At 71.3% G+C, this 40,811-nt stretch carries 35 protein-coding genes; 17 read left to right on the forward strand and 18 right to left on the reverse strand.

The features are described from left to right. Positions 1 to 314: DUF6059 family protein (locus ACFWY6_RS06870; RefSeq protein WP_384687147.1), on the forward strand; the 314-nt coding region annotated here is incomplete at its 5' end. Positions 315 to 321: 7 nt separating this feature from the next. Here the strand turns inward: ACFWY6_RS06870 and ACFWY6_RS06875 are convergent. Both ACFWY6_RS06875 and ACFWY6_RS06880 read right to left on the reverse strand, forming a co-directional pair. Beyond that, positions 322 to 954: a DUF2461 family protein gene (locus ACFWY6_RS06875; protein WP_384687149.1), complete on the reverse strand. Its 633-nt coding sequence runs from the start codon at positions 952 to 954 to the stop codon at positions 322 to 324. Between the two features lie 14 nt (positions 955 to 968). Beyond that, positions 969 to 2,360 carry an MFS transporter gene (locus ACFWY6_RS06880; RefSeq protein WP_384687234.1) on the reverse strand — a complete coding sequence of 464 codons (1,392 nt, stop codon included), beginning with the start codon at positions 2,358 to 2,360 and terminating at the stop codon, positions 969 to 971. 274 nt (positions 2,361 to 2,634) lie between these two features. Between ACFWY6_RS06880 and ACFWY6_RS06885 the strand changes: the two genes are divergently transcribed. Beyond that, a complete protein-coding gene (locus ACFWY6_RS06885) occupies positions 2,635 to 3,090 on the forward strand; it encodes a MarR family winged helix-turn-helix transcriptional regulator (protein ID WP_384687151.1) in 456 nt (151 codons plus the stop codon). A gap of 5 nt (positions 3,091 to 3,095) precedes the next feature. On the opposite strand, the gene ACFWY6_RS06890 is transcribed toward ACFWY6_RS06885, so the two are convergent. Beyond that, positions 3,096 to 3,941 (reverse strand): hypothetical protein, encoded by an 846-nt coding sequence (locus tag ACFWY6_RS06890; protein ID WP_384687153.1) that lies wholly within the window; start codon positions 3,939 to 3,941, stop codon positions 3,096 to 3,098. Positions 3,942 to 4,065: 124 nt separating this feature from the next. Between ACFWY6_RS06890 and fes the strand changes: the two genes are divergently transcribed. After that, positions 4,066 to 5,343 carry an enterochelin esterase gene (gene fes / locus ACFWY6_RS06895; RefSeq protein WP_384687155.1) on the forward strand — a complete coding sequence of 426 codons (1,278 nt, stop codon included), beginning with the start codon at positions 4,066 to 4,068 and terminating at the stop codon, positions 5,341 to 5,343. Here fes and ACFWY6_RS06900 read toward each other — a convergent pair. From ACFWY6_RS06900 to ACFWY6_RS06940, 9 genes are read right to left on the reverse strand one after another with little or no spacing between them, the layout of a single operon-like run. Then, positions 5,313 to 5,999: a 4'-phosphopantetheinyl transferase family protein gene (locus tag ACFWY6_RS06900; protein WP_384687157.1), complete on the reverse strand. Its 687-nt coding sequence runs from the start codon at positions 5,997 to 5,999 to the stop codon at positions 5,313 to 5,315. The genes fes and ACFWY6_RS06900 overlap by 31 nt on opposite strands. After that, entirely contained in the window at positions 5,930 to 6,127 is a 198-nt protein-coding gene (locus ACFWY6_RS06905) for an MbtH family NRPS accessory protein (RefSeq protein WP_361821741.1), read from the reverse strand. Before ACFWY6_RS06905 ends, ACFWY6_RS06900 begins: the two co-directional genes overlap by 70 nt. Next, positions 6,124 to 10,008, reverse strand: coding sequence for an amino acid adenylation domain-containing protein (locus tag ACFWY6_RS06910; RefSeq protein ID WP_384687159.1), 3,885 nt, complete (start codon positions 10,006 to 10,008; stop codon positions 6,124 to 6,126). The genes ACFWY6_RS06905 and ACFWY6_RS06910 overlap by 4 nt, the downstream gene beginning before the upstream one ends. Next, positions 10,005 to 10,235, reverse strand: coding sequence for a phosphopantetheine-binding protein (locus ACFWY6_RS06915; RefSeq protein WP_360764079.1), 231 nt, complete (start codon positions 10,233 to 10,235; stop codon positions 10,005 to 10,007). The genes ACFWY6_RS06910 and ACFWY6_RS06915 overlap by 4 nt, the downstream gene beginning before the upstream one ends. Position 10,236: 1 nt before the next feature. Further along, on the reverse strand, positions 10,237 to 10,869 hold the full coding sequence (locus tag ACFWY6_RS06920; RefSeq protein WP_384687162.1) for an isochorismatase family protein: 633 nt from the start codon (positions 10,867 to 10,869) through the stop codon (positions 10,237 to 10,239). Positions 10,870 to 10,919: 50 nt separating this feature from the next. Beyond that, complete coding sequence (locus tag ACFWY6_RS06925) at positions 10,920 to 12,578, reverse strand: (2,3-dihydroxybenzoyl)adenylate synthase (protein WP_384687164.1); 1,659 nt, start codon at positions 12,576 to 12,578, stop codon at positions 10,920 to 10,922. Beyond that, entirely contained in the window at positions 12,575 to 13,795 is a 1,221-nt protein-coding gene (gene dhbC / locus ACFWY6_RS06930) for an isochorismate synthase DhbC (RefSeq protein ID WP_384687166.1), read from the reverse strand. The genes ACFWY6_RS06925 and dhbC overlap by 4 nt, the downstream gene beginning before the upstream one ends. 54 nt (positions 13,796 to 13,849) lie before the next feature. Beyond that, positions 13,850 to 14,635, reverse strand: a complete 786-nt coding sequence (locus ACFWY6_RS06935; protein ID WP_384687168.1) for a 2,3-dihydro-2,3-dihydroxybenzoate dehydrogenase — start codon at positions 14,633 to 14,635, stop codon at positions 13,850 to 13,852. Then, on the reverse strand, positions 14,632 to 15,621 hold the full coding sequence (locus ACFWY6_RS06940) for an ABC transporter substrate-binding protein (protein ID WP_384687170.1): 990 nt from the start codon (positions 15,619 to 15,621) through the stop codon (positions 14,632 to 14,634). The genes ACFWY6_RS06935 and ACFWY6_RS06940 overlap by 4 nt, the downstream gene beginning before the upstream one ends. A gap of 227 nt (positions 15,622 to 15,848) precedes the next feature. On the opposite strand from ACFWY6_RS06940, the gene ACFWY6_RS06945 reads away from it, so the two are divergent. The 3 genes from ACFWY6_RS06945 (at position 15,849) to ACFWY6_RS06955 (ending at position 19,158) form a co-directional block, all read left to right on the forward strand. Next, positions 15,849 to 16,868 (forward strand): FecCD family ABC transporter permease, encoded by a 1,020-nt coding sequence (locus ACFWY6_RS06945; protein WP_384687236.1) that lies wholly within the window; start codon positions 15,849 to 15,851, stop codon positions 16,866 to 16,868. A 392-nt stretch (positions 16,869 to 17,260) separates the two neighbouring features. Next, positions 17,261 to 18,307 carry an iron chelate uptake ABC transporter family permease subunit gene (locus ACFWY6_RS06950; RefSeq protein WP_266873215.1) on the forward strand — a complete coding sequence of 349 codons (1,047 nt, stop codon included), beginning with the start codon at positions 17,261 to 17,263 and terminating at the stop codon, positions 18,305 to 18,307. 5 nt (positions 18,308 to 18,312) lie between these two features. Continuing rightward, the gene (locus ACFWY6_RS06955) at positions 18,313 to 19,158 is read left to right on the forward strand and encodes an ABC transporter ATP-binding protein (protein WP_384687172.1); all 846 of its coding nucleotides are present in this window, start codon (positions 18,313 to 18,315) and stop codon (positions 19,156 to 19,158) included. Between the two features lie 187 nt (positions 19,159 to 19,345). On the opposite strand, the gene ACFWY6_RS06960 is transcribed toward ACFWY6_RS06955, so the two are convergent. From ACFWY6_RS06960 to ACFWY6_RS06970, 3 genes are all read right to left on the reverse strand, one after another. Beyond that, the gene (locus ACFWY6_RS06960; protein ID WP_384687238.1) at positions 19,346 to 20,452 is read right to left on the reverse strand and encodes an amidohydrolase; all 1,107 of its coding nucleotides are present in this window, start codon (positions 20,450 to 20,452) and stop codon (positions 19,346 to 19,348) included. A 107-nt stretch (positions 20,453 to 20,559) separates the two neighbouring features. Then, the gene (locus tag ACFWY6_RS06965) at positions 20,560 to 22,011 is read right to left on the reverse strand and encodes a VWA domain-containing protein (RefSeq protein WP_384687174.1); all 1,452 of its coding nucleotides are present in this window, start codon (positions 22,009 to 22,011) and stop codon (positions 20,560 to 20,562) included. Beyond that, positions 22,008 to 22,868 (reverse strand): AAA family ATPase, encoded by an 861-nt coding sequence (locus ACFWY6_RS06970; protein ID WP_384687176.1) that lies wholly within the window; start codon positions 22,866 to 22,868, stop codon positions 22,008 to 22,010. The genes ACFWY6_RS06965 and ACFWY6_RS06970 overlap by 4 nt, the downstream gene beginning before the upstream one ends. A gap of 236 nt (positions 22,869 to 23,104) precedes the next feature. Between ACFWY6_RS06970 and ACFWY6_RS06975 the strand changes: the two genes are divergently transcribed. From ACFWY6_RS06975 to ACFWY6_RS06985, 3 genes are all read left to right on the forward strand, one after another. After that, entirely contained in the window at positions 23,105 to 23,602 is a 498-nt protein-coding gene (locus tag ACFWY6_RS06975; RefSeq protein ID WP_384687178.1) for a winged helix-turn-helix transcriptional regulator, read from the forward strand. Between the two features lie 115 nt (positions 23,603 to 23,717). Beyond that, on the forward strand, positions 23,718 to 24,257 hold the full coding sequence (locus ACFWY6_RS06980) for an SRPBCC family protein (protein ID WP_384687180.1): 540 nt from the start codon (positions 23,718 to 23,720) through the stop codon (positions 24,255 to 24,257). Next, positions 24,257 to 25,351, forward strand: a complete 1,095-nt coding sequence (locus ACFWY6_RS06985; protein ID WP_384687182.1) for an LLM class flavin-dependent oxidoreductase — start codon at positions 24,257 to 24,259, stop codon at positions 25,349 to 25,351. The genes ACFWY6_RS06980 and ACFWY6_RS06985 overlap by 1 nt, the downstream gene beginning before the upstream one ends. On the opposite strand, the gene ACFWY6_RS06990 is transcribed toward ACFWY6_RS06985, so the two are convergent. After that, positions 25,317 to 26,471, reverse strand: a complete 1,155-nt coding sequence (locus tag ACFWY6_RS06990) for a methyltransferase (RefSeq protein WP_384687184.1) — start codon at positions 26,469 to 26,471, stop codon at positions 25,317 to 25,319. The two genes, ACFWY6_RS06985 and ACFWY6_RS06990, sit on opposite strands and share 35 nt — an antisense overlap. Before the next feature lie 446 nt (positions 26,472 to 26,917). On the opposite strand from ACFWY6_RS06990, the gene ACFWY6_RS06995 reads away from it, so the two are divergent. Together ACFWY6_RS06995 and ACFWY6_RS07000 are read left to right on the forward strand one after the other, a co-directional pair. Beyond that, entirely contained in the window at positions 26,918 to 28,567 is a 1,650-nt protein-coding gene (locus tag ACFWY6_RS06995; protein WP_384687186.1) for a cytochrome bc complex cytochrome b subunit, read from the forward strand. A gap of 48 nt (positions 28,568 to 28,615) precedes the next feature. Next, positions 28,616 to 29,476: a metallophosphoesterase family protein gene (locus tag ACFWY6_RS07000; RefSeq protein WP_384687188.1), complete on the forward strand. Its 861-nt coding sequence runs from the start codon at positions 28,616 to 28,618 to the stop codon at positions 29,474 to 29,476. Between the two features lie 31 nt (positions 29,477 to 29,507). Here the strand turns inward: ACFWY6_RS07000 and ACFWY6_RS07005 are convergent, their stop codons facing one another. Together ACFWY6_RS07005 and ACFWY6_RS07010 are read right to left on the reverse strand one after the other, a co-directional pair. Next, positions 29,508 to 31,757, reverse strand: coding sequence for a germacradienol/geosmin synthase (locus ACFWY6_RS07005; RefSeq protein WP_384687190.1), 2,250 nt, complete (start codon positions 31,755 to 31,757; stop codon positions 29,508 to 29,510). 111 nt (positions 31,758 to 31,868) lie between these two features. Continuing rightward, positions 31,869 to 33,803: a hypothetical protein gene (locus ACFWY6_RS07010; protein ID WP_384687192.1), complete on the reverse strand. Its 1,935-nt coding sequence runs from the start codon at positions 33,801 to 33,803 to the stop codon at positions 31,869 to 31,871. Positions 33,804 to 34,032: 229 nt separating this feature from the next. On the opposite strand from ACFWY6_RS07010, the gene ACFWY6_RS07015 reads away from it, so the two are divergent. From ACFWY6_RS07015 to ACFWY6_RS07040, 6 genes are all read left to right on the forward strand, one after another. Continuing rightward, on the forward strand, positions 34,033 to 35,079 hold the full coding sequence (locus ACFWY6_RS07015; RefSeq protein WP_384687194.1) for a LacI family DNA-binding transcriptional regulator: 1,047 nt from the start codon (positions 34,033 to 34,035) through the stop codon (positions 35,077 to 35,079). Positions 35,080 to 35,150: 71 nt separating this feature from the next. Continuing rightward, positions 35,151 to 36,791, forward strand: a complete 1,641-nt coding sequence (locus ACFWY6_RS07020; protein ID WP_384687196.1) for an ABC transporter substrate-binding protein — start codon at positions 35,151 to 35,153, stop codon at positions 36,789 to 36,791. 4 nt (positions 36,792 to 36,795) lie between these two features. Next, positions 36,796 to 37,872 carry an ABC transporter permease gene (locus tag ACFWY6_RS07025; RefSeq protein ID WP_384687198.1) on the forward strand — a complete coding sequence of 359 codons (1,077 nt, stop codon included), beginning with the start codon at positions 36,796 to 36,798 and terminating at the stop codon, positions 37,870 to 37,872. Next, entirely contained in the window at positions 37,869 to 38,798 is a 930-nt protein-coding gene (locus ACFWY6_RS07030) for an ABC transporter permease (protein ID WP_384687200.1), read from the forward strand. Before ACFWY6_RS07025 ends, ACFWY6_RS07030 begins: the two co-directional genes overlap by 4 nt. Further along, positions 38,795 to 39,829, forward strand: coding sequence for an ABC transporter ATP-binding protein (locus ACFWY6_RS07035; RefSeq protein ID WP_384687202.1), 1,035 nt, complete (start codon positions 38,795 to 38,797; stop codon positions 39,827 to 39,829). The genes ACFWY6_RS07030 and ACFWY6_RS07035 overlap by 4 nt, the downstream gene beginning before the upstream one ends. After that, positions 39,816 to 40,811 (forward strand): ABC transporter ATP-binding protein (locus tag ACFWY6_RS07040; protein ID WP_384687204.1); only part of this gene is annotated, 996 nt, incomplete at its 3' end. The genes ACFWY6_RS07035 and ACFWY6_RS07040, both read left to right, overlap by 14 nt.

A 40,811-nucleotide genomic window follows, 5' to 3' on the forward strand; every position in this document is an offset into this window, starting at 1 on the left:
GGCCGGGCCGGGGCCGGCCGGCCGTCGCGCGCCCCCGCTCACCCGGCTCGCTCGAAGGGATGGACCGCATGAGGTTCTTCGTACGTCGCTGTGTCAAGGCGGCCTGGCGCAGCCTGGTGGCCTACGGCGCCACGCAGATGGTGCCGCCGATCCACTGCCCTGGCCTGATCCTGCCCCCGCCGCTGAGCCCGCCGCCCGCGGGCGGCCCCGAACGGCTGGTCCCCGACCTGCCGTTGACCGACGTCGAGCGGTCCCTCGCCCGGGAACTCACACCGCCGACCAGCCGCCGTGCACCGGCAGCACGACGCCATTGACGTTGCTTCAGGCGGCGTGCTTCACGTGGCGGACCAGCCACATGAGCAGGGCGTCCAGGTCGGCGGCGGCCGAGAGGACCCGGTCGACCGCCCCGGGGGTGTGCAGCCACTCCTCGCAGCCGAGGGGACGGGCGGCGATCAGCGAACGGTGGCGCAGCAGGTTCGTACGGGAGTGGTTCGTCGGATAGCCGCGCGGGGGGCGCTTCATCACGTCCCCGGAGATGTCGTAGCCCTTCTTCCGCACGTCCTCGACGATGGCGGACAGTTCGCGGCCGCTCCCCTCGGAGGCCACCGCTTTGCGGAACATGTCCACCTGGCCGGGATCGGGGTACCACCAGGCGCCCTGGATCCGCAGGCCGTCCAGGGAGAACCGGAGATTGATCTCGATCTTGCGGCCGAGCCGGATCACCGCGCTCTGGTGCTGCCACCACCAGGAGTCGGTGCGGTAGTGCCAGACGGAGAAGTCCTCGTACCGGGGGTCGGCGTCCGCGACCTCGTTGAGCAGGGCGATCATCGGCTGCCGGACCAGGCGTTCGCGGTCCGCGCGACAGCGCTCGCGGGTCGCGTGGGTCGGTTCGCCCTGCAGCTGCCACAACACGTCCATGGCCTGTTCCGGCCAGCCGGTGAACTGTCCGCGCATGCGGGCAGGTTAGCTCACCCCTGGTCCGCCCCCGGAGAGTGGGAGGCCACCGCGTTCGCTTCGGCGTCAACTTCCGGCTCGGGCAAGGGATTCATCGGCCGTACGGGAATGAGCGAGGCGACGGCAGCCGCCGCGAGGGCCACCGAGCAGCCCATCAGCATGGCGACGCGGAAGCCGTCCTCCGACGGCAGCAGGTGGCCGCCGAAGTCCGTCGTCAGCTGCGCGAGGACCACACCGATCACGGCGGCCGAGACGGAGCTGCCGATGGAACGCATCAGCGTGTTGAAGCTGTTGGCCGAAGCGGTCTCCTCCTGCGGCACGGCCCCCATGATCAGGGCCGGCATCGCCCCGTAGGCCAGGCCGACGCCCGCGTTGCAGACGATCGTCACGGCGAGCAGGCCCCAGGTCGAGCCGAGCAGGAGCAGCGAAGAGGCGTAGCCGACGGCGATGACCAGGCTGCCGACGGACAGCGTGACCTTGGGGCCGCGGGCCGCCGAGAGCTTGGCGCCGAGCGGGGCGAGGGCCATCATCATCAGGCCCGCCGGGGCCATCCACAGCCCCATGGCCATCATCGACTGCCCCAGGCCGTAGCCGGTGGCCTCGGGCAGTTGAAGCAGCTGGGGCACGACGAGCGACTGGGCGTACATCGCGAAACCGACGAGCACCGAGGCCGCGTTGGTCATCAGGACCTGCGGGCGTGCGGTGACGCGCAGGTCGACCAGCGGCTCGGCGCTGCGCAGCTCCCACCAGCCCCAGGTGAGCAGGACGACGACGGCCGCGGCGAAGAGACCGAGCGTCGTCCCGCTCGCCCAGCCCCAGTCGGAGCCCTTGGACACGGCGAGCAGCAGACAGATCAGACCGCTGCCGAGACCGATCGCGCCCAGGAGGTCGAAGCGGCCCGCTGCGGCCCCCACCCGCCCCGCGGGCACGAACAGCCAGGCAAGGGCGCCGACCAGAAGACTCAGCGCGGCGGCGACCCAGAACAGCACGCGCCAGCTCGCGTTCTCGGCGACGGCCGCCGAGAACGGCAGGCCGAGCGCGCCGCCCACGCCCATGGACGCGCTCATCAGGGCGATGGAGGAGCCCAGGCGCTCGGGCGGCAGCACATCGCGCAGCAGGCTGACGCCCAGCGGCACCACGCCCATGCCCAGGCCCTGCAGTCCGCGCCCGACGATCATCGGCACGACGGAGGACGACAGCGCGCAGACCACCGAGCCGGCGACGAGCGGCAGCACGGAGACGAGCAGCATGCGGCGCTTGCCGTACATGTCACCGAGCCGCCCGGCCACCGGAGTCGCCACCGCCGCGGAGAGCAGCGTGGCCGTGACCACCCAGGACGCGTTCGACGCCGAGGTGTCGAGCATGCTCGGCAGGTCGCCGATCAGCGGCACCACCAGCGTCTGCATGACCGCGGCGACGATGCCCGCGAGGGCGAGTACGCCGACGATGCGCCCCGGGCGCACAGCGGACTCATCGGGCTCGGATCTGACCACTGGTTTCTCCCTCGACTCTGCGCGACACCCTCGGCCCCGCACGATGCGACGCCCTCGGCCCGCACGCTGATGTGCACTATACATATGACATGCATCATGCATACGCCGAGTACGATGCATCATGTGCGGCAGGGCCGGTGCGGGCAGCCCTGCCCTGTAAAGCGCCGGGAGTCGGAGGATGCCTCACATGGAAAAGCCCGTTGGCCGGGTCGAGTTCGAGACCATGCTGCTCGGGCGGCACTCGCACCTGTACAACCCCCGGACGCGCGCCACCGGCGGGCGCCTGGACCGCAGTGCGTACGTCCTGCTCAGCCGCATCCAGATGGACGGGCCGATGTCCATCGGCCAGCTCAGCGAGGCCTTCGGGCTCGACGCGTCCACCCTCAACCGGCAGACCGCGGCCATGCTGCGCGCCGGACTCGTCGAACGCATCCCCGACCCCGACGGCGGCCTGGCCCGCAAGTTCCGCATCTCCGCCGAGGGCGAGCACCAACTCGACGCCGACCGCGCCGATTACACCGGAGGCCTGGAGAAGGTGTTCAGCGACTGGACGCCGCAGGACGTGGCGACCTTCGCCGACTTCCTCCAGCGCTTCAACGGCGACATCGAGCGGCTCGAAGGGCACCCCTGGCCGCGCCCTTGAGGGGCCTACTTCTTGAGGCTCTCCATCGCCGTGCGGGTGTCGGTCTCCAGCATCTTCCGGATCTCCGCGTCCGTCGGCTGGGTGGCCTTGTCGTCCGGGGCTCCGTATGAGCTCCAGTGCATCTGGATCGTGAACCAGCCCGCGCGCACGGCGAGCGTCATGCTGGTGAGGGAGTCCTTGTCCGTGCCGCTCTTCTCGGTCACCAGATACGCCTCGTCGCCGATGCCGCTCACGGCCTTCGTCGTGTAGCCGTACGTCTTCTGCGACTGGTCCTCGAAGGCCTTCCACTCCGAGGCGAACTCGCCCGCCGGGTCGGTCGTCTTGTGCCACCGGGCGGTGGAGTAGACGTAGGTGCTCGCGTACGAGTCGGCGGCCGCCTCCGGGTCCTTCAGCTTGTGGCTGCAGTAGCTCTGGTCGAGCCCCTTCTGCCGGGAGCCGTAGTGCGTGGTCGCGGTGGAGTCCGTGTCGAGCGTGTACTTCTTCTGGAACGCCTTGAGCTTCGTGGCGTCGCAGAGGTTCTTCGTGTACTGGTGACCGGCGAAGTCCGCGTCGCCGCCGCCCGATCCGAGGTTGCCGGTGGCGAAGAGCGCCCCCGCCCACAGGGCTGATGCCACGACCACGCCGCCGAGCCCCCAGACCCACCCCGGCGTCGGTCTGCGCGGAACGGCCGGAGGCGCCGGCGGGCCACCCACGGGAGCCGGCGGCTGGCCGTAAGGGCCCGGCTGCTGGGCGTACGGGCCGGGCTGCGGGCCGTAGGGCTGAGGCGATACCGCGCCCGGAGGCTGCTGGTACGGATTGGGGTTCGGGTTCGGCTGGTACGGGCCCGGCTGCGGCGGGTTGGGTATCGACATAAGCGGCAATGTACAGCGGCGTCGCGGCTTTTCCGGCTTTCGGTCCACGGGCACCGGAGCCTGGCCGACCTGCGGCGGCACCTCTCAAGTAAGGTCACCCTTATCGACTCCTGGAGGCCTCCCCATGCCGCTGACCGCTCCCCCCGACGGGACCACCCGCCGGCCGCCCCGCATCGCCCGGCCGCGGCCCGTCGAGCGCGCGTCCAGCGCCTGGGTGGACCGGGCCGTGGTGCGGGGCGACTTCTGGGGAGCCGTGCGGGCTGCGGGCGGGGCGCCGATCGTCGAGCCCGATCCGCGGGGCGATGCCGACCACCGGGTGGTCACCTTCCTGTGGCGGGGGAGCGAGGCGACGCGTGCGGTGCTCGTACTCCCGAACAAGATCGTTGATCCGCGAGACCTCGCGCGCAATCTGATGGAGCGCGTACCGGGCACCGACATCTGGCACTGGTCGATCCGGATGCGCGACGACTGGCGGGCCACCTACACCCTCTGCGTGGACGAGGGCGAAGGGCCGCGGGAGCAGGGCGAGTACTGGGCCTGGCTGCGCGGCCGTCAGCAGGGCGACCCGCTGAACTCGCGGACGCTGGCCCGGCGTTGGGGCGGCGATCCGGTGTCGTACGTCGAGCTGCCGGGGGCCCCGCGCGGCGAGGACTGGCAGCGGCGCGAGGGCGTCGCGCGCGGCACCGTCACCACCCACACCGTCCGCAGCGAGCTGCTCGGCAATGAGCGTCCCGTCCATGTGTACGAGCCGCCGGGCGGCGGGGACGATCTGCACGTCCTCGTCCTGATGGACGGCGAGATGTGGCAGCCGGGCCTCGATGTCGCCGCGCTTCTGGACAACCTCATCGCGGACGGCCGCATCCCGCCGCTGGTCGCCCTGCTTCCCGATTCCCTGTACTCGGACCTGCGCTGGGCCGAACTCGCCTGCAACGAACGCTTCGTGGGGTTCCTGGAGCGCGAACTGCTGCCCTGGGCGGCCGGACGGCTTTCGCTGACCGACGACCCGGCCCGCACCGTCGTCGCGGGCCAGAGCCTCGGCGGCCTCACCGCCGCCTTTGCGGCCTTCGCGGCGCCGGGACGCTTCGGCCGGGTCCTCGCCCAGTCCGGGTCCTTCTGGTGGCCCGACGGACCCGACCTCGAAAGCTCCGAGTGGCTGACCGGCCGCATCGCCGCGAGCGAGAAGCTGCCCGTCCGGTTCTGGCTCTCGGCCGGTGAGCAGGAGTGGGTGGCACTCCCCGCCCTGCGCAGGCTGCGCGACACCTTGCGGGAGAAGGGGTACGACGACGCCGTGTACCGCGAGTACAACGGCGGGCACGACTACCTCTGCTGGCGCACCGAGCTGGCTGACGGGCTCGTAGGCCTGCTTGGTGCTCAGGCGGCGACCGCGACCGCCGCCGCGTAGCCCTCGGGGACGTCCGCGTCCGTCATCGTCCAGCCCGGCACCGGCGCGGGCGCGGATCCGGTCCCCACCAGCAGTGCCGTCATCCCGTCACCGGCGAGACCCGCGCCCGTCCCCTTCAGGCATGCCTCCTTGCGGGTCCAGCAGCGGGCGAAGGCGAGCGGCCGCTCGAGGGCCGGGAGCGCGGCCAGTTGGGCCCGCTCCAAGGGGTGCAGGGCCGCCGCCACGTCGTCCACCACGCTCGGCGCGGGCAGCCGCTCGATGTCGACGCCGACCGGACGGTCCGCGAAGGCGAGCAGGGCGAGGCCGCCCGTGTGCGACAGCGAGAAGTGCGGGCCCTCGCCCCCGGCCACGGCGGGACGGCCGTGCGGCCCGCCGCATCCGGGGCACGGCAGACGCACGAGCTCCACCGCCGCCGGATCGACGGACAGATACGCGCCGAGCCTGCGCCGCAGCGCGGTGTGCGCCGCCACGTACACCGCACGGTCCGCGGGACGCCGCAACGCCGCCGCCCGGCGCCGCTCATCGGCATCGAGTACGGAAACGTCGATGTCGCAGAGCGGGGCCGGGCGTACGAGGTGGAGATCCGTCACGCGGGCGGAGCCTGGAGATGGGCCACGCAACGGCCGTACGGCTCGGGGCCGTACACCGTCCGCCATCCCTCGGGAGCCGGGCGGAACGCCGGCCACAGGGAGTGCTCGCCGCGCGCGTTCTCCAGGACCAGATGCGTCGGCTCCGCGGCGTCGTCCGCGCCGGTCGGATCGAAGGGGCCTGCCGTGATCGTCATGCGTGGTCCAGCTCCTTGAGGCGGGTGGCGAGGACGGCGCAGATCTCGTCGAGACGCCGCGGCTGGGTCAACTCCGGGTGCAGACAGTCCACATCGTGGTTGTCGATCTCACCACCGATGTACGGGGTCCAGGCCTCGCGCGTCAGCCAGTCCTCGGCGCGCGGCGCGGACGCCGTGAAGAACAGCGCGTCGCCGTCGAAGGCCCGGTGGTCGTGCTCGCGCATCAGCCGCGCGTTGTTGACCACGATGTCGATCACCGCGGTGAGCGTCCGGTCGGGAAGACCGGCCAGCGCGCTGCCCTCGCGGTGCAGCGTCGCCAGGACGTCGTCGCGGGTCAGCTCGCCCGTCCGGTCGTAACCGGCCATCCGAAGCAGCGCCGTCAGGGCGTCCGCCTCGGCCGGGATCGCCGAGTCGCGCCACTGGTCCGACGGATAGGCGTCGAGGAGCGCGAGCAACTCGACCTGCTCGCCCGCCTCTTGGAGGCGTACGGCGACGGTGTGCGCGAGGACGCCGCCCACCGACCAGCCGAGCAGCCGGTAGGGGCCGTGCGGCTGTACGCCGCGCAGGGCGTCCACGTACTCGGCCGCCATCTCCTCCATCGAGGACGGGAGTTGCTCCTCGCCGTGCAGTCCGTGCGCCTGCAGCCCGTACACCGGCTGCCCGGGGTCGAGCCGCGAGAGCAGACCCGAGTAGCACCAGCTGATGCCGCCCGCGGGGTGGAACGCGAACAGCGGGGTGCGGTCGCCGCCCGCGCGCAGCGGGAGCAGCACGTCCAGGGCGTGATCGGCCTCGCCGCGGTCCGCGTCCAGGTGGGCGGCGAGCGCCGCCGGGGTCTGCGCCTGGAAGAGCGTGCCGATGGTGAGCTCCGCGCCGAGCGTGTCGCGGACCCTGGCGACGAGCCGCGCCGCGAGCAGCGAGGTGCCGCCGAGGTCGAAGAACGCGTCGTCCACGCCCAGTTGGGGCACGCCCAGGATCTCCGCGAAGAGCCGGGTGAGGGTCTCCTCGCGGTGGCCGCTGGGCACGCGGCCGCCGTCGGCCGACCCCTCGAAGGCGGGGGCGGGCAGCGCGCGCCGGTCCAGCTTGCCGTTCGGGCTGAGCGGGAAGTCGTCCAGGACCACGATCGCGCCCGGCACCATGTAGTCCGGCAGTGTCCGGGCGAGGCGGGTGCGCAGCGCCTCGGGGTCCGGGGCCCCCGCCCCGTCGGCCGTGACGTACCCGACGAGCCGCTGGTCGCCCGGACGGTCCTCGCGGACCAGCACACTGGCCGCGCTCACCGCCGGATCACCGGCCAACTCGGCCTCGATCTCGCCCAGTTCGATGCGCAGTCCGCGCAGCTTCACCTGGTGGTCGGTGCGGCCCAGGTACTCGATCTCGCCGTGTTCCGTCCAGCGCGCCAGGTCGCCCGTGCGGTACATCCGGGTGCCGGACGGGCCGTAGGGGTCGGCGACGAAACGGGACGCGGTCAGCTCGGGCCGCCCCAGGTACTCGATCGCCAGCTGGGTGCCCGCGAGGAACAACTCGCCCTGCACGCCCGGCGGGCACGGCTGGAGCGCCGCGTCCAGGACGTACAGACGGGTGTTCCAGACGGGCTTGCCGATCGGTACCGGGCCCGTCGCGGCGGTCGCGCACGGGTGGTACGTCACATCGACGGCCGCCTCGGTCGGGCCGTACAGATTGTGCAGCGGTACGCCGTCCAGGACGCGCCCGAAGTCGCGGACCGTCTCGCGCGGCAGCGCCTCGCCGCTGCAGAAGACGTGCCGCAGTCCCGAGCAGTCCGCGGCGGCGGGCTCGGCCAGGAACACCTGGAGCATCGACGGCACGAAGTGGCAGACGGTGACGGCATGTTCGCGGATGACGCGGGCCAGATACGCCGGGTCCTTGTGGCCGCCCGGCTCGGCGACGACCAGCGTCGCACCGGCCCGCAGCGCCCAGAAGAACTCCCACACCGACACGTCGAAACCGGACGGCGTCTTCTGCAACACCCGGTCACCGGGGGCGAGTTCGTACTCGTGCTGCATCCAGCGCAGCCGGTTGTCGATCGCCGAGTGCGGCACGACGACGCCCTTGGGGCGGCCCGTCGAGCCGGAGGTGTAGATGACGTACGCCGGATGGTGCGGCGTGAGCGCGCGCGGCGGGTCGTAGCTCCCGTACGGCGTGGTGTCCAGGCGGTCGAGGGCGACGAGCGGGATGCCCGACGCGGGCACCCGGTCCGCGCGGTCCGCGATCACGCAGGCCGGATCGGCGTCGCCCAGCATGTACGCGAGGCGGTCCGACGGATAGTCCGGGTCCAGCGGGAGGTAGGCGCCGCCCGCCTTGAGCACGGCGAGGAGCGTGACCACCAGGTCGAGGGAGCGGGGCACCGCCACCGCGGCGAGGGCGCCGGGCCGTACGCCGATCTCGATCAGATGGTGGGCGAGCCGGTTCGCGCGGGCGTTCAGCTCGGCGTACGTCAGCTCCTGGTCGCCGAAGACGAGGGCCGTGGCGTCCGGGGTGCGGACCGCCTGGGCCTCGATCGGGCCGATCAGGGTGGTGGGCGGCACCGGCTGCGCGGTGGCGTTGAACTCCTCGACGACCAGGGCGAGTTCGGAGCGGCGCGCGATGGTGTGCTCGGCGAGCGTGGCATGCGGCTCGGCCTGCGAGAGGCGCTCCAGGAGCTCCATGAACCGCGCCTGGTGGACGCCGAGTTCGTCCGGCTCGTACAGGGCCGGATTGCCGTCGTAGTCGATGCGCAGACCGCTGCCGTCCGCGCGGTCGTACACATTGACCGTGAGGTCGTCGACCGGGCCCGCCGACAGATTGTGGGCGTCGGTGCGGGCGCCCGCGAAGGTCAGGCCGTAGTCGAACGGCATCACGTTGACAAGCGGCCCGACCAGCGAGCGGCCCTCCCCCAGGAGGCCCAGGTCGCGGCGGATGTCCTCGTAGCGGTAGCGCTGGTGGCGGCGGGCGGCGCGGATGCCGAGCACCACCTGCCGGGTCAGCTCGGCGAACGTCGCCTGCGGGGTGACGGTGAGCCGCAGCGGCAGCACGTTCATCACCATGCCGGGCACGCGCAGGGCCACCGAACCCATCCGGCCCATCATCGGCAGACCGAGCACCACCTCGGCGGAGCCGGTGGCCCGCGAGACGTACAGCGCCTGCGCGGCGACGAGCACCTCCGGCCAGGTCGCCCGCATCGAGGTCGCCAACTCCCGCAGCCGCGCGGTCGCTTCGGGGGACAGGTGGGCGGTGCGGCGGTGGAAGGTGCGGGACGGCAGCGCCGTGCGCCCGGCCAGGTTCGGCGCGTCCGGGCGGTCGCAGAAGGCCTCGTCCCAGTAGCGGCGGTCCTTGTCGTACGTTTCCGACGCACGGTAGGCGGTGTCCTCGTCGACCAGGTCCGCGAGCCGCCCGAAGGGGCTGTCGGCCGGGGTCTCGCCCGCGGCGAGCGCGGTGTAGACATCGGCGGTGCGGCGGGCGAGCAGCGAGTAGCCGAAGCCGTCCATCACGATGTGGTGCACCCGCTGGTACCACAGCCACCGCTCGTCGCCCACGCGGAACAGCGCGTGCGCGAACAGCGGCCCCGCCGCCAGGTCGAAGGGCGTGGCGAGGTCGTCGCGCATCCACTCCCGCGCCTCGGCGTCCGGGTCCGCGGCGGCGCGCAGATCGCGCACCTTCAGCGGCAGTGTGGGGTCGGTGACCTCCAACTGGCTCGGCCCTTCGGCCCCTTCGATGATCCGTACGCGCAGGGCGTCGGCCTCGGAGACGACCTGCCGCAGGGCGTCCGCGAACACGGACGGGTCGATCGGCCCGTGGATCTCCAGGCACTCGGCGGTGTTCTGGGCCGGGCTCCCGGGGTCGAGGGCCTGGGCGAACCACATGCCCGACTGGGCAGCGGTGAGCCTCATGCGGAGGCTCCCAGAATCGGCGCCCAGGCCTCGATGGCGGGCTGCTCGGCCAGGTCGACGAAGGTGGCGGTGATCTCGTGCTCGCGGCGCCAGCGCTCGATGAGCGCCATGATGCGTACGGAGTCGAGGCCGTAGTCGACCAGGTTCTCGTCGACGGGAATGTCGGCCGGGTCCTCGCCGAGCACGTCCGCGACGTCCGCCCGGATGGTTTCCACGCTGAGCGCCATGTCAGATCCCCTTCAGAACCGCGTCGGTGGTGGTGACGACCGCGCAGCGGCCCGCCGCGTAGCGCAGCGCCATGTCGTGGTCCTCGCGGGAGAAGTCGGCGACGGCGTCGGCCACGACGAACGCCTGCACGTCACGCATCCACGCGTCGCACGCCGTCATCAGGACGCCGATGTGCGCGTACACGCCGACGATCACGATCTGGTCCCGGCCCGCCTCGCGCATCCGCTCTTCAAGGTCGGTGCGGACGTACGCGCTGTACTTCCACTTCGTGATCACCGTGTCGCTGGGCTCCGGCGCGACCGGGCCCGCGATCGCCTTCGCGTGCTCGTCGTCCGGCAGGCCGGGGCCCCAGAAGTCCTGCTGGAGACCGCGCTCTTGGGGGGACTGGCCGCCCGGCTGCGCCGAGTACAGGACCGGCATGCCGGCCGCGCGCGCCGCCTTCGCCAACTCGCCCACGTTGGTGAGGAGTTCGGTGGTCGGCGAGGTGTCGGGGGTGTACGCGGTCAGGAAGTGGTTCTGCAGGTCGTGGACGAGCAGCACCGCCCGCCGCGGGTCGACGTTCCACGCGACGCGGTTGTCGGGCAGTTCGTCGGATGCGGGCATCGGGTACGGCGTGACGGCGGGGAGCGCCATGGTCGGTGGCCTTTCGGTGAAGCTCAGGAATGCGGGAGGAACGGTGCTGCTCAGCTGTCCGGGGTCGCGGCGCTCGTCCGCTGGTCCTTCTTGCTGACCTTGCCGATGCCGGTCTGCGGGAAGGCGGTCACGAACTCCACCCGGTCGGGCACCTTGAACGCGGCGAGCCCCCGCTCGCGCACGAACTTCTTGATGGTGACCGGCTTGAGCGGTTCGGCGTCCTCGCGCGGGATGACATAGGCGAGGGTCCGCTCGCCCAGGTACTCGTCGGGGACGGCGACGACCGACACGTCGTGGACGTGCGGGTGGCCGAGGATGATGTTCTCGACCTCCTCCGGGGCGATCTTCTCGCCGCCCCGGTTGATCTGGTCCTTCGCCCGGCCCTCGACCACCAGATGGCCGGTGGGCGTGCGGCTCACGATGTCGCCCGTGCGGTAGAAACCGTCGGCGGTGAACGAGCGTGCGTTGTGCTCGGGGGCGCGCCAGTAGCCGCGGATGGTGTACGGGCCGCGGGTCAGCAGATGGCCGGACTCGCCGTCGGGCACGTCCTGGTCGGCGTCGTCCACGATGCGGATCTCGTCGTCGGGGGAGATCGGCCGCCCCTGCGTGGTGACGATCGTCTCCGCCGGGTCGTCCAGGCGCGTGTAGTTGACCAGACCCTCGGCCATCCCGAAGACCTGCTGCAGGGTGCAGCCGAGCGCGGGGGTGACCCGGCGGGCCGCCGCCTCGCTGAACTTCGCGCCGCCCACGAGCAGCACGTCGAGGCTGGAGATGTCGTACGGAGTGGTGCGTCCCGCGTCGGTCCACACCAGGGCGAGCGGCGGGACGAGACCGGTGATGGTCACCTTCTCCCGCTCGATGATCGGGAACGCGGTGTCCGGGTCGGGCTGCGGGCACATCACGACGCGGCCGCCCGCGTACAGCAGACCCAGCGAACCCGGCGACGAGAGCGGGAAGTTGTGCGCCGCGGGCAGCGCCACGAGGTAGACGGACTCCTCGGTCACACCGCAGAGCTCGTTGGAGCCCCACAGCGAGTACATGTAGTCGTCGTGGGTGCGGGGGATCAGCTTGGGTACGCCGGTGCTGCCGCCGGACAGCTGGAGGAACGCGAGGTCGGACGGCGCGGGTCCGGCGATCTCGACCGGCTCGCACGGCACGTCGGCGAGCGCCGTGTGCGCGGTGTCTTCACCGGGGTCGCCCACCACGAACACGTCGCGCAGCGTGGGCACTTCGGCGCGGACCTTCGCCGCGAGGTCACGGTGGTCGAAGCCGCCGAGCCGGTCGGGGACGACGTAGGCGACGGCCTCGGTGAACTCGCAGAAGTAGTGGATCTCCGTCTCGCGGTGCGCGGGCAGCGCGAAGACCGGCAGGGCGCCGATCCGGAAGAGCGCGAAGACCACCTCGAAGAACTCGGCGATGTTCGGGAGCTGGACGACGACCCGGTCGCCCTTGGTGATGCCGCGGGCGGCGAATCCGGCGGCCAACCGGTCGGCGCGCACGTCGAGTTCGCCGTACGTCCAGTTACGGTCCCCGTCGGTGATCGCGACCCGGTCCGGGTGCGCTTCGGCCCGCTCGCGGAGCATGCCGCCGAAGGTCTCGCCGCGCCAGTAACCGGCGGCGCGGTACCGCTCGGCGAACTCGTCGGGGATGCGCGGCGCGTCCACGCCGCTGTATGCCGACGTCATCGGCGTCGTCATCGGTGTCGTCATCGGTCGACCCCCACCGCGTCGAGGAACGTACGGAACTTGGCGCCCGTCTCGGCCCGTTCGGCCTCGGGCGAGGAGTCGGCGACGACGCCCGCGCCCGCGAAGAGCCGCAGCCGGCCGCTGCCGTTCTCCCGCTCCTCGGCCTCCGCGCAGCGGATCGTGACGACCCACTCGCCGTCACCCTGCGCGTCGCTCCATCCGACCATGCCGGTGTAGTGCCCGCGGTCGAAAGGCTCCAACTCGCCGATCACGCCGCGGGCGTGGCCGGTCGGGGTGCCGCAGACGGCCGGGGTCGGGTGCAGTGCGCACGCGAGGTCAAGGGCGGAGGTGGCCGCGTCGGCGAGCTCGCCGGTGACGGTCGTCGACAGGTGCCACATGGTGGCCGTGCGGACCAGCGTGGGCCGCTCGGGGACGTCGAGGTCGGTGCAGAAGGGGGCGAGGGCCTTGTGCACGGCGTCCACGACGACCGCGTGCTCGTGCAGGTCCTTCGCCGATTCGAGCAGGGCGGCCGCCCGGCGCACGTCCTCGGCCAGATCGGCCGAGCGCGGCGTCGAACCCGCGAGGGGGTTGGCGGTCAGCCGGTCGCCGTGCCGGGAGACGAGCAGCTCGGGGCTCGCGCCGAGGAGGGTGCGGCCGGGGCCCGTCGGCACGGCGAAGGAGTAGCCGTGCGGGTCGCGGCGGGCCAGGCGCTGCAGCATCGCGGGCAGGTCGAGCGGGCCCTCGGTGTCGAGCTGCAGGGTGCGGGCGAGGACGACCTTGTCGAACTCGCCGCTCTTCATGCGCCGTACGGCTGCCTCGACCGAGGCGGCGTACTCCTCGCCCGAAGGGACCTCGCGGACCTGCCAGCCCCCGGCTGTGGCGGGCGGCTCGGTGGGCAGGGCGACGAGCGGATCGGTGCGCAGGGCGGGCGCCCAGCGGACCGCTTCGGGCACGCTGAGCACGGCGGGCGCGGCGGGGTCGAAGGGGATGGAGCCCACCACGACCGGGGCCTGGTTGCCCGCGCGCCGCTGCGCCTGCAGCGTTGCGGCGACCCGCTCGGTCAACGGCCGCTCGTCGTGCGGGACTTCGGCTGCCGAGCCGTGGGCGAGGAGCGTACGGGTGGGGGACGCGAAGAACCGGGTGTCGCCCGGCTGATAGGCGTCGAGCAGTGCGGTGGCCGCGCCGACGGCCCCGGGGGTGTGGGGGGCGGCGAGCGCTACCGCGTCATGGGCGGGTGTCACGGGTGACTCCTCGTCAAGTCTGGTCAGAACAAGTAGGGGAGGGCTGCGCGGCGTTCAGGCGCGCAGGGTGGCGCCGCCGTCCACGTACAGGTCGTGCAGGGTGATGTGCCGGGCCCGGTCGGAGACCAGGAAGGCGACGGCGTCGGCGATGTCGGCGGGGTCCGCGATCCGGCCGAGCGGAATGCCGACCCGGTACGAGGCGGAGTCGCCGTTGATGACGCGGTCGGCGGCCTCGGCGTGGTCGTCCGTCCACAGCTGCCGCTGCATGTCGGTGTCGGTGGAGCCGGGCGACACGACGTTGCAGCGCACGCCGTCGCGGGCGACTTCGAGGCCGAGGCATTTGGTGAACATGGTGGCCGCCGCCTTCGACGCGGCGTACGCGGCCATCTGGGTGCGGGGCACCCCGGCCGCGTTCGAGCCCACCGTCACGATGGAGCCCTTGCCCCGTGCGGTCATCCGGCGGGCCGCGGCGCGCGCCGTGTGGAAGACGCCGTTCGTGTTGACCGCGAAGGTCTCGGCCCAGTCGGCGTCGGAGAGTTCGACGACCGGGGCGGGCCGCAGGACGCCCGCCACATTGACGAGGATGTCCAACGGCCCTGCCGTGCGCTCGACTTCGTCGACGGCCGCGTCCACGGCGGCCGCGTCGGTGACGTCGAGGACGAGTCCGGTGATGCCCGAGCCCGCTTCCTGCAGCTTGACGTCGGGCGACCGGTCGGCGGCCACGACCCGCGCGCCGCGTTCGGCGAGCGCGCGGGCCACGGCCTTGCCGATGCCCCGGTTCGCGCCGGTGACAAGGGCGACCCGGCCGGAAAGCTCCGACTCCGTTATGCCGGAGGTCACTTGGCCATCGCCTTCTCTATGTCACCCAGGACCGAGACGGCGGCCTGCGCGCCACCGAGGCTGGTCCACTTCGAGCCGTCGATCTCGGTGACGTGGCCCTTCTTGACCGCGTCGAGCTCCTTGTACGCGGCCTTGCCCTTCAGCTCCTTGAAGAGGTCGGCGTCCGGGCCCTTGGCGGCGAGGGTGCCGATGAACAGCCAGTCGGCGTCGATCTGCTTCAGGTCCTCGTCGCTGAGCGGCGTCGAGTGGCCCTGGCCCTTGTCGTTCTGGATGCCGGGACGCTTGAAGTCCAGGTCCTTCAGGACGTCGGAGATGAACACGCCCTGCTGCATGACGGCGGTGCCCTTGGCGGAGTAGCGGGCGACGGAGACGCTGGAGCCCGCCTTGTCGCCGAGCTTCTTCTTCAGGGCGGCGGCCTTGGTGTCGTAGTCCTTGAGGAACGCGGTGGCCTCGTTGGACTTGCCGAGCACCTTGCCGGTGAGCTCCAGGGACTTCTTCCAGTCCTTGGTCTTGTCGATGGTGACGACCGTCGGCGCGATCGCCTTGAGCTGCTTGAGCACCTGCTGGTCGGCGAGCTGGCCCGCGAGGATGACGTCCGGCTTGGCCTGCAGGACCTTCTCGATGTCGGGTCCGGTGACGGCGCCCACGACCGGGATGCCCTTGGCCGGGTCGGCCAGGTACTCGGGGGCGCCCTTCTGGCCGCGGCCCGCGGAGAGGCCGACCGGCTTGACGTCCAGGGCGAGGGAGGAGTCCAGGTCCATCTCGCTCAGCGCGACGACCTTCTCCGGATTGGCCGGAACCTTCACCTCCGCACCGGTGGCGTCGGTCACCGTGACATCCTTCGCGGCGTTCTTCGCCTTCTCGCCCGAGCCGGAGCCGGAGTCGTCGGACGAGTCCGAACCGCAGGCGGAGAGCGTGAGCGCGGAGGCGATGGCGAGGGCTGCTACCGCGGTCAGCCGGGTGCGCGGGAGGTGGTTCGAGGACATGTCCGTGGTCTCCATGCTTCAGTCGCCCGGGGGGTCAATCCGGACGTAAGGGATATCTCTTGCCGCGTCAGGGCATGGCGAACTGGCCCTGAGGGAACAGGGAGTTCGCCCGCACCCCGACTCGGGGCGCAAGGTCAAGGTTAGGTTAGGCTAAGTTCATGTTGGTTGCGCAAGGGGGGCAGGTCCCAACGTCCGGATCCAGACCTCCCATACCGGACTTGGCCAAGATGCATCGCCCGACGGTGTGGGCGGCCGCCGCCCTGCTCGTCCTGCTCCTGCTGCTCGGCCTGCTGTCTCTCCTGGTCGGGTCCGGGTCGACGCCGATGGGCCGCGCCTGGGACTTCCTCATGGGGGATCCCTCCGCGCGGGCCGACGCCCAGATCCGGCTCGCGGTCATGGACGTACGCCTTCCGCGTACGCTCGCCGGCCTCCTGGTCGGCATCGCGCTCGGCGCGGCGGGCTGCCTCCTGCAGGCCGTCACCCGCAATCCGCTCGCCGAGACGGGACTCCTCGGGGTCAACTCGGGGGCGGCGCTCGGCGTGGTGATCGGTCTCACGTACTTCGAAGTGACGTCCGCGTACGGGGTGTTGGTGTGGGCGCTGGTGGGCGGCATGGCCGCGAGCGCGGTGGTGCTGCTGCTCGCCGCGTCGGGTCGGGCCGCGGGCTCGCCCCTTCGCCTCGTCCTGGCCGGGTCGGCGCTCGGCGCGACGTTCCACGGCATGACGTCGTACGTCCTGCTTGGCACGCAGTCGACCTTCGACACCTACCGCTACTGGACCATCGGTTCGCTCGCCGGCATCAAGACCTCCGAGACCTACCCGCTGATCCCCATGATCGCGGCCGGTCTCGTCATCGCCTTCTGCTGCGTACGGCCACTGTCCGCCCTCGCACTCGGCGACGACAGCGCACGGTCGCTCGGCCACCACCCCGGCCGCATCCGCCTCATCGTCGCGGCGGCGGTCACCCTGCTCGCCGGATCGGCGGTCGCCCTCGCGGGACCGATCGCCTTCCTCGGCCTGCTCGCCCCGTACGCCGCACGGGCCGTCACCGGACCGCGGATCGCGGGCCAGTTGGTCATCTCCGCGCTCGTCGCGGCCAATGTCATGATCGTCGCCGACCTCCTGGCCCGCGTCGTCATCCGCCCCTGGGAGACCCCGGTGAGCGTCCTACTTGCCTTCATCGGCGGCCCGTTGCTGATCTGGATCGCGCGGTCGCAGCGGATGTCTACGGCGGGGGTGGGCGCGTGAGTGCCGAGCGCATGCCTGAGGGTGCGGCGGGCGCGGGGGGTGGCGGGGCGTCGGGTTCCGCGCCGGGGGCCTCGGCGCCGGACCGTGCTGCGGAAGCTACGCGAGGGTGCGCGTCGAGCCGGGCTTCGGGCTCGGTGCCGGGCGGGGCGTCGGGTTCCGCGCCGGGTTTGCCGCAGGGGCGTGGTGCGCATGCCACGCCGGGGCGCGCGTCGCACGGTGCGGTCGGCTCGGTGCCTGGCTCGGCGTCGGACTCGGTGCCTGGCTCGGCGTCGGACTCGGCGTCGGACTCGGCGTCGGGCGGTTCGCAGGGCTCCGTACCTGTTGCCGTACCCGGTGCCGAGGCCGGCGGTCCGCCGGATTCCGTTCACGGCCGTGGGCAGCACCCCGCCGACGTGACCCCGCCCGACTCCACGGCGGTTCGCGTCGGGACCTTCTCCTGGCTCTTCCCCTACCGCAGCGCCCTGGCCGCCGTCGGCCTCACGCTGCTCATCGCGGTGGTCGTCTCCCTCGCCGCCTTCGCCAGTTCGACCGGGATGAGCTTCTCCGACAGCCTCTCCGGGCTGCTCGGCACCGGCGACTCCGCCACCGTCATGCTCGTCCAGGACTTCCGGCTTCCGCGCATCGCCGTGGGCCTCATGGTCGGCGCGGCGCTCGGCATCGCCGGATGCCTCACCCAGACCCTGGCCGGCAACCGGCTCGCCACACCGGACATCATCGGCGTCAACGAGGGCGCCACCGCGGCCGTCGTCGCCTCCGTCGTCGGCTCGTCCACCGGGATGATCGGCGACTGGTGGCTCGGGCCGCTCGGCGCCGCCGCCGCGGCCATGGTCGTCGTCGCCTGCGCGGGCGGCGCGGGCAGCGGCGGCTACCGGATCCTCGTCGTGGGCATCGGCGTCTCCACCGTCATCGGCGCCGTCACCGACCTCGTGATGTCCCGTGAGAACGACAACACCGCGGGCGGCGTCTTCCTCTGGACGGTCGGCTCGCTCAACGGCCGCGACTGGAGCGTCGGTACGCCCCTGGCGTTCGTTCTCCTCGTCCTCGTCCCGCTGGCCCTGGTCGCCGGAAGCCGCCTCCAACTCCTGCGCTTCGACGACGACATGGCGGCCACCCTCGGCGTCAACGTCCGCCGGGTGCGCGCCGCGACCCTCGCGCTCGCCGTCGCCCTGTCCGGCGCGGCCGTCGGCATCGGCGGCCCGATCGCTTTCGTGGCACTCGCCGCACCGGTCGTCGCAACCCGGCTGAGCGGCCCCACCCGCGTACCCGTCATCGGCTCGGCCCTGGTCGGCGCGGCCCTCGTGGGCGGCGCCGACGCGCTCGGCCGCGTCATCGCGCCCGTGGAGATCCCGGTCGGCGTCGTCACCAGCGTGCTCGGCGGACCCTTCCTCCTGTGGGTCCTCTTCGGCAAGAACTCCCAGCAGCAGAGCGGAAAGGCCTGACCCCCGTGCAACTGACCGTCGAGGCGCTCACCTCCGGCTATCCAGGGCACACCGCCGTGGACGGCGTCGACCTGACCATCCCCAGCGGACAGGTCGCCGCGATCGTCGGCCCCAACGGCTGCGGCAAGTCGACGCTCCTTCGCTCCATCTCCCGGCTCCACAAGCCGAGTTCGGGCACGGTGCGGGCCGGGGACGCGGACGTGTGGCAGCTCACCCAGCGCCGCGCGGCCCACCGCATCGCGCTGCTCGCCCAGTCCCCGCAGGCACCGGAGGCGGTCACCGTCGCCGGCCTTGTCCGCTACGGCCGCCACCCCCACCAGGGCCTGTTCCGGCAGTGGTCGCGCGAGGACGAGACGGCCGTACGGGACGCGCTCGACGCCACCGGCACCACGGACCTCGCCGCGCGCCGCCTCGACCATCTCTCCGGCGGCCAGCGCCAGCGCTGCTGGCTGGCGATGGTCCTCGCACAGGAGACCCCGATCGTGCTCCTGGACGAGCCGACCAGCGCGCTCGACCTCGGCCACGCGGTCGAAGTCCTCTCCCTGGTACGGGAGGTGGCCGCCGCGGGCCGCACCGTCGTCATGGTCCTGCACGACCTGGCGAGCGCCGCGCGGTACGCCGACACCGTGATCGCCATGAACGCGGGCAAGGTCGTGGCGAACGGCCCGGCCCGCGAGGTGGTGACCGCCGCCCTGGTCAAGGAGCTGTACGGCATCGACGCGGACATCCTTCAGGCACCGGGCGACGGCTCACCGGTGGTGGTGCCCACGATGACCGCGAAGGCGCACGCAGGGGCGGACACGGGGGCGGCGGACACGAAGGCGGACACGAAGGCCACGACGACCGGCTGACTGCTCGGATCGCGACGCCCGCTGCACCCGCGGCTGTTCACGACACCCGCGGCTGTTCATGACACCCGCGGCTGTTCACGACACCCGCGACTGTCACGACCGGCGTGACTGTGACGACCCGCGTGACCGTGACGACCCGCGCGACCGTTACGCCGGCCGCGCGACCGTTACGCCGGCCGTGCGACCGTCACGCCGTTCGCGCTGCCGCGAAGTCCGCCGCCGTCCACGCGAGCCCCACCGCCCCGTCGACCATGGCCTGCTCGGCGGCGGGCGTCGCGGCCGCCGCGGCGAACTCCGGCTGGTGCGGGGCGCAGCCGCCCCCGCTGATGTCGAGCACCGGGTGGATCGACGGCACGACGTGCGACACATTGCCCATGTCGGTGGAGGCGAACGGGCCGCGCTGCTGCGGCTCGGGCCGCCCGAGCTCCCGGGCGTTGGCCACCCACAACTCGGTGAGCGCCGCATCGGACCGGAAGTCGAGATAGTCGGGCGCGGGCTGCTCCAGATCCAGCGCGCACCCGGCGGCGAGCGCACCCGCACGGAAACAGTCGGCCACCCGCTCGCGCAGCTCCCGCAACTCCTCGACGGACGGCGTCCGCAGCGCGTACGCGGCGCTCGCCCGCTCGGGAATGGCGTTGAGCGCGGTCCCGGCCTCGGTGGTGATCCCGTGCACCTTCCACTCGCCCGGCAGCTGCTGCCTGAGCAGCCCGAGCGCCACCTGCGCCACGGTCAGCGCGTCCGCCGCGTTCCGCCCGTCCTGCGGGTTGAGCGTGGCGTGCGCGGACTTCCCCGAGTACGTCGCCGAGAGCGCCCCCATCGCGTACGAACGGAAGTCGGCCACCTCGAACGGACAGGGGTGGATCATCATCGCCGCTTCGACCCCGTCGAAGGCACCGGCGTCGATCAGCAGCGCCTTGCCGGCCCCGCTCTCCTCGGCAGGAGTCCCCAACACGCGGACGGTGAGCCCCAGTTGATCCGCGAACGGAGCGAGCCCGAGCGCGGCCCCGACGCCCGCCGCCGCGATGAGATTGTGCCCGCAGGCATGCCCCATCCCCGGCAGCGCGTCATACTCACAGGCCAGCGCGACGGTCACCGGACCCGACCCCACGGTCGCCTCGAAGGCGGTCTCGAGCCCGTACGCGGGAGAGGTCACCGCGAAGCCGTGGTCGCGCAGCACATCGGCACACCACCCGGCGGCCCGCCGTTCCTCGAAGGCGATCTCCGGATGGCCGTGGATCCGCCGGCTGAGCCCGACGAGCTCTTCGCGCACCTCGCCGATCCGCGCCTGGATCAGCTCCTTGACCTGGCCCGCACTGCCTGCCACGCATCCTCCTTGCCCTGCCCTTCGGCCCCCCGCCCTGGACAGCTTAAGGTCGCTCCGCCTCTGGGGCCGCAGGCCGCTCACACCGGAAGGAGCCGCCCGATCAGCGCGCTGAGCTGCCGCGCGTTGCGGCACTCGTACATCTCGACGAGCTCGGCGTAGGTGCCGGCCACCGAGTCGCCGGTCTGCCACAGGGCGCGGCGTTCGGGGTTGAGCCAGTAGACCCGCCGGGCGCGCGATGCGATGTCGCGCAGGGCGTGGACGTTCGGGTCGCTCATGTTCGTACGGGCGTCGCCGAGGATGAAGACCGTGCTGCGCGGGGTGATCACCCGCGGATGGCACTCGGCGAACTCGCCGAGCGAGGTGCCGTAGTCGCTGCCCCCGTGATAGCGCGTCACGGCGGCCGCGGAGATGATGCGGCCGCTGAGGCCCTCGGGGTCGGCCGAGCCGCGCGCGATGAGGTCGGTCACCTCGTCGACGCGGTTGACGAAGGCGAACACCCGCACCTTGCTGAACTGGTCGTGCAGCGCCTGCACCAGGAGCATCGTGAAGTTGGCGAAGCCCGCCACGGAGCCGGATACGTCGCAGAGGAGGACCAGTTCGGGTCGGGCGGGGCGTCGGCGGCGCAGCACCGGGCGCATCGGGACGCCGCCCGTGGACAGCGAGCCGCGCAGGGTGCGGCGCAGGTCGATCCGGCCGCGGGCCGCTCGGCGGCGGCGCGCGGCGAGCCGGGTGGCGAGTTTGCGGGCCAGCGGCTGCACCGTCCTGCGGAGTTCGTCGAGCTGGGCGCGGCCGGCGATCAGGAAGTCGACGCGGTCGGCGGTCGGGGCGATCGCCCGCCGCGCGATCTGGTCCGCGCCGCGCCGCTCGGCCACCCTGCGGCGGGCCTCGCCGCCCACGAGCGTGCGGAAGTCCTCGATACGGCGGCGGATCTCGTCCGCCTCGATGCGGTCGGTGAACCCGGAGTCGGCGGAGTCGGCGGAGCCGGCTCGGATGGCGGCCAGAACGCGTGCCAGGAGCGTCTCCGGGCGCAGGCGTTGCAGCGTCTGGTGCGATGACCAGCCGTCCGAACCGCCGGAGCCGCCGGAGTCGCCGGACCCGTCCGAGCCACCGGATCCACCGGACCCGTCCGCCCCCGGACGCGTGCCGTATCCGCCCATGCCGTCCACCGCCTCCGCCGCCAACTGGGCGAGCAGCGCCCGGTCGTTGGCGGCGAGCGCGGCGGCGAGGCGGTCGCGCAGCTCGTCCCTGTCGAACTCCCGGCCGGCGCCGTCCGGCGCATCGGGAGCGCCGACCCCGCGCGGAAAGTACAGATCGAAGACCGGATCGAAGACCGGGCGCTGCCCCTCGCTGTGCAGCAGCGCCGCCGCCAGGCCCTCGCGCACCCGCTCCCGGTCGCTCAGACCGAGGGCCTCGATGGCCTGCCCGGCGTCCACCGTCTCGCCCGTACCGATCCGGATGCCGTGCGAGCGCAGCGCCTGGACCAGGGCCGTCAGACGCTCCGGGACGCCGGTCGGGGACGGGGCGTTCACACGGCGTCCAGGTCCAGCTTGGCCGCCGCCTTCAGGACGTCGTCCTGGTGCTTGAGCACGACGCCGAGACTGTCGCGTACGACGTCCTCGTCCAGGGAGTCGGCGCCCAGGGCGAGCAGCGTGCGGGCCCAGTCGATGGTCTCCGCGACCGATGGCACCTTGCGCAGGTCCATCGCGCGCAGCGCGCCGACCACGCGGACGACGGACCGGGCGAGCGTCTCGTCGAGCCCCGGCACCTTCAGCCGTACGATGCGGCGCTCCAACTCCTCATCGGGGAAGCCGATGTGCAGGAAGAGGCAGCGGCGGCGCAGCGCCTCGGACAGCTCGCGGCTCGCGTTCGAGGTGAGGACGGTGAACGGGCGCCGCGTCGCGGTGATCGTGCCGAGTTCGGGGACGGTGACCTGGAAGTCGCTGAGCACTTCGAGGAGCAGCCCCTCCACCTCGACGTCCGCCTTGTCGGTCTCGTCGATCAGGAGGACCTTGGGGTCGCTGCCGCGGATGGCGGTGAGCAGCGGGCGCGGGAGCAGGAACTCCTCGCTGAAGATGTCCGTGCGCGTCTCGTCCCACGACTCGTCGCGGCCCGCGGTGATGCGCAGGAGCTGCTTGGCGTGGTTCCACTCGTACAGGGCGCGGGACTCGTCCACGCCCTCGTAGCACTGGAGCCGCACGAGCGTCGCGTCCGCGACCTCCGCGACCGCCTTGGCCAGCTCGGTCTTGCCGACGCCCGCGGGTCCTTCCACGAGGAGGGGTTTGCCCAGGCGGTCGGCGAGGAAGACGGTCGTGGCGACGGCGGTCGACGCCAGATACCCCGTCTCGGCGAGCCGCTCGGCGACATCGTCCACGGATGTGAAGAGCAACGGAGCCTCCGGTGGGCACTGGGCACTGGGGGCGTCGGGCACGAGCACTGCGCACGGGCACCGGGCGCGGAACGACGCCATGACTCCCGCCACTTGATCAGCCTCCGGGCCCGCTCCACAACGGGGACGCCGAGTTTGCGTCGTACGTCACGTGGCGCCGCGGCACCTACCGCGGGCTGCTGGGTCTTGTCCTGAGACCCACGGGGGCCCTTGCTTCCTTCTCGTATCCTTGCGGCATGAGGCGGACCTCCTTTGCCGACTGGCCCTGCTCCATCGCCCGCACCATGGACCTGCTGGGCGACTGGTGGACCCCGCTGGTGCTGCGCGAGGCGTTCTACGGCATCAAACGCTTCGACGCCTTCCAGCAGGAGCTCGGCATCGCGCGCAACACGCTCACCGACCGGCTGCGCCGCCTGGTCGACGAGGGCCTGATGGAAAAGCGCGCCTACCAGAGCGAGCCGGTGCGCTACGACTACCTCCTCACCGAGAAGGGCCGCGACTTCTTCGGCGTCCTGGCGGCGATGAACAGCTGGGGCAACCGCTGGCTGAGCGGCGACGAGGGGCCGCCGGTCGTCTTCCACCACGACCGCTGCGGGCACGAGGCCACCGCCGAGGTGGTCTGCGCGCACTGCAAGGAGCCGATGACGGCCGCGGACACCACCGCGCGCATGGGCCCCGGCTACCCGGCGCGACTGGCCGAACGGCCGGACATCCAGGCGCGCTTCAGCCGCTGATCTCCTTCCCACGCCCGTCTCTGCATCCCCTTGACGAGTGAGTCTATCTACGCAACTCTCGTGGTCAGCGGCGACAACAGTGACGACGACAGTGACGACAGAGAGGCGACCCACGATGGAGTGGACAGGCGCGCGTTACGCGGACACGCCGACGGCCGAGGCGCGCAGGGAGATCGCGGCCTCACCGGAACGCGTGTGGGAACTGGTGGCCGACATCGGCCTGATGCCCACGCTGAGCGCGGAGCTGCGGTCGGTCGAGTGGCTGGACGGGGCGACATCGCCCGCGACCGGCGCCCGGTTCCTCGGCCGCAGCGAGCACGCGTCGTTCGGTGCGTGGGAGACGACGTCGTACGTCGTGGAGTGCGAGGCGCCGCGGGTCTTCGCCTGGGCGGTCCAGGACCCCGAACACCCCAGCGCCGTATGGCGGTTCAGCCTGCGGGCGCGGGACGACGGCGGCACCGATCTCATCCAGTGGATGCAGCTGGGCCCCGGGCGTTCGGGGCTCTCCTTCGCGATCGACCGGATGCCGGAGAAGGAACAGAAGATCGTCTTCGTACGGATGAGGGAGTTCGAGCGGAACATGGCGGCCACGCTGGATGCGATCAAGGAGCTGGCCGAGGGCACCCCGGCTCCCTCGGAAGGGCAGGGCGCCTGATGCGTACGTCGACGACGATCGAGGCGTCCGGGGCGAACTGGCGGGAGACGGCCGACTTCGTCACCGAGGCCGAGAAGCTCGGGATGGACATCTGCTGGGTCGCGGAGGCCTGGGGTGCCGAAGCGCCGTCCCCGCTCGGCTACTTGGCGGCGCGCACCGAACGGATGACGCTCGGGTCCGGGATCATCCAGCTCGCGACCCGGACCCCGGCGGCCATCGCCCGCGCGGCGATCACCCTCTCGAACATCTCGGAGGGCCGCTTCATCCTCGGGCTCGGCCCCTCCGGACCCCAGGTGATCGAGGGCCTGCACGGAGTGCCGTTCGCCCGCCCGCTGACGCGGATGCGGGAGACAGTGGAGATCGTCCGCCAGGCCGCCACGGGCGAGAAGATCTCCTACACGGGGCGGGAGTTCACCCTCCCGCTGCCCGGCGGCGACGCCAGGCCGATGCGCCTGTCGATGCGCGCCGAACACGACCTGCCCGTCTACCTGGCCACCCTCTCGCCCAAGATGCTCCGCCTGACCGGCGAGATCGCGGACGGCTGGCTCGGCACCAGCTTTGTCCCGGAGGGCGCGAAGGAGGCGTACTTCGACCACCTGGACGCGGGCCTGGCAGCCGCCGGGCGCACCCGCGCCGACCTGAACGTCTGCCAGGGCGCCGAAGTCGCCTTCGCCGACGACGAGGACGCGCTGCGCACGATGGTGGCGGGCCGCAAGAAGGAACTCGCCTTCAGCCTGGGCGGCATGGGCTCCGCCACCACCAACTACTACAACAATGCCTACAGCAGGCAGGGTTGGGCCGAGACGGCCACCGAGGTCCGCACCCGCTGGCAGTCCGGCGACCGCGACGGCGCGGCCGCCCTGATCACCGACGAGATGGTCCTGGCCACCACCCTCATCGGCACCGAGCCCATGGTCCGCGCCCGTCTGCGCGTCTGGCGCGACGCGGGCGTGGACACGGTCCGCTTCTACCCGGCGGGCGAGAGCCTGGAGGTGCGGCTCGCGACGCTGGGGCGGGCGATCGAGCTGGTGCGGGAGGTGGAGCGGGAGTCGGGCGCGCCTACCGGACGGCCCGCAGCCGCCACAGCGACGTGACCTCCGCCGCGCGGGCCGTGTGCAAGGGGTCCGCCGGGTCGGTCGCCCTGCGGTGGCGGGGGCTGGTGGTGAGGCGGTCCTGGACGTGCAGGCCCGCCGCGGTGATCGCCGACTGGAGTTCGCCGGGGGAACGCAGGCCGAGGTGTTCGGCGAGGTCCGACATGATCAGCCAGCCTTCGCCGCCGGGCAGCAGATGATCGGCCAGGCCTGAGAGGAAGCCGTGGAGCATGGTGCCTGCGGGGTCGTAGACGCCTTGCTCAAGGGCCGAGTTGGGCTTGGCGGGGAGCCAGGGCGGGTTGCACACGACCAGGGCGGCGCGGCCCGGCGGGTAGAGCCCGCCGCCGGTGGCGATCTCCACTCGGGAGGTCAGGCCCAGGCGGTCCATGTTGTCGGCGGCGCACACCGCGGCCCGCGGATTGCTGTCCGTGGCCACGACGTGCCGCACGCCCCGGTGGGCCAGGACCGCCGCCAGGACACCGGTGCCGGTGCCGAGGTCGAAGGCCGTCGCCCCGTGGGCCGCGGCCGGCAGCGGCGCCCGCGCGACCAGGTCGACGTACTCGCCCCTGACCGGTGAGAACACGCCGTAGTGCGGGTGGATCCTGGCGCCGATCGCGGGGATGTCCACACCCTTCGTACGCCATTGATGCGCGCCGATGACGCCGAGCAGTTCCCGCAGCGGGACCGCCCATGGGCCGCCGCCCCGGGGCGGGCCGTACGCCTCGTCGCAGGCGGCGCGGACGTCGGGCGCTCTGCGCAGGCCGAGCGTGTGGTCGTCGCCCAGCGGCACCAGGAGCTTGGCGAGGACCCGGGCACGGTGTCCCGCGGCCCGGCGGTGGAGGTGGAAGGCCGCCGTCGGCGAGGCGGCAGGGGCAGGGGCAGGGGCTTGGGCTTTGCGGTCGATGCGGCGGCCCATGGCGCGCAGCATCTGGCGTGCCTGCTGGAAGTCGCCCTGCCACAACAGCGCGGTGCCTTCGCAGGCCAGACGGTGGGCGGTGGCGGCGCTCAGCCGGTCGTCGGCCGGGACGACACGGACGGGCCGCGGCATTCCGGTCTCGGAGCGCCAGCGGACGGTGTGCTCGGCATCGCCGTCGGTCCAGTGGATCCGGTGGATCTCGGACACAGATACTCCTCAGAGGGTGAACGTGCGGGGCACGAACAGCACTTCGACGAGGAGCGGGAGGGGGGAAGGGCCCGGGGAGAGCCGGGCGGCAGGCTCAGCGGAGCCGCGGCTCCCGCGTCGAAGTGCGGGAGGAGTCGCCGAGCACCAGACCGGGCACCGGACCGGATACCGGACCAGATACCGGACCGGGCACTGTGCCGGGCACTGTGCCGAGCGTCATCACCGGCTCCTTCGAGGAGATGGGGGGAGCGGGGCCGAGCGGATGTCTCGGTCGAATGAATGTCTCATACGTGAAGACGCGTCCGCAATCGCCTTTTCCGTCCCCAGGGCGCCGCCGCACACCCCCTGACCTGTGCACCTGATGATCGTCAACTGGCGCTGCTGCAGGGCCTGTTGGCGTAACGACCTTCACGATCTACCCTGGGAGCCGCCTTGAGGGGGGTCGCATGAGCGGACGTGTCGAGCACACCCGGAGCAGCGGACGGCCGGCACCTGCGGGGAAGGGAGAGCGGGTCGCCGACTGGGCGGACGGCCGCCTCGGCATCAACTCCCTGGCCAAGACGCAGATGCGCAAGGTCTTCCCGGACCACTGGTCCTTCATGTTCGGCGAGATCTGTCTCTACAGCTTCCTGATCCTGATCCTCACCGGGATCTATCTGACCCTCTTCTTCGAGCCGAGCGGCGCCGAGGTCGTCTACGACGGTGTCTACACACCGCTCAAGGGCATCCAGATGACCCGGGCGTACGAGTCCACGGTCGACATCAGCATGGAGGTGCGCGGCGGTCTGCTGATCCGGCAGATCCACCACTGGGCCGCGGTCGTCTTCGTCGCCGCGATGCTCGTGCACATGATGCGGGTGTTCTTCACCGGGGCGTTCCGCAAGCCGCGCGAGCTCAACTGGCTGTTCGGCTGGACGCTGTTGTTCCTCGGGATCATCACGGGGCTCACCGGCTACTCACTCCCGGACGACCTGCTCTCCGGCACCGGCATCCGCTTCGCGCAGGGCGCCATCCTGTCCGTCCCGGTCGTCGGGACGTATCTCTCCTTCTTCCTCTTCGGCGGGGAGTTCCCCGGCGACGACATCATTCCGCGGCTCTTCAGCGTGCATGTGCTGCTGCTGCCGGGAATCATGCTGGGGCTCGTCGTCGCCCATCTGATCCTGGTCTTCTACCACAAGCACACGCAGTTCGCCGGGCCCGGACGGACCGAGAAGAACGTCATCGGGGCGCCCTTCCTGCCCATCTACATCGCCAAGGCCGGCGGCTTCTTCTTCCTCGTCTTCGGTGTCCTCGCGGTCATGGGCGCGATCGCCACCATCAACCCCGTGTGGGCGATGGGGCCCTACCGTCCCGATCTGGTGTCCACGGGAGCCCAGCCCGACTGGTATCTGGGCTTCTCCGAGGGGCTGATCCGGGTGATGCCCAGCTGGGAGATCAACGCCTGGGGGCACACGCTCCAACTCGGCGTCTTCATCCCGTTCTCGCTCTTCCCGCTGATCATGGTGGCGATCGCGGTCTATCCGTTCATCGAGGCCTGGATCACCGGCGACAAACGGGAGCACCACATCGCGGACCGGCCGCGCAACGCACCCGTGCGCACCGGTCTCGGCGTGGCCTGGCTGACGCTGTTCGGCATCCTGATGATCGGCGGCGGCAACGACCTGTGGGCCACGCACTTCCATCTCTCCATCAACGCGATCACGTGGTTCGTGCGCGTCGCCTTCTTCGCGGGACCGGTCGTCGCCTACTTCATCACCCACCGATGGTGCATGGGCCTGCAGCTCCGCGACCGCGAGAAGGCGCTGCACGGGCGGGAGAGCGGCACGATCAAACGGCTGCCGCACGGCGAGTACGTAGAGGTCCATGTGCCCCTCACCCAGGGCGAGTTGTACACCCTCACGGCGCACGAGCAGCCCAAGCCGTACGAGATCGGGCCGCTGGTCGACGCGAACGGCGTGGCCCGCAAGGTCACCCGGGGCCAGCGGCTGCGGGCGCGCCTGGGGCGGGCCATGTACGGGCCCTCGGCGCAGGTGCCCAAGGCGACGCCCGAGGAGTATCTGGAGATCCAGCGGGGCGGCGGTGACTCTCACCACTGACAGGGACCGATCGTCACGCGACGGCGGCGCTGCGGTTAGCCTCGCGTAGTGAATCAAGTACCGGAGAACACACCGAAGTTGTACGCCATCAGTGATCTGCACGTGGCGTACGACGAGAACCGGAAGTTCCTCGAATCCCTGCGCCCGCAGACCGACGAGGACTGGCTGATCGTCGCCGGGGACACCGCCGAGCGCCTCGCCGACGTCGAATGGGCGCTGCGCACCCTCACCGACCGGTTCGCCAAAGTGGTGTGGACGCCGGGGAACCACGAGCTGTGGACGCACCCCAGCGACCCGGTCAAGCTGCGCGGCGAGGCCCGCTACCGCCATATCGTCGAACTCTGCCGCGAGTTGGGCGCCGCCACCCCCGAGGACCCTTACCCCGTGTGGCACGGCGCCGGCGGCCCGGCCACGGTGGCCCCCCTCTTCCTCCTCTACGACTACACCTTCCGTCCCGAAGGCACCCACACCAAAGAGAAGGCCCTGGAGGCCGCCCATGCGGCGGGCGTCGTCTGCACCGACGAGATGCTGCTGCACCCCGACCCCTACCAGAGCCTCGACGACTGGTGCCGCGCCCGCGTGGCGTACACCGAGGAACGCCTGTCCCAGCGGACCCCCGGCCTCCCCACGGTCCTGATCAACCACTGGCCCCTGGTGCGCGACCCCACGCGGATCCTGCACTACCCGGAGTTCGCCCTGTGGTGCGGCACCGAACTGACCGCGGACTGGCACGTGAAGTACGAGGCGGCAGCCGTGGTCTACGGCCATCTCCACATCCCCCGCACCACGTGGCACGACGGCGTCCGCTTCCAGGAGGTCTCGGTCGGCTACCCACGCGAATGGCGCCGCGACCGCCACCCCGCCCCGAGACTCCGCCAGATCCTGCCGGAGCCGGGCGACGGGGCGTGAGGGACACGGAGCGTGAGGGAAGCGGGGCTCCTCAGTCCCGTGCGCCTTCGGCCGCCGCCTCCATCTGGCGGTCGACGGCGCGGCCGAAGTCCCGGAGCCAGTCCGGGCGTACGGCTGCCATGCCGAAGCCCGTGGGGGTCTTGAGGGGGCCGTGGGAGAGGTCTTCCTCGCGGTAGCGGCGGCAGTCGCGGTGCCAGGTGTAGATGCCCGCCATCCAGTTCTCCAGTTCACGTACGTAGCCGTCCAGGATGTTCCGTGTTTCCTGGGGGAGGTCGAAGTCGTCGTAGAGGACCGGGAGTTCGTGGGTCACCGTGTGCTGGAACTGGCTCAGGCGTGACTTCATCAGGTCGTCGATGATGCCGAGCGCCGTCGGGTAGTCGCAGTCGAAGAAGTTCTGGACCACGAGGACGCCGTTGTGCATCTCGCCCTCGTACTCGATCTCCTTCTGGTACGAGAAGACGTCGTTCATCAGGGCGGAGTAGTCGCCGGCCGAGTTCTCCAGGTTCTGCATCGGGCCGGTGCGGTAGATCTCCTGCGGGACCTGTGGGCCGTTGCCCAGGCGGCACAGGCTCATCGTCAGGGGGCAGCCGAACGTGAGTCGGCGCATCTCGATGTAGTCCACGGGGTCGGGGATACGGTTCATCGCCTGGTTGTCCAGCTCCCAGAGCCAGCTTTCCGTCATGACCTCGATGGATGTGCGCAGTGTGCGGCGTGCGTCCGCGTCCATGGGATCGGCCGTGCGTTGCCACAGGTCCGCCAGGCCACGCTCCAGCGCGTTCGTCGGCACCGGCATGTCGGCGAGGTCCAGCGGCATGAAGAGGGAGAGCCGGTCGTTGCAGAGCTTCGCACCCGCCAGGTCGCGGGGCCTGCCGAAGACCACCGTGAAGTAGTCGTCTCCGTAGGTGCCCCAGGTAGTCCACTGCGAGCCCAGATCCAGGGCTTCCAGGTCCGCGTCCGGGTGGATGCCCGCCGCGCAGAGCGGGAAGTCGTAGCCGTACAGCTTGTGCGCGTCCCAGATATCCGAATTCGGCACTCCCGGCTGGGGTTCGAGCAGGCCCATGCGTGACGACCACTCCACACAGCGCGGGCGTGCCGCCTGGAGGTGGGGCGAGAGCGTTGTCTCGTAGGGGAGGTTGAAGTCCGGGAGGAGAGAAGGGCCGACCCGTTGGAAGGGGATGTGCGTGTGGCCGCGCAGCCGTTGTGCGCCCGTGGCCGACAGGAGCGCCTTGATCCCGGCGGCCGACGTGCCCAGGCCCGAGGGTCCTGCGAGCGGCGAGGACGCGGCGGCGGCCTTCTCGTTCATGTAGCGGCTGGAGACCAGGTGCCACTCGTGCCCGCCGGACTGCCAGTCCTGCAGGCCCTTGGCGTACGCGAGGACGTCCGCGCACTCCTGCGCGGGGAGCCCGGTGGAGGCGAACAGCGGGGCCAGTTCGGTGAGCGTCGTGTTCTCGAACTGCTGCATCCGCGAGGTCAGGAGGTCGTTCACCGCCTCCGCGGCCTCCTGCGTCGTGCAGTTCAGGAACTTCTCAAGGACCAGGACGCCATTGGAGAGTTCGCCCTCGTCCTCGATCTCCCGCTGGTACGAGAACAGGTCGTTGCGCAGGTGGACGGCGTCGGAGAACGTCTCCTTGAGGACCCGCAGCGGACGGGACTGGGCCACGGCCGGCGGCACTTCGGCTCCCGTCGCGTACTCGATGAGCCCCGCCGACCAGGGCGCGCCGCCCACCTTGCGGCGCATCTCGATGTACTCGACGGGGTTCGCGATCCGCCCTTCGTCGATGTTCGAGAGCTCCCACAGGGACTCGTTCAGGAGGTTCTTCGTGCTCTCGGCGAACCGTTCCCGCCAGCCCTGCGACATGTGCGGCACCGTCCGCGCCCACAGGTCCGCGAGCCCCGCCTCGACCGGATTGGTCGGCTCAGGCACGGGCGTGGACAGGTCCATGGGCATGAAGGCCGGAAGCCGGTCGAGATAGGCCTTGCCGCCCTCGCGGTCCTGGGTGCGTTTGAAGAGTTCGAGGAAGTGGTCGTCGAAGAAGAACACCCACACATACCAGTCGGTGACCAGCGACAGCGCGGGGCCGTCGCAGTCGGGGTGGGTGTAGGAACACAGCAGCGGATAGTCGTGGGCGTCCAGATCGCTCTCCTCCCAGACACCCGAGCCCTCCAGCATCCCCATGTCGCGTGCCCACTTCTTGGAGTGCGCCTTCGCCTCTTCCACATGCGGGTTGAGGCGGGCGGGGTGAACCATGTAGAAGGTGGGCAGGTCGAACGGCTGCGACATTCGGTCGTCTTCTCCTCGCGCGGCGGCATATGAGCCACACAGCACTACCCGTACGGCGCCGGACGATGCGATGGCCGACGCCGCGTCACACCATCGCGTGATCCGTGGAACTCAAACCCAGTTCATGGAGCAGGCAGCGGGCTCGCCCGGTGTGCCGTCGGGGGCGACCGGTGTGAGCGTCAGCTCCGTGGCCGCCTCGTCCCCGTGCCGCCGCAGCGACTTCACGTAGTACACCTCGTCGTAGATCCGCCCGAGCCACTCGTCCTCCCGGCGCAGGTCGTAGTACCAGACCTCTCCGGGGTCCGCGATGCGCCAGGAGAGGAAGACCTCGGCTGAGTCGGCGCCGTCTTCGGCTACGTACGCGGTGTCGACCTGGAAGGCCTTGGGGCGTGACGGTGGTGCGGTGAACTCGGCGAACTCGGTGTCCCGCAAGGCGAGTTCGCCGAGGTGAACCTCGGATGCCGGGCGCACGGCAAGCGCCGCGATCGTGCGGTCGCGGAACTCCGTGAGGGGGTGGGCGGAGGTACGCCATCCGGTTCCGGTGCCGGGGCCCGACCCCGCCCGCAGCCACACGAAGCGCTCCGGGTCGTCGGCGAAGAGCAGCCCCACCTCCAGGGCGCCCCCGGCCCCCGCGTACGTGACCGAGACCCTCTCCGCGCCCGTGCGCACCGCGAGTTCCGTCTTGTAGAGGCGGACCGTCGCGCCGCCCGGCAGGCGCAGCGAGCAGCCGCCGTCGTACGCCTGTGTGTAGTCGAAGTCCGGAGGCGCGTCCCCTCCCTCGGACCAGAACTGCCAGGTGGGCAGGATGTCTTGGACGGACGCGTTGTACCAGTCCGCGTCGCTCGCCCGGCGCCCCGCCAGGAAGAAGCCGCGGCCGTGGCCGGTGTTGAAGCGGGTGACGAAGGGGAAGGCGCCGATCACCGATCGCTCGGTGACGTAGTGCGCCACGCCGTCCCACTTGAGGTGGTTGTCCGGCTCGGGGGCGCCGGGCTCGTGGGTCAGGCCGCGGCCGGTCCGCGTGGGGTCGCAGGACGGCCCCGACCAGTAGCGGCGCTCCCGTTCGAAGACGGCGTCCTGCGCGTCCGGGTCCTCGTGCCCGGGATGCAGCTCCCACACGAAGTGCGAGCCGAAAAGGGCCCAACTGGTCCTGGCCGGGCGGCCTTCGGGGAAGACGAGGCGCGGGTCGTACTCCGGATCGAAGCCGAACTGCTCGTTCTCCGTGCCGTGGAACACCGCCTCGTACGGGTCGCGGCCGAGCCGCAGCGCCGTGGCCCGGGAGGTCTCGACGCCGGTCTCGGTCATCCAGTAGTTGGCGAAGAAGCTGTCGGCGCCCGCCTCAAGCCAAGGGGCGTTCTCCTCGTTCAGGTGGTTCAGGTAGTCGAGCCCGCCGTCGGGCCGGATCGTGTCGTACCACTGGATGTGGAAGCCCTCCGGTGCGCGGGACCGCAGATATCCGAGCAGCTCGCGCAGCCGCTTCGCCTCGTCCGGCGGGGTCTCGGCCTCGTGATTGATGAAATAGCCGTCGAACCCGAAGTAGGCGGCCAACTCGATCATTTTGTCCGCCACCGGGTACGAGCCGTCGGGGCGCCGTTCGAGATACGCGGCGAACGCGCCCGGCCGCGGCCAGAACCAGCAGCCGAGGCTTCTGACGCCATTGCGGTGCGCCGCGTCCGTGTAGGCGGGATTGGGCGGGTTGATCAGGCCGTGGACCGGTTCGGCCACCGGCGATCCGTCGACGGGCAGACCGTGCCAGGAGCCGTGGAAGTCCGTGTACTGCCAGAAGCGGAGCAGCCGCCGGGCGAAGGAGTCGTCGTACTTCCGGGCGGTGAAGAACGCCCCGTCGTAGTCGTTGCACAGGTTCATCACCTGGGCGCCGGTGGGGAGTTCGGGCCGGGCCTGGGTGGCGGGGAAGGGTGCGATGCGGGGCGCGAGCGGAACACGTGAGCGGAAGTAGCGGGCCCAACGGTCGGACCGCGGGCTCCAGTTCTTCAGCGCCTCGGCGTCGTAGCCGTGCATGAAGGGCTGATGGCCTGGTTCTGGGCTCATCCGGGTGAGAGTGAAGCAGAAACACGGCCTCGTCAATACCCGTAACGGCACCGGAATTTGTATTCTCACACCCCCTTGTCGCGGGCATCTTTAGCGCTTTAGCCTGCTCGCCCTCAAGCGCTTTAGCCAGGCGCCGTTCCAGCAACGGCCAGTCAGCGGTCGGCCAACGGCCAGTCAGCGGTCAGCCAGCGGTCGGTCAACGGTCAGTCAACGCGAGGGGAGGTCACGCATGCGTCGCACTCCGGCACGGCGCCCCACCATCAAGGACATCGCCGTGCGGGCCGGTGTCTCGGAGAGCGCCGTCTCCTTCGCGCTCAACGGGCGCCCCGGAGTCTCCGAGTCCACCCGCGACCGCGTCCGCAGGGTCGCCGAAGAGCTCGGCTGGCGGCCGAGCGCCGCCGCGCGGGCCCTCTCCGGGGAAGGCTCGGGCACGGTCGGGCTCGTCCTGGCCAGACCGGCCCGGACGCTGGGCGTCGAGTCGTTCTTCCTCCAGCTCGTCTCCGGCATCCAGGAGGTGCTCTCGCGCCGCAGGCTCGGGCTGCTCTTCCAGGTCGTCGAGGACATCGACGCGGAGTGCGCGGTCTACCGCCGCTGGTGGGCCGAGCGCCGGGTCGACGGCATGCTCGTCGTCGACCCGCGCGGCACGGACCCCCGGCTCCCGCTCCTCGACGAACTGGGACTGCCCGCGGTCGTCGTGGGCACCCTGCCGGAGCCGCACACCGACTATCCCGGCATCTCCAACCTCTGGGCCGACGACGCCCTCGCCATGGCCTCCATCGTCGACCACCTGTACCTGCTCGGCCACCGCCGCATCGCGCACATCGCCGGGCTCCCCGAACTCACCCACACCCGGCGCCGCATCCGCTCGCTGCGGGCCGAGGCCGACCGGCGCGGCCTGACCGACGTGCACTCGCTCACCACGGACTACTCCGACGCCCAGGGGGCCGAGGCCACCCGCCGGGTCCTCGCGGGGGAGCGGCGGCCCACCGCGATCGTGTACGACAACGACGTGCTGGCCGTCGCCGGTCTCGGTGTCGCCGCCGAGCACGGCATCTCCGTACCCACGGACCTCGCGATCGTCGCCTGGGACGACTCCGTCCTGACCCGCTCGACCCACCCCGCGCTCACCGCCCTGGTCCGCGACACCGCCGTCTACGGCGGGCACGCGGCCGAGCAGCTGATCGCCCTCCTCGACGGCGGCCCCGCCGTCCGCGTCCAGGACCAGCTCCCGCACCTGGAGGCGCGCGGCAGCACCGCGGCCCGCGCCGCCCCCTGAGCACCGCCCCCCACGCACACGCACGTCCCCGCCTTGAGACAACGTTGCCAACCCGGAGGTATCAACCCGCCATGAAGTGGACCAGACTGGGCGTCACGGGCGCGGCCGCTCTCGCGCTCGCCGTCACCGCAGGCTGTTCGGCGACCCCCACCGCCTCCGGCGGCAGGGGCACGGACTCGCTGACCGTGAACATGGGCTTCTCCGGCAACACCATCGCCCGCAACTTCAGCCCCTTCTCGGTGAAGGCGAGCCAGGGCACCTTCGGCTTCCAGTACGAGCCGCTGTTCTCCTTCAACAACCTCCAGGGCGGCAAGTTCGTCCCCTGGCTCGCCACCAAGTACTCCTGGTCCGACGGCGGCAAGAAGATCACCATCGATCTGGACAAGCGCGCCAACTGGAGCGGCGGCACCAAGCTGACCGCCAAGGACGTCATCTTCGCCTTGGAGTACGTCACCAAGCAGGACCTGCCGGTGGACTGGCGGTTCGAGTACGAGAAGGCGACCGCGACCGACGACCACACCGTGGTCATCACCTTCGACACCCCCGGCTACGCCCGCCTGCGCAACATCGGCTCCATCCGCCCCGTCCCCGCCAAGATCTGGAAGGGCAAGGACGGCAAGACCTTCACCAACCCCGACCCGGTGGCCAGCGGCCCGTACAAGCTCAAGCGGTACGCGGCCCAGCAGCTCACCTTCGAGGCCAGGGACGACTACTGGAAGCAGAAGGTGCCGGTGAAGACCCTCAAGGCACCGGTCGTCTCCTCGTCGTCCGAGATAGGGAAGCTGCTCAGCGGCGAGGTCGAGTGGAGCGGCGGCGCCGTCCCCGACGTGAAGAAGAGCTACGTCGACAAGGACCCGAAGAACCACCACGCCTGGTACCCCACCTACGGCGGCACCTACATGTTCTTCAACCACAAGAAGGCGCCGTTCAAGAACGTCCACGTCCGCAAGGGCCTCTCCCTCGCCGTCGACCGTTCCGAGCTCGCCGACCTCGGCAATCCGGGCATGCTCAAGCCGCTCAACCTCACCGGCCTCGACACCAAGACGCAGGGCAAATGGATCGACGGCGAGTATCAGGACGCCGATCAGCCCGAGCCCGAACTGGCGGCAGCCGAGAAGGAGTTCGCCAAGGCCGGATACGAGATGAAGGACGGGAAGCTCGTCGGCAAGGACGGCAAGCAGCTCAGCTTCACGATCCTCGAAGTGACCGAGTTCGCCGACTCCATCCAGCGCGACAAGGTCCTCGCCCAGCAGTTGAAGAAGGCCGGTGTCAAGGTCGAGGTCCAGCCCATGCCGAGCGCCCAGCTCGACACGGCACGCCAGCAGGCCGAGTTCGACGTCCTGGTCGGCGGCGCCGTCTTCTACAACACGCCGTACAACTTCTACCGGGACATGCTGCACAGCGACAACGTCGGCATCTGGACCAACTACGGCCACTACAAGAGCGCGAAGGCCGACGGCATCCTCAAGGAGATGGAGCGCGCGGGCGACGACGCGGCCATCAAGAAGCTCTCCGCGAAGCTGGAGAAGCTGATGATCGACGAGGTGCCCGCGGCCCCGCTCATCACCAACGGCGCCTCCGCCCAGTACAACAGCAAGAACTGGACCGGCTGGCCCGACGAGAAGAACCCCTACGCCATCCCCGCGCCCTGGGCGGGCCCCACCGACATGGTGCAGACGATCCTGTCCCTCCGCCCCGCGAAGGCGGGCTAGGCGCATGACGGCCCCCTCCGAAACGGCGGCTGTCGTCGCGGCAGGCGAAAGGCCAAAGGAACGGCCCGCGCGCCGGATCAGGCTCGGCGCCGGCCGCTACTTCGTACAGCGCCTCGGCTTCTATCTGGCCGCCGCCTGGATCGCCGTCACGCTCAACTTCCTGCTGCCCAGGCTGATGCCGGGCGACCCGGCGTCCGCGCTCATCGCGCAGATGCAGGGCCGCTCGGCGCTCTCCGGCGAGCAGATCGCCAGCATCTACCGGCTGTTCGGCGATCCGGGCGAACCGCTGTGGAGCCAGTACGTCACCTACCTCGGCCAGGTCGCGCACCTCGACTTCGGGCTCTCGGTGGCGTTCTTCCCGACACCGGTGTGGGACGTCATCAGCGCGGGCCTGCCGTGGACGATCGGGCTCGTCGGCATCACCGCCGTCCTGTCCTTCGTCATCGGCACGGCGGGCGGCATCATGGCGGGCGGCCGCGCGGGCTCACGCGTCGACTCGGTGGCGACGCCGGGCGCGATGTTCCTCAACGCGCTTCCCACCTTCTGGATCGCGCTGCTCTTCGTCCTCGTCTTCGGCTTCCAGCTGGCCTGGCTGCCGACGGGCGGCGCGTACGACGGTGACCTGACGCCGGGCTTCACGGCCGAGTTCATCGGCAGCGTCATCAGCCATGCCGCGCTGCCCGCGCTCACCATCGCGCTCGGCTGGTCGGCCACCTGGTACATCGGCATGCGGAACATGATGATCACGACGGTCTCCGAGGATTACGTCCTCCTCGCCCGCGCCAAGGGTCTCGGCAGGAGCCGGGTGATGTTCCGGTACGCGGCCCGCAACGCGATCCTGCCGAGCGTCGCCGGGTTCGCCATCAACATCGGCAACGTGGTCGGCGGACAGCTCCTGGTGGAGGCCGTCTTCGCGTATCCCGGCGTCGGCTATCTGCTCTACCAGTCCGTCGCCAGCGTCGACTACCCGCTGATGCAGGCGCTGTTCCTGATGGTCTCGCTGTCGGTCCTCGCCGCGAACTTCCTCGCCGACTCCGTGTACGGCCTGATCGACCCACGGGCCAGGGAGGGCCGCGCATGAACCTCACCCTCAAGAGTCTCAAGGGACGGCTGCCGGAGAACCGCAAGGTGCGGGCCGGGATCGCGATCCTGGTGTTCTTCGCGCTGTTCGCGCTGGCCGGGCCCTTCCTCGTGGAGGACGTCTTCGGGCTGTCCGCCACCGCCATCCACACCGCCGACGGCATGCAACCACCGTCCGGATCCCATCTGTTGGGGACGACCGCCACCGGCGAGGACGTCCTGGCCCAGCTCGTCGTCGGCAGCCGCGTCTCGCTCCTGGTGGGACTGGTCGCCGCCGTCATCTCGACCACCCTGTCGGTGCTCGTCGGCGTCGCGGGCGGCTATCTGGGCGGCACGGCGGACGCGCTGCTCACGGCCGGCACGAACATCGCCCTCGTCATTCCCAGCCTGCCCCTGCTGATCATCGTCGCGAGCTACGTCAAGGGGCGCGGCGGCTGGCTGACGGTGGCCCTCATCATCGGCCTGACGTCCTGGCCGTGGGGTGCCCGCGGCAAGCGCGCGCAGACGCTCTCGCTGCGGCGAAGGGACTTCGTCACGGCCGCCGAGATGACCGGCGAGAGCCGCTGGTGGATCATCACCCGCGAGCTGATCCCCAGCATGGCGCCGCTGATCTCGGCGAGCTTCCTGTCCGCCGTGGTCCTCTCGATGTTCGCCGACGCGGGGCTCTCCTTCATCGGCCTCGGCAACATCAACCTCACCAGCTGGGGCTCGATGCTCTACTGGGCGCAGAACGCCTCGGCCCTTGCGCGCGGCGCCTGGTGGTGGTTCATCCCGCCCGGCGCGTGCATCGCCGTCATCGGCGTCGCGGCGGGCCTCATCAACTTCGGCATCGACGAGATCGCCAACCCCCGCCTTCGCAAGCCGGGCAGGGCGGTGCGCCGCCGGGCGGCGGCCGCGGCCCTGCGCACCACCGAGGAGGCACGATGAGCACCCCGGACGGCACCGCGGACGTGCTGCTGCGGGCGCGCGGACTGCGCGTCGACTACTTCGACCGGGCCGAACCCGTCCACGCCGTACGCGACGTCGACCTCACCCTGTACCGCGGGGAGACCCTGGGGATCGTAGGGGAGAGCGGCTGCGGCAAGTCGACGCTGGTCACGGCCCTCACCCGGCTTGAGCGGCCGCCGGCCGTCACCACGGCGGGCACGGTCCACCTCCACGGCGAAGGGCCGCCGGTCGACCTGCTCAAGCTCACCGAACGCGAGCTGCGCGCCCTGCGCTGGGAGCGCGTCGCGATCGTCTTCCAGAGCGCCATGAACGCGCTCAACCCGGTGCACCGGCTCGGCGCCCAGTTCGCCGACGTACTGCGGCTGCACCGCGGCCTGTCGCGGGACGCCGCCTGGCGGCGTGCGGGGGAGCTGCTCGGCATGGTCGGCATCCCGGCCGACCGGGTGCGCGCCTACCCCCACGAACTCTCCGGCGGCATGCGGCAGCGCGCCACCATCGCGCTCGCGCTCGCGTGCGAACCGGACCTCGTGGTGATGGACGAGCCGACGACTGCCGTGGACGTGGTCATGCAGCGTCAGATCCTGCGCCAAGTGGCGCGGCTGAAGCGCGAGTTGGGGTTCTCCGTCATCTTCATCACGCATGACCTCTCGCTGCTCATCGAGATCGCCGACCGGATCGCCGTCATGTACGCGGGCCGGGTCGTCGAGACAGGACCCGCCCGACAGCTGTACGCCGACCCCCGGCACCCCTACACGGCCGCACTGCGCGGCGCCTTCCCTCCGCTGCGCGGCCCGCGCCGCGAGATCACCGGCATCCCCGGCTCCCCGCCGGGCCTGCGGCACCCGCCGACGGGCTGCCCCTTCCATCCGCGCTGCCCCAAGCGGTTCGACCCCTGCGACGAACAAGTACCCGAGCTGCTCGCCACGGCGGGCGGCGAGGTGGCCTGCCATCTCCACGGCGGGCCTCAGGAGCAGCAGCACGAGCCGAGGAGCACCAATGTCCCTGGGTGAACCGGTACTTGAACCGATACTCGAACCGCTACGTGAACCGGTACTTGAGGCCCGCGAGGTCACCAAGCGCTTCCCGCTGCACGGCCCCGGACAGCACGGCAAGGTCGTACGCGCCGTCGAACCCACCACCCTGGCCCTGCACCAGGGCCGCATCACCGCGCTCGTCGGCGAGAGCGGCAGCGGCAAGTCGACCCTTGCCCGGCTGCTCGCGCTCGGCTACCCGCCCACCGAGGGCGAGATCCGCCTCGACGGAGCCCCCGTCGTGGCGGCCCGCTCGGCCAAGGGCAAACGGGCGTACTACCGCCAGGTGCAGATGGTCTTCCAGGACCCCTTCTCCTCGCTGAGCCCCGTGCACCGGCTGCGCTACATCCTCGGCCGGCCGCTGCGGCTGCACGGCCACGTGCGCGGCCGGGCGGAGACGGAAAAGGCGGTCGTCGACCTCCTGGAGCGGGTCAACCTCACCCCGGCCGACCAGTTCATCGACAAGTTCCCGCACGAACTCTCCGGCGGCCAGCGCCAGCGCGTCGCCATCGCCCGCGCGCTCGCCGCCCGCCCCAAGGTGCTGCTCGGCGACGAACCGGTGTCGATGCTCGACGTCTCCATCCGCCTCGACATCCTCAACCTCCTCGGCAGGCTCCGCGACGACGAGGGCCTCGCGATCCTCTACATCACCCACGACATCGCGAGCGCCCGCTACTTCGCCGACGAGATCAAGGTCCTCTACGCGGGCCAGCTCGTCGAATCGGGTCCGGGCGACGCGCTCGTGGAAAACCCCCGACACCCCTACACACGGCTCCTGCTGGAGTCCGCGCCCGACCCCGACCGGGGCGGACTCCTCGACGAGCCAGAGGTCCTCGACGACGAGGAGACCCTCGGCGAACCGCCCAGCCTGGTCGACCCGCCCACCGGCTGCCGCTTCCACCCCCGCTGCCCGATCGCGAATCCGGTGTGCGCCACCGCCGTCCCGCCCCGCCCCCCCCTC

It is taken from the genome of Streptomyces sp. NPDC059037, from assembly GCF_042740015.1.
Taxonomy (GTDB): Bacteria; Actinomycetota; Actinomycetes; order Streptomycetales; family Streptomycetaceae; genus Streptomyces.

Bases quoted from the DNA above. Each gene is read 5' to 3' on its own strand.
- ACFWY6_RS07010 (WP_384687192.1), bottom strand. From the start codon at position 33,803: ATGAGCCCAGAACCAGGCCATCAGCCCTTCATGCACGGCTACGACGCC.
- ACFWY6_RS06920 (WP_384687162.1), bottom strand. From the start codon at position 10,869: ATGGCGCTCCCCGCCGTCACGCCGTACCCGATGCCCGCATCCGACGAA.
- ACFWY6_RS06880 (WP_384687234.1), bottom strand. From the start codon at position 2,360: ATGCAGACGCTGGTGGTGCCGCTGATCGGCGACCTGCCGAGCATGCTC.
- ACFWY6_RS06940 (WP_384687170.1), bottom strand. From the start codon at position 15,621: ATGTCCTCGAACCACCTCCCGCGCACCCGGCTGACCGCGGTAGCAGCC.
- ACFWY6_RS07025 (WP_384687198.1), top strand. From the start codon at position 36,796: ATGACGGCCCCCTCCGAAACGGCGGCTGTCGTCGCGGCAGGCGAAAGG.
- ACFWY6_RS06875 (WP_384687149.1), bottom strand. From the start codon at position 954: ATGCGCGGACAGTTCACCGGCTGGCCGGAACAGGCCATGGACGTGTTG.
- ACFWY6_RS06985 (WP_384687182.1), top strand. From the start codon at position 24,257: ATGCGTACGTCGACGACGATCGAGGCGTCCGGGGCGAACTGGCGGGAG.
- ACFWY6_RS07035 (WP_384687202.1), top strand. From the start codon at position 38,795: ATGAGCACCCCGGACGGCACCGCGGACGTGCTGCTGCGGGCGCGCGGA.
- ACFWY6_RS07015 (WP_384687194.1), top strand. From the start codon at position 34,033: ATGCGTCGCACTCCGGCACGGCGCCCCACCATCAAGGACATCGCCGTG.
- ACFWY6_RS06975 (WP_384687178.1), top strand. From the start codon at position 23,105: ATGAGGCGGACCTCCTTTGCCGACTGGCCCTGCTCCATCGCCCGCACC.
- ACFWY6_RS07020 (WP_384687196.1), top strand. From the start codon at position 35,151: ATGAAGTGGACCAGACTGGGCGTCACGGGCGCGGCCGCTCTCGCGCTC.
- ACFWY6_RS06900 (WP_384687157.1), bottom strand. From the start codon at position 5,999: ATGGCGGACGGTGTACGGCCCCGAGCCGTACGGCCGTTGCGTGGCCCA.
- fes (WP_384687155.1), top strand. From the start codon at position 4,066: ATGCCGCTGACCGCTCCCCCCGACGGGACCACCCGCCGGCCGCCCCGC.
- ACFWY6_RS07005 (WP_384687190.1), bottom strand. From the start codon at position 31,757: ATGTCGCAGCCGTTCGACCTGCCCACCTTCTACATGGTTCACCCCGCC.
- ACFWY6_RS06980 (WP_384687180.1), top strand. From the start codon at position 23,718: ATGGAGTGGACAGGCGCGCGTTACGCGGACACGCCGACGGCCGAGGCG.
- ACFWY6_RS06995 (WP_384687186.1), top strand. From the start codon at position 26,918: ATGAGCGGACGTGTCGAGCACACCCGGAGCAGCGGACGGCCGGCACCT.
- ACFWY6_RS06945 (WP_384687236.1), top strand. From the start codon at position 15,849: ATGCATCGCCCGACGGTGTGGGCGGCCGCCGCCCTGCTCGTCCTGCTC.
- ACFWY6_RS06925 (WP_384687164.1), bottom strand. From the start codon at position 12,578: ATGACGACACCGATGACGACGCCGATGACGTCGGCATACAGCGGCGTG.
- ACFWY6_RS06905 (WP_361821741.1), bottom strand. From the start codon at position 6,127: ATGACGATCACGGCAGGCCCCTTCGATCCGACCGGCGCGGACGACGCC.
- ACFWY6_RS06885 (WP_384687151.1), top strand. From the start codon at position 2,635: ATGGAAAAGCCCGTTGGCCGGGTCGAGTTCGAGACCATGCTGCTCGGG.
- ACFWY6_RS06910 (WP_384687159.1), bottom strand. From the start codon at position 10,008: ATGAGGCTCACCGCTGCCCAGTCGGGCATGTGGTTCGCCCAGGCCCTC.
- ACFWY6_RS06890 (WP_384687153.1), bottom strand. From the start codon at position 3,941: ATGTCGATACCCAACCCGCCGCAGCCGGGCCCGTACCAGCCGAACCCG.
- ACFWY6_RS07030 (WP_384687200.1), top strand. From the start codon at position 37,869: ATGAACCTCACCCTCAAGAGTCTCAAGGGACGGCTGCCGGAGAACCGC.
- ACFWY6_RS06915 (WP_360764079.1), bottom strand. From the start codon at position 10,235: ATGGCGCTCAGCGTGGAAACCATCCGGGCGGACGTCGCGGACGTGCTC.